Genomic DNA, 57,671 nt, shown 5'->3' on the forward strand with positions numbered 1-57,671 from the left:
AAATGCCATAGGTATTATATTTATAAACAGTCCTATATTAAATAATTTTAAGTTTTAAAGTAGATTAATATTTGTTAGCTAAGATTAAAGTTATATACATCTAGTGATTTAAACTCCTTATTTTTGAAAGGATATAATCATTTATAAAAAGTGTTTGAAAGGGTTAGGAAGATGTATTTTTTAGAAAGGGTACCCGATTTTTCAGAAGCCTATATAAACCTTTGAACCTGCCTGGAATCCTTAATGATCAGGATGAATTGATGGCAATTCAACTGTTTAATTCTTAAAATTGAACTTCCCAAATTGATTGGAACTAATCAAGATTGTGGCTTTTTATGGAAAAATAAAGTCAAAATATGTTTATTTGAATTTTATTTCAAAAAAAATATTAATTTTAATTTAATAAACCTTATGGGTTGGTTCCTCCAAGTGAACAATTTGTTCTGAGTGTCTTTGTCATCGGGCAAGATGTTTTGTACATGGATAATGGTGTGGTTGCCCGGTTTATTTAGAAAATCATAAAAAATACCAATATGATGAACCTAAAATTTATTACACTTTCTTATTTGCTTTTTCTTTTATTTACCCCTGTAAAAAACACTGGACAATGCACTCCCCCTTCAGCGGATGTCTGTGAAAAGGCCATTGCTTTCTGTTCATTAGATGAGCTAAATGGGTATTCATGCCAGAATACAAACTATAGCAATCCTACTGGCTGTACTCCTCTATGTCCTTCCGGTGGAGGAGCCCATAACACTGGCTGGTGGGCATTTATATGTGACGGAGGACCAGTTTCCATCACGATGACTTTTTCTAACTGTTCTGTTAATGGGACTGGAGTTCAAATGGGTATTTGGGGTGATTGTGAGTGTAACGAATCTATAGTTTGTAATGCTAACTGTAACGGTCCTGGTTCTTTTACCTTGTCTGGGAATCTTACAGCTTGTAAAACTTATTATCTCTTTGTAGACGGTTGTTCGGGGGATGTTTGTGATTTCAAAATTTCAACCTCAGGCGGAGCAGTTCCAGAATTTCCTTCATTTAGTGATGTTTTAGGGGTAAGTGATCTTTGTGAAGGAGCATGTGATGTTAAATATGTCGTTGTGCCGCTCGGAAATTGTGAACCCAATTACATTTGGACTTTGAATGGTAGAAAAGTTGGCAATAGTTTAGGAAATGTTAATTTGGATTTTCCTGTAGAAGGTGATTTTCAACTGTGTGTTACTCCTTTTGTTGGTAATTCTAGATCCAACTCTATTTGCAATCAGTATGGCCCAATTTGCAAAACTATTATAGTAAGAAGGAGTTCAGATAAAATAGGTTCGCCAAGGTTCATTTGCAGTGAAGAAGTGCCATATAATTGGTTTGGAGAATTGGTTTGTTATACAGGTGAATATCGGCATGAATTTTCTGATTTTAAGACATGTTGTAATTTTGACTCCGTTGTTCATTTTAAAGTCATCTATGACGACAGCCTTTGGTGCAAAAAGTCAACTTACGTTACTGGTCGTGTTTTTTTAGATACAAATGTGGATGGGATTTTTAATTCGAATGATAAAATTTTGAAAAATTATTTGCTTAATTCAGATCCTGGATCCTTTGCTACTTTTTCTTCAGATTCCGGTTATATATTACTTGTGACTAGAGATACAATAAACACAATCAAAGTTTCTGTTCCTAATCCAAATTTTGCATTTTCTGTGCCTGGAGAACACCTCATTAATGTGGGAAAAGAATATGGTCAGGTTTTAGGCCAATTTGATTTTGCCATTCAGGAAAAACCATGGATTGATCTGGAGGTTGCAATAAGTTCAACTTTTTCACGTCCTGGCCACTCCTCCATTGTGAATATACAAGTTTCCAATTTAGGTAATGTTTTGGTTCCAAATTCAAAATTGTCTCTGAAATTTCCAAGTGGATGGAACATAATAGAATCCACTCCAGACTATCAAACAGTATTCGGAGGAAATCAGTTGATTTGGGATATATTGGATACGTTAGGAATAAAAGAATCCAAGATTTTTACCATTACTCTCGGGACACCTTCAGCAGCCAAGGTAGGTTCTTCTTTTAGCTTAGTAGCCGATGTATATTGCAAGAATGATGCTGATCTTATCAACAATCAAGCAATATGGAATGACGAAATTGTGACCTATTATGATCCAAATGATAAGCTTGTAGATAAGACCAATTATAATCCATCGACAGACCACTTTGGTCAACTAATCTATACTATAAGATTTCAAAATACTGAGACTGACACTGTCTTCGACATCACCATACTAGATACCTTGGCCAAAAAATTGGATCCTACTACTGTAAGGGTAGTACATGCTAGTCATCCATATGTTATGCAAGTTAAAAAAATGGGTATTTTGGAGATTTTATTTAAAAATATTTTACTCCCAGATAGCAGTACAAATGAGCCAGCATCTCATGGATTTGTTCAATTTTCAGTTAAGCCTATAGTAGGTTCTAAGCCATTTGTACTTGTGAACAGAGCGTCTATTTATTTTGATAACAATACTCCAGTTTTAACAAATGCCGCTGAAACTTATATTGGATTGGTCACAACAAAAGAAATCACTAGGTCAGGGAAACTTCTCGTCTCACCAAATCCTTTTCATAATTATTTAACAGTGGATTACGAAACTGATTTGCAATCGAAGTTTTATAAGCTGCAATTGTTCAACATACAGGGCAACAAGTTATTTGACATAAATGTGCAAAAGTCTGGTCAGACAAATATCAATACAGAATTTATTCCACGTGGTATTTACAGGCTTTTTTATTTGGCAGATGGGAAAGTTTTGTCATCAGTGAATGTTTTAAAAATTGATTTGAGGTAGATTTTTATCAGTTTTACTTTTTAAAAGGACTTTCCGTGTACTGAATTTAATAGGTAACCAAGGACTTCATCTTAGTACTCTAGGCTGACTGTTCTAATTTTTTCCTAAGTTTGCCTTATGAAGCATTTTCTAAAAAAGCTCTTTTTAGGCGATCCTGCGACCAATACCATCTCTAATGACTTCCATAAAGACAAAAGAAAGGAGAACATCCGGGCCATTTGGCATAATGAGCACCACAATGACTATGGCCTAGAAAAGATCTTCCGCTTATTCCTTGCTGCGTCACAATTTGTTTTTCCTTCCAGTTACATCAAGCATTATCTCGAAAGGTACGGGACTCATTATAAGGATCTTGCAGTGGATTTGATTGTTATCTTCAAGTTGGCATTTCCAATATTTTTACTTTATTTTCAACTTCAGCACAACTATTGGTTGCTTGCACTCCAGATTTGGCTCACTGCCGAAACCTTACTGCATGCGCCAACTTTGATCTTTGCCTCAGACACCTTATCCAAACCAAAATCTTACCAAAGGTCTATGCTCCTGGTCTTTCTGAATTATCTTGAAATCCTGTTTGCTTTTGCAGTGATCTATGGTTCCGGAGACTACCTGAACCATCCTTTGGTACACTGGTACGATGCCATTTATTTTAGTTTCACCACAGGTTCATCCATGGGTTTTGGGGATTTTGTGCCAACTACATTTATTGGAAAATTATTGGTGAGTATTCAGGCCATTATATTTTTTCTGTTTGTGGTGATCTTCTTAAATTTTTTCAGCAGCAGAATGGAGAACAAAGGCTATTTCGATCAATCGAATAGATAATTAATTTTAGAATTACTTGCAAATGATTGTCTTTAAAAAATATAACCACAGAACATTCTCCATTATTTGGTGGATTTTTTTCATTCTGTTTTTTGTAGTGTATTTTTCTGCACATTTGAATGCACAGATCCCCTTGCTTTCCAAAGAAGAAATGCATAAGGATTTGGATCAATTGAATCGCTACATGAAAAAATGGCATCCTGCTTACTATGCTTATGCCAACAAAGAGCAGATGCAGATGCATTATGCTTTAATGAAAGACTTGTGTACAGATTCCATGTCCTTGAGAGAATTTAGAAATATAGTTCGGAGAACGGTAGCCAAAGTTGGATGTGGTCACATAAGTGTTTCAGGAAGAAAATCAGCTATCAAAGGTCCAGCCATTCCTTTAATTCCCATAAGGGTTAAGATTATTCAGGATCGTTTGTTTGTTGCATCTTGCGACGACAGTTTAAACATCATTCAGTCAAAGGATGAAATATTGAGTATCGATGGAAGGCAGGCAAATGAATGGATTGAATTAATGAAAGAGCTTTCCTTGTCAGATGGATACAATCAAACGCATAAAGTATTCAGTGCTGAAAAGAATTTTGCAGTTTTTATGTACTATCTGGTTGGTCAAAAGGAGAAATTTAATTTGGTTTTGAAAAATCAGGAAGGATTGATTTATGAGGCAGTGTTGTATACCAAAAAATCCCAAGCACTGAATGAACTGAAGCCGGACCAGGCAAATTCCAATAACATAATTTCAGGAGATGGCGTCAGTTTAGAAAAAGTCGAAAATCTACCCAACACTTATCTCATTGATCTGGATAGATTTGTAGGGAAAGGCCAAAAAAAAACTTATCGTCAAATTTTTAAAAAATTAAAATCAGACCATTGCGAGAATCTTGTAATCGACCTCAGAGGCAATGGAGGAGGAAATGTTTTTTATGGAAATAATTTCCTGTCTTATTTGACAGATCAACCTATTCATTTTTTTACGTTTCATAGAAGACTCAGCCTTAGCCCATTTAATCCAAAATTTAAAGCAGGTTTTTTACAGCGGATCACACCACTTTTATTTTGTCTGAATCCAATTCAGTTTCCCGGCCGTCATGGCTGGTATCACAGTTTTCCTTTTTTTAAAAAGTATAAATATCATTACGATGGAAAAATTTTTGTGCTTACCAACGGGGGAACCTTTTCCATGGCGAGTTATGTGACCAGTCATCTGAAGCATCAGAAACAAGCTGTGGTGGTTGGTGAAGAAACTGGTGGAAGTGAATTCGCCAGCAGGGGATTAGCATCCGGTAACATTGAACTTTCAAAATCAGGATTGAGAGTAGGTTTAAATGTCTATCAACTTACTTCCTGCCTTCGGTTAAAAGATTCCGGTCACGGTGTAATGCCCGACTACCCCCTAACTTATCAACCGCAAGATTGGCAGCAAAATCTCGACTTAGAACTTATTAAGGTGACTGAACTAATCAGCAAAAACCTAGACCTCAGGTGATAAATTGAAGGATCATCAAATACCATCTTCATTCCTACTTATGTTCCGAATAATGGAGCGTTATTCCCAAACTGTAAATTTTTAAAAGCATGTAATTGAAATCTGCTTCATAACTACCTCGTGAAGGGAATTGAACCAAAAGCTGAAGTGCAATCCATCCCGGTTGGTCAGGAAAGGCTTGCTTTAAACCAATATTATCATTGACATAACACTCCAATTCCTCTCCAACGTTGGCTCGTTTGCATACCAATGGTCGTTCTGATGCATACAAACCCCAATATGCTTTTCCCGTGATCTTGATTTCTGTAGAATCCCCGTCACAGCAGCGATCTACTTCATACAAAACATTGACATGTTCTTCAGTACAGATGTTTTCCGGGGTCAACAAGTCTTCAAAAACAAAAAAACGTTGATCTCCGCTGACGTAATAGTGATATGGACTTGTTTTAGAAATTGTTGAAACCCACTGTAAATTATCACCTCCACATGCACCATCCTCACCGGTTTTTTTAGCACAACCCAATGTTAACAATGCAAGACTGCCGAACGTCCATAACCATAAATTAAAAATTTTCATTTTTATTTTTTAGCAATTTGCCATTCATTCTAACCCATTTAAATGACGCAGGTCATTTATAAAAATGAAAAAAAAATGTAGGTTTTTAAATCTGAATGATACTTCCGGGATGATCTAATCAGGGCTTTAAATTTAATCTGTACAACTCAAGTCTTTATTAAGACCTAAATTGATTATTACCCTAAATTAAACGAAAGCAAATAGATGCAATGTTTGAATCTTTTTTGGATTACACGTTGAAAAGAAAATGCATCACGTCTCCATCCTGAACGACGTACTCCTTTCCTTCTGTTGCCATTTTTCCGGCTGCTTTGATGGCCGCTTCTGATTTATATTTTACGTAGTCGTGATAATGTATAACTTCTGCTCGAATGAAGCCTTTTTCGAAATCTGAATGGATAACTCCCGCTGCTCCGGGTGCTTTAGTGCCTTTCTTTACAGTCCAGGCACGAACTTCTTTAACCCCGGCAGTAAAATAGGTTATTAACTCCAGCAAATTATAGGCCGCTCTTGTGATTTTATGAGTGCCGGGCTCTGTCAGTCCCAGGTCCGCAAAGAAACCAGCTCTGTCCTCTTCCGGTAATTCAGTGATTTCAGCTTCAATGCCTGCGGAGATAATGAGTACATCTGCTTTTTCTGATTTGATGGCTTCGATGAAGCGGGCAGTGTGTGCATTGCCTGTGTGGATGCTGGCTTCGTCCACATTGCATACATAAAGCACCGGCTTGCCGGTGAGGATCTGGCTTGATTTAACGAATTGAGCGCTGTCTTCATCGTGGACGAAAGCGCGTGCAGTTTTCCCATCGCTAAGATGAATCAATAACTTTTCTCCGATTTCAATGTCTCTCAATACTTCCTTGTCGCCTGATTTTGATTGTTTGCGTAATCTGTCCAATCTTCTCTCCAGGGATTCTATATCTTTCAGAATAAGTTCTGTATCCACCACTTCCTTGTCTCTTACCGGGTCCACGGATCCATCCACATGCACTACATTGTCATTGTCAAAAGCCCTCACCACATGAATGATTGCATCCACTTCGCGGATATTTGCCAGAAACTGATTGCCCAGTCCTTCACCTTTGGAAGCGCCTTTAATCAATCCTGCTATATCAAGGATATCGACTGTAGTAGGGATCAACTTTTGTGGATTTACTAAACTGGCCAATTCAGCCAATCTTGGATCCGCTACAGTGATTACACCTAGATTAGGATCTTTGGTGGCAAAAGGATAGTTGGCTGCAAGAGCGCCCGCAGAGGTGAGCGCATTGAACAAGGTTGATTTTCCTACGTTAGGTAATCCTACGATTCCGCATTGTAAACCCATATGATGATCATTTTTTACAAAGGCGCAAAGGTAGAAATTCCCTTTATTTAAGCCCTGTTTGGCTCGGTTATTATTCTTCTGTTAACATGAATTATCTCGCACATCTCGTTCTGGCTTATCCGCATCCAAACCTAATGGTAGGAAATTACCTTGCAGATTTTATCCAAAAGCGGGATGAAAAAAATATTTTACCCGTATATCATCCCGGAATTTCCTTCCATCGGTGGATTGACAACTATACGGATCATCATGCTACAGTGGATGAATTAAATGTCATTTTCAGACCGGCTGTGCACAAATATGCACCGGTGGCAACAGACATTGTGATGGATTATTTTCTGCACTACAATTGGAGTCTTTTTATGGACCTTGATTATGATGTATTTGCAGAGAAAATATATCATTTGCTAAAATTGAAATCTGCGGATTTTCCGGAGCCTGCACAAACTATTACGCATCGCATGATTCAGGGATCATGGTTGGACCAATACAAATCCATGGAGGGACTTGCGGATGTAATGAATCGAATGAACCGCAAGGCAAAGTTTGATGTGCAATTTGAAAATACGTTGGAGATCGTCCAGAGCCAGCATGATAAATTGAATGCACTTTTTCTGCGCTTTTATCAGGACATCAGCAGAGAAGCGGTGAGTTGGCTTAACCTTCGAAATGAAATGAAATCGTAAGCGTCCTTGAAAATAATTTGTCGATGATGGTAGACTCAATCAGCTTGTTGTCGTAAATCAAAACATTGTTCAAACCATGGGAGAACTTAATCTCCGGTGTAAAAATAAAATAGGGTAGAAAGAATTGCATTCCGGCTCCAATTTCAATTTGAAAATCATGCGGGGATATTCTCACTAAATCGAAACGGTTCTTATCTGAACGACTGTTAGAGGCAAAATCATAGGAATATTTAACTCCGGCGAGCATAAAAACTCTTGCATCCTTATAAGGGGCGGAAGTAAAGCGAACAATCATAGGGATTTCACCGAATACCGATTCCAACAAATCCTCCTGAACAGGGCCACCATTGGTAGGGGTATAGATTAATTTTCGGTAAGAAAGTGAAATGGATGGGAGGAGGCGATAATCAAAATATTCTCCAATTTTAAAATTAGTGATCATGCTGAGCGTAAGCCCAGGACTAGCGACTCCTTCATTGACCTTGAAAGCGCCTTCCGGCCGCAGAGCTCTGGAATGTTCTACCTTAAACCCTGAAGAGTTCAAAGCAAGCGTTAAGCCAAAATAATGGGACTTTTTCTTAAAACCCTCATAGTTGTAATTACGCACTCTGGTTTGTGCAGACAAACTGAGGCATGTAATAGTAAAAACGAATAAAACTATGGTTTGATACCGGTGTAAATGCAACATATACCTAAAGTCAGTGAACGGTGTGCGCAGCGAACAAATCCCCTTTGCGACAGCCTCTCGAGAAAACGCTCATAATCAGGAAACTGTTGTACAGATTCATATAAATATTGATAAGCTCTTGGATCTTTTGAGACCAATTTGCCAAAATTGGGGAGTAAGTATTTGAAATATAGTTGAAACAAATGTTTGAATGGAAAACTCTTGGGTTTTGAAAATTCAAGAACGATTATTTTTCCACCGGGTTTGGTAACGCGATACATCTCTGCCAGCCCTTTATCCAAATCTTCAAAATTGCGCACGCCAAAAGCAGCCATGACGGCTGAAAAACGGCCGGTATCGTATGGCAAATTTTCCGAATCACCCAGATCCAATTCAATTTTTTCTGTAAGGTTTAATTTCTGAAGACGTTTGCGTCCCAATTCGAGCATCCCTTCAGAAAGGTCCATGCCACGGAATTTGAGGGTGGGGTATTTTTTATAAGCCTGAATGGCAAGGACTGCGGTCCCCGTTGCCACGTCAAGCACTTCCTCGCCGGCAGGAACATCTGCCAATTCTGCAATTGCTTTTTTCCGCCAACTTCTGTCGATGCCTAAGGAAAGTATGCCATTCAAAAAATCGTACACCGGAGCGATGCGGTTAAACATTTGACGGACCTGTGATTTCTTGCTTCCTTCCAGGTCTGTATATGGTTTTGTTTCTGCCAAAAATGATGGATTTCCCGCAAAGATACAAGGCTGGACTCAGTTTAAATGAACAGATTATACATGATGAAAAATAATATATTTAAGATAAAGAATTACAATATATTATATAGTAAATAAAAGCTATGTTTTTTTCACAAATAGGCCTTATTTTATTAACTTTGCAGCCTTAAATAAACCAACATCAGGAATGGCAGAATTTGATAAAATTATCCAGGTTAACATAGAGGAACAATTGAAGACATCCTACATCGATTATTCCATGTCTGTAATCGTCTCCAGAGCTTTACCCGATGTTCGGGATGGCTTGAAGCCTGTACACCGAAGGGTGCTTTACGGGATGAATGAATTGGGCATGAGGTATAACAAACCCTATAAAAAATCAGCCAGGATAGTAGGGGAGGTTTTGGGTAAGTTTCACCCGCATGGAGATTCCAGTGTATATGATGCCATGGTTAGAATGGCGCAGCCCTGGTCCATGCGTTATCCGCTGGTTGATGGCCAGGGTAACTTTGGGTCGGTAGATGGCGACAGTCCGGCTGCAATGCGATATACCGAGGTGAGGCTGGATAGAATCGCCGATGAGTTGTTGGAAGACATCGATAAAGAAACGGTTGATTTCAGGCTTAATTTCGATGATTCTCTTCAGGAACCCACCGTATTGCCTGCAAGGCTTCCTAATCTGTTGATAAACGGATCATCCGGGATTGCGGTCGGAATGGCCACCAACATGCTCCCGCACAATTTAAGAGAGGTTTGCGATGGCACCATGGCATATTTGGCAAATCCTGAAATTTCGGTGGAAGAATTGATGGAGCATATTCCTGCACCAGACATGCCTACCGGAGGAATCATATATGGGGTTGCCGGGATTAAGGAGGCTTATGAAACAGGACGCGGCCGAGTGGTGGTCAGAGGAAGAGCAGAGATCGAACAATATGACAACCGGGAGGCCATCATCATCACAGAAATTCCATATCAGGTTAATAAAGCTTATCTGATTGAGAAGATCGCAGAATTGGTAAATGAGGAAAAGATTACTGGCATTCATGATGTACGGGATGAGTCCGACAGGAATGGAATGAGAATCGTCATTGAAATCAAGAAAGATGCGATTTCTAATGTGGTGTTGAGTAATTTATTCAAGTATACCTTGTTGCAGAATAGTTACGGAATAAACAATATAGCACTGGTTGGTGGCAGACCCATGACCCTTGGCTTAAAAGATCTGATCCGTGAATTCATAAAGTTCCGCCTTGAAGTAATCGTGCGCAAGACACAATTCGAACTTCGACAGGCCCAGGAAAAAGCACATATTCTCGAAGGTTTACTAATAGCCTTGGATCATCTGGATGAAGTCATTGCATTAATCAGAGGTTCAAGAACGGTGGATGATGCAAGGACTGGATTGATGGATACTTTTCAGTTGAGTGAGATTCAGGCGAAAGCCATCCTGGACATGAGGTTGCAGAAACTAACAGGACTGGAGCGGGATAAGATCAAGGAAGAGTATGACGAACTCATGAAAGAGATTGCCAGACTTCAGGAGATCCTTGGAAGTGAGGAATTGAGAAAGCAAATTATAGTGGACGAGCTCACAGACATCAAATCTCGATTTGGGGATGATCGTCGTACCGAGATTCAGATGGCGGAGGGTGAAATAAACATGGAAGACATGATAGCCAATGATGAGGTGGTAGTTACCATTTCTCATCAAGGTTACATCAAACGAACAAAAACTTCTGAATACCGCACACAAACCAGAGGGGGAAGAGGTTCCACCGGAAGCAAAACCAAGGACGAGGATTTCATCGAACACATGTTCATTGCCTCCAACCACAATTACCTGTTGCTCTTTACAGAAATGGGTAAATGTTATTGGTTGAGGGTGTACGAAATTCCTGAGGCTGCCAAAACTTCTTTGGGCAGGGCCATTCAGAATATTGTTTCCTTAGCCAAGGAAGATAAAGTCAGGGCTTATATCAATGTGGATAATCTTTCCAATGAGGAGTTTTTAAATTCTCACTACATCATGTTATGTACCAGGAAAGGAACCATCAAGAAAAGCAGTCTGGAAGATTTCAGCAGGCCTCGGGCCAATGGAATCATCGCCATTTCCATCAATGAAGGAGATCAGCTGATGGAAGCTAAACTGACCAATGGTAAAAATGAAATCATCATTGCCAATAAAATGGGACGTGCCATTCGATTCCCGGAAGCAACTGTTCGTCCGATGGGCAGGAATGCTGCGGGGGTTAGAGGCATCAGCCTGGATGAAGCCAATGGAGATGCGGTGGTCGGAATGGTTTGTGTGGATCCCGAGGATAAAACAACCAGCATATTGGTAGTGTCTGAAAAAGGCAATGGCAAGCGGTCTGAATTGGAAGATTACAGGATCACCAATCGTGGCGGAAAAGGAGTTAAAACGCTCCAGGTTACCGACAAGACGGGACAATTAGTGGCCATTAAGATAGTGCATGATACGGATGATCTGATGATCACCACAACCAATGGCGTGACCATCAGAATGAGTATAGAAAGCCTTAGGGTCATGGGAAGGGCCACTCAGGGTGTGCGTCTGATCAGACTGGACGAAACGGATGAGATAGGAGATGTAGCCGTTGTAAAGCGCGAAGAAGATGAAGAAGTGGTACTCCCTGATGTTACAGAAATGCCTTTGGCCGATGATGATTCTGAAGAATAAAATTATAATTTTCTTAACGATAAATTTCGTTCAACATGAAATCAAATTTGATCTTTTTTAGTTTATCCATAAAATTAAAACATCATTCAAAAATGAAAAACCTGATTCTTTTCACCTTGTTTAGTTTGCTGACATCCGGATTAAGTTTCGCCCAGGAACCGGAAAAAGATGTTAAGAAAGCAGATCGATTGTTGGGACTTTATTTGCTGGATACCAAAGGCAATAAAGAAAAATTAGAAGAAGCAAAAAAGCTCATAGATGGAGTGTACACCAATGAGGCAGTTGCGGGAATGTACAAGACCTGGCTGGTCAGAGGAAATATTTACAACGAAGTGGCCGGGATGGAGAATACCAAGCTGGTGTTGAATGCAAAAGCAAAATTAGACAATCCAAATGCACCAGTAATTGCTTTAGAATCTTTGACCAAAGCCATGTCCCTGGCGGTGAAAGGTTATGAAAAGAAAGACGTCATAGCCAGCTTGCAGGAGACCTCCCAATTTTTAAATAATTTTGGATCCAACGCCTATAACAATAATGATTTTATCGGAGCCTACAAGAATTTTGGCGGAGTTTTAAAAGCGGACAAACTGATTACAGAGGCTGGAGGTAAAGCGATATTGCAATCCAAAGACGATGTAAATCGTCAGACCTATATTACCGCGATCTGTGCTTTGAGCGCTAAGGCGGACGATGACGCTCTTCCATATTTTGAAGAATTGGCCGCTGCCAATTATACAGATTCCACAGGAGCCGGAGCCGTTGTTTATGAAAGTTTGTATAAACTTTATGAGAAAAAGGACAATGCAAAAGCAGAAAAATATCTGGCTGAGGGGCGAACTAAATATCCGGAAGAAACCAATCTTCTTTTTGCTGAAATCAACCATTTTCTGAAATTGGGAAAACTCGATGAACTGATCGGCAAATTGAAAATGGCCATCGAAAAGGAGCCAAATAACCTATCCATCTACAACACACTTGGTAATGTGTACGACAATTTGTGTCAGAAGGAATGGGAAAAAGGCGACATGGGAAAAGCGGATGAATATTTTAACGAAAGTTTGAAAAATTATGCGCAAGTTTTAGCCAAGGATCCAAACAATGGTACGGCGCTTTACAGTTCTGGTGCATTGTATTACAACAAGGCTGCCATCATCAGTAAAGAAGCCAATAAATTAGCCAATGATTATACCAAAGATGGTACCCGCAAATACAATGAGAAAAAGGCTGAAATGGAATCCTATTTTGACAAGGCACTGCCATATTTTGAAAGAGCTGATGTGGTAGACAATAAGGATGTAAATACCTTGATCGCATTAAAAGAGATTTATGCAAAGAAGGGTAATTTTGAAAAATCCAATGCGGCTAAAGCGAGATTAGAAGCACTCAAATAGATTCATTTTTATCTAATAAAATATTTTGAATGGCAGGCATTGGTCCTGCCATTTTTATTTATGATAAAGCATGGAGTTTGAACATGCATTTGTGAGTTTCATCAATGGACATACGACTCTTGATTTTCGTGGATAACAGGCCCCATTAAAAATGCTACAATCCTACGGCATCGCAGTTTGAAACTGCGACGAACATGGAGTTGACCTTTAAATAAAGGGCAACTTGTTATAACTAATGATTTAATCAGTCGATGACTTCAATATTGAAATAAAACTACAGAGCTTGGTGGATTCTCAATAGACTCAAATTCAAACAATTTAACTACCATGCCTTGTTCATTATATTCATATTCTAATTTCTGAATACTGGCATTTAGGATATATTGTAAACTATATTGTCCATTATTGTGAAATTCTGATTTATAGGTGACATTCATTAATTTGTTTTCAATTTCAATTGTTTGGCCTGAAGAATTATATTTCACAACAAAATGATTGGATAATTCGTGTTCAGAATTAAATTCAAGTCTCTCTAATATTTTTCCATCTTTTGACAGAAGCTCTATCTTAGTTAGTTGTATGCCCTTCCCGCCAAAAGGCTTGGAGTAGAATAATAAGCTATCGTAGTCTTGCATTTCAATTTTATAAATTTTACTATCTAAAGTCCCTTCGTCATTTATCGGTTTTCCAGATAATTTCATTGCCTCCTTAAATTCATCTGAGAATTTTAAATATTGTAAATACTCAGTCTTGTTATCTGTTTTTTTAACATGAATGTCGAAGTCACCCAAAGCATATTTGAATAATATTTTTTCATATTCACCACTTGCATTTTTTAAGATATCAAGGCTCATTTGAACTTCACAGTTTGCGCATTTTCTTTGACTGACGCTTGAGATTTTTCCATCTGTAAAATAGGAATAAGTATTATATTCATTGATCAATTTCATTTTTGGAAACTCCAAAGTCTTTTTTACCAATCTTTGGTTTAGATCAAAGCTATCCATTTGAATCATAAATGGATTTCCTTCATTATCATTTTGAATAGTAATGAATAAATTAGGTTGTGCAGCAGATCTGATTTCAGCACTTGACTCAAGCTCACCAGAAAATTCTTCTCCCTTATATTTATATTTAAAAGTACCTTCACTAGAATTAATATAACGTGTTTGGATTACTGGCAGTTGATATTGAAGACATTCAGGTTTCTCTGGCTTTTTAAATAATAATTGTTCCAGCAATTGAGAATGAGATGGCAGAGCTTGAATTTGCAAAATCAGAAAGAGAAATAATACTTTTTTCATATTGTGAATTGTAAGCGAAAATACTTCAATTGATCAGGTTAACATTAATCTTTATGCATTATTTTTAGGAATTACCAATAGTTGTTGCTGAGATCAAGATAGAAGGGAAGGCTGCAAACTGTTCCTGGAGTATTTTGATTAATAGCTTGTCTAAATGTAGATGTTCATTCATAAAAAATTGAGATAACAGGCCGCATTAAAAATGCTACAATCCTACGGCATCGCAGTTTGAAACTGCGACGAACAATGGAGTCAGACATTGAAGAATAATAAGCCAGTGCTTGACATTTTAAAATTAAAATAAAACCTTGTGAAAGGATGTAAGTTGTGATATTAATCAAACGATTGATTGGCCATTTCGGCTTTAGCAACCATTTCCTGGTATTCTTTTGGACTCAGTCCATCCATGCAATAGTGAATTGGGTTTACCGGCTTCCCGTTGAAGTGTACTTCATAATGACAGTGCGGCCCCGTAGAGGTTCCGGTGTTTCCAATGCTGCCTATGATTTCTCCTTTCTTTACTTTTTGCCCCTGTTTAACTTTAATTACTTTCATGTGGGCATAAAGGGTCTTATAACCGAAGCCGTGGTCTATCAATACGGATTTTCCGTAACCTGAATTTTTAATCTCCACTTTAACCACACGCCCGTCACCGGTACTTTGGATGGAAGTTCCTTCAGGAGCAGTGAAGTCAATACCTGCATGCATTTTATTGACTTTATGAACAGGGTGCAAACGGATACCATAACCGGATAGATGCTGTACATCTGTAGAAAGACGATCCATTCTAACGGGTTTAACCGACGGAACACTGGCCATCATGTCCTCGCGGGTTCTGGCAAGTTTTTCCAAAGTATCCAGGGATCTCGACTGTAAATAAATCTGTCTTTCCAGTTTGTCTAAATATTTTTTAGCATCTTTCACTGTAGAACCACTATTGCGGAATTGACCGGTCCAGGCATAAGGGTCGTGACCTCCAACACCTCCATTCCAAACACTCGGATCTATGGGATCCATACCAAATAAAACTCTGTGCACCTTGGCATCTCTGTTCTGAATATTGGTAAGCACTTTTTCTGCGCGCTCCAGATCATTTTTAATCAATAAATATTGATACTCCATTTGTGTGATTTCCTTTTTCAAGGCTTTTTCACGTGGCGAGGGAAAGTATTCTGAAGTAAAAAAGTAGAACAGAAAAGCGGCCACGACGACTGCAGAAATGAAGGTAAAAACTTTGAGGAATATAGACTTTCTGGTCAGCTTCTCCTTCTCAAATTGAAGGGTATGGGGGTTATAAACATATTTTTCAGACCTCATATTCGGCAGCTATGTTAAATTAACTACTTTTGCGATCCGATTCATTTCGCTTTTTGTTTGATAGTACAAATTTAATCAACTTATCCCAAACCACAAAACATACAGAAATCTATTTAATATATATATGATGTTTTGATATATAATATACAGATTGTCTGAGTTTTATAATTTTGGTTTTAAAGTGTTATATATGGAGTCCCGACTAATTCGCCAAAAGTTCCTGAGTTTTTTTGAAAAAAACCAACATAAAATTGTGCCCTCGAGCCCAATTGTAGTGAAAAATGATCCTACCCTGATGTTCACCAATGCTGGGATGAACCAGTTTAAGGATTACTTCCTTGGCAACAAACCCGCACAGGACAAAAGGGTTGCAGATACTCAAAAGTGCCTACGCGTCAGTGGCAAGCATAACGACCTGGAAGAAGTTGGGACAGATGGTTATCACCACACCATGTTTGAAATGCTGGGCAACTGGTCCTTTGGGGATTACTTTAAAGAAGAAGCCATTGAGCTCGCCTGGAAATTACTGACGGAAGAATACAAATTGGATCCTTCCAGACTCTATGTTTCCGTTTTTGGTGGGGATGAGACAGAGGGTCTTGACAGGGATATGGAATCTGTGGGTTTTTGGAAAAAATGGGTGCCGGAAGACAGAATTCTCTTTTTTGGCAAGAAAGATAATTTTTGGGAAATGGGGGATACCGGGCCATGTGGTCCCTGTTCTGAAATCCACATAGATCTCAGGTCCGAGGAAGACCGTGCAAAATCTCCCGGCGCAGCATTAGTCAATCTGGGTGTTCCTGAGGTAATGGAAATTTGGAACCTGGTATTCATTCAGTTTAACAGAAAAGTTGATGGAAGCCTGGAGGAATTGCCTGACAAGCATATTGATACCGGCATGGGATTCGAACGGCTTACCATGGTGCTGCAGGATAAGAAGTTTTCTTACGATACCGATATTTTTAGCGGAATGATACAATTCATGGCTGATTTTAGCAACATTCCCTACACCGGACAATATACCAGTATCCATAAATCCGATATGGCCATGAGAGTCCTAGCGGACCACATCAGAGCCATTGTATTTACCATTGCGGATGGAACCATCCCTTCAAACACAGGTCCGGGCTATGTCATCAGAAGAATTTTAAGAAGGGCCGTCAGGTATTACTATTCTTACCTCGGCATCAAGGAGCCATTTATGTTTAGGTTAGTTCCTTTTTTGGTGACCGGAATGGGAGATGTTTTTCCCGAAATAAAAAGTCAGCAGGAACTGATAGTCCGTGTGATTAAAGAAGAAGAAAGTTCCTTCTTAAGGACACTGGAAGGGGGGTTGAAAAGATTGGAATTGCTTCAACCGGTGAATGGCATGATATCCGGCCAAGATGCTTTTGAATTGTATGATACCTATGGTTTTCCGATAGATCTCACCAAACTGATCGCAAAAGAAAAAGAATGGGAAGTAGATGAAAAAGAATTCTCCGTCTGCCTTGTCCAGCAAAAAGAGCGCTCACGGGCAGATGCAAAAAAGGAATATTCAGACTGGAATTTGGTTGCGGAAGGTCAGGTAAGGTTTGTGGGATATGATGTACATGAGGTAGAGGAAACCAGACTTTTGCGCTGGCGACAGATTCAAACAAAGGGACAGACCAGATTTCAATTGGTACTGGAGACCACACCATTTTATCCGGAGGGTGGCGGACAGGTAGGGGATAAAGGTATTTTATATTTTGACAACCAGGCAGTTGAGGTGTTGGATACGGTGAAGGAAAACGATCTGATCCTGCACATGACAGAAGTATTGCCTTCTGTACCTACAGCGAATGTGCGTGCAGTAATTAATTCATACAGAAGATCCCTGATTCAAAAAAATCATTCTTCGACACATTTACTGCATGCAGCACTTAGAAATGTATTAGGGACGCATGTCACCCAAAAAGGTTCCCTGGTGAATGAGGATTATTTGAGATTCGATTTTTCTCATTTTCAAAAACTCAGTTCGACGGAAATCCTTAGAATCGAGCAATTGGTAAACGAAAAAATTCGCCAAAACATAGCGTTGGAGGAGACCCGACATTTACCTATTGAGGAGGCTAGGAAATCCGGTGCAATGATGTTGTTTGGGGAGAAATATGGGGAGGATGTTCGGATGATCACCTTTGATCCAAGCTATTCCCGGGAATTGTGTGGAGGTTGTCATGTAGAATCAACGGGTGAAATCGGCTATTTCAAATTGATAGGGGATTCTGCCATCGCAGCAGGTATCCGAAGAATAGAAGCGGTTACTGCTGTAAAGTCGGAAGAATTTATGAGGAATCAGATGGAGCAGCTTTCAGAAATAAGGCAATTGCTCAACAATCCGCCCAATCTAATCCAGCAGTTGCAAAATTTGATAGAGGAAAACAAATCACTTCAAAAGGAATTGCAAGAGCAGAAAGAAGCCAAGGCGCTGGGTCTCAAAGATCAACTCGTTCAATCTGCACGGCGAATAAATGGCATCCAGACTTTGGTTACAAAAGTCGACCTCGGTGACAGTAAGATTTGCAAATCCTTGATTTTTAATTTAGGAAAAGAGCTGGAACCTGCCATCATTTTCTTTGGGTTTGTTGAATCGGACAAGCCTCAATTGATGTGTTACATTTCGGAAGAATTAACGACCAGCCACGCTTATAATGCCTCAACCTGGTTAAGACAAATCGCCAAACACATTCAGGGAGGAGGCGGAGGACAAGCATTTTTTAGTACTGCAGGCGGAAAAAATGTTCAGGGCATCGATACCGCGCTTGAGGAAGCCCGCAACATTTTACAGCAAAGTCTTAGCTAAATCCCATATATGAAAGTATTATTGGTACTGACCATTTTTGGATTGTTTGTATTGTTCAATCTCTACATAAGGGTGCGTACCCTCAATTACTACCGTCAGTTGGTACAACGCAGAATCCAGTTCACCTTTTCTCAGATGATATCCATTAAAAGATGGAATGACGAAATCCTTCCTAAATACCCGGATGATCATGAATTGTTGCATGTATTCAGAAGACACATGATCCAGACCGGCTTTTTGTTTGTCGGAATTGTGCTATTGGTGTTGCTTCTCCTGTTTTTATTCAAGTTACAGATGACTTATTAAAATGGGAACAAAATTGAAGCTGGGCTTGACAGGCCTTGGGCATTTGGGTAAAATTCATCTTAAATGCATACTGGATTGTGAAGAAATTGAGCTGGTGGGTTGTTACGACCTGGATACAGAATCCCTGAATAATATCTGTACTGAATACAATGTCAGAGCATTCGATTCTTATGAAGATTTATTGCAGAATTGTGAGGCAGTAGACATCGTGACCCCCACGGTGACTCATTTTAAACTCGCCTCTCAGGCGATCGCTGCCGATAAACACTGCTTTATAGAGAAACCGGTCACGGTAAGTCTTGAGGAAGCACTTGCTCTAAAAGAATTGCAGCAAAAACATCCTGTAAAAATACAGATTGGGCATGTGGAGCGATACAATCCGGGATTTCTGGCGGTAAAAGATTCCATTAAGAATCCCAAATTTATCGAGGCACATCGTCTGGCCACTTTTAATCCCAGGGGTACAGATGTATCGGTCGTGCATGATCTTATGATCCATGACCTCGACCTCATCAGCGTGATTGCGCGTTCAAAACCAATTGATATAAAAGCCAATGGGGTCAGCATTGTCTCCAGGATGGCGGATATATGTAACGCCCGGATAGAATTCGAAAATGGATTGGTTGCCAATGTTACCGCTAGCCGGATTTCCATGAAGCAAATGCGAAAAATCAGAATATTTCAGGAAGATGCTTACATCAGTCTTGATTTATTAACGAAGGAAGCGCAGGTAATTTCATTGTTGGACGCTTATCAGGACAATACCATTGAAATTGACACCTACAAAGGAAAGAAATACATCAGTTTGTTTCAGGCGGATACAGAACCTGTTAATGCAATTAAAGAAGAGATAAAATCTTTTGCAAAAAGTATCGTTATGGATACTGAAACGGAAGTCAACCTGGAAGACGGTATCAGCGCATTAAGCCTCGTGGATGCCATTTTTCGCCTAATCGAAAACAGTAATGTTTAGAAAGCTTTTTTTAGTAACCATTGCTTTAATCACTTTTTCATCTTGTGCGAAGTTGGATCAACAGGAAGCCATTCCTTCTTACGTATACATACCTTCTTTAAAGTTGCAGGTTTCTCCCGATCAGGGCAGTAGTTTTCATCAGTTCAAAGATGTCTGGGTTTATGCCAATAACGAATATGTAGGTGCTTATGAAATGCCCGCAATCATTCCAATAGTATCCTCTGGTAATACAGAAATTAAAATTTATGCCGGATTTAGAAAAAATGGGATGGTCACCCAACCTACCAGATATCCTTTTCTGGAACCTTTTATAGTAAATGTAGATTTGGAACAAACCAAAACTGATACTCTTCGTCCTGTTTTGATTTATGGAAGTGATGTTAAGTTTCCATTTATAGAGGACTTTGAGCGCATACATTTTTTCAATGAAGAAATAGATGGAGACCAGGAAACAAAAGTTATCCTGACTTCTGCAGCAGAAGCATTTGAAGGCGTAAATTCCGGAGAAATAACGGTGAGTAATAACCATCCAATTCTGGAAGCCTGGTACGACATACCAAAGCCAATTCCGGTTAATCCCAATCAAGTTTATCTGGAGTTGCATTACAAATCAGATATTCCTTTTTATGTAGGTTTTATTGGATATAAAAATGGAGAATCCCCTACACGATTAATCAATGCACTGGTACTTCCTAAATCGAGTTGGAATAAAATATACTTTGATTTTACAGACATTCTGAACAACTACAGAGGGGTATCGTACAAATTGGCCGTTGCGGCTGCTTTCATTCAGGACACTGCCAAAACAGATCAACATATTTATCTGGATAACTTTAAAGTGACGCACCGTTAATGACCATCAGAAAAGAAAATATTCTTTATCAGACGGGCGATTTTATGTTGGCCATATTATCCTGGTATTTATTTGTCAATTATCTGCACAGTAACAATTTTTTTATTCTCGATCCGGAGACGGAATGTAAAAAACTTTTTATTCAGGGTTTGTTGGTGATTCCGGTAGGATGGTATTTGTTAAACTTGTTGACAGAACAATACAAAGATGTTTACCGCTTGTCCAGGTGGGCAGTTTTTACCCAATCTTTTGTGCTTGCGCTGGCAGGAAGTCTGACTATTTTTTTTGCTTTGCTTTTGCATAAATCTTTGAATTTTGAAACCAGGTATTTAAGGACAGTTTGTACTTATTGGTTCCTGCATTTTGGGCTTGTAGCCAGCTTCAGGATGGTTTTTCTTTCTGTCATGAGCCGCAGATTAAAGAAGGGTGTTGTGGGATTTAATACCCTCATTATAGGTGGAGATCAACGTGCGGTAGATTTGTATAACGACATCATGTCGTTGAAATTCAGTTTAGGACATAAGTTTGCAGGATTTATACATTCAAATGGCGGAAGATCCAACGAGCTGAATCAGTTTCTTCCTCAGCTTGGAGGTCTCGCAGATATATCCGATGTGATAAAAAAAGAAGGCATAGAGGAAGTTATCATTGCCATTGAGTCCACTGAGCATCTTAAACTAAAAAGTATTCTGGATGTCTTGTTTGAATTTGGAAACCAACTGATGGTGCGCACCATTCCGGATACCTATGATATTTTGTTGGGTACTGTAAAAATGAATCACCTTTATGGCGCTGTATTGATCGAGATCAAGCAAGAAATGATGCCAAAATGGCAAATCCTGATCAAGCGGTTGATGGATTTGATTGTCAGTATTATAATGTTGGGCGTATTGTCCCCGTTGATTTTGTACATCATGATCAGGACCAGATTTTCAAGCCCGGGGCCGGTGATTTACAGTCAGGAGAGAATAGGGGTTAATGGACAACCTTTCATGATTTATAAATTTCGATCCATGTCTGTGGATGCAGAAAGAGAAGGTCCGCAATTATCCAATGACCAGGATGATCGGATCACCCCTTGGGGATCTGTGATGAGAAAATGGAGATTGGATGAACTACCACAATTTGTCAATGTATTAAAGGGGGACATGTCTTTGGTGGGGCCAAGACCGGAGCGCAGATATTTTATTGACAAAATCATGGAAAAAGCACCACATTACAAGCATTTGCTAAAAGTTCGTCCAGGTATTACGTCCTGGGGGCAGGTAAAATTCGGGTATGCTTCAAATTTGGATGAAATGCTTCAACGACTAAAATACGATATTCTTTATGTCGAAAATAGGTCCTTGGGCCTGGATATTAAAATTTTGTTTTATACACTTTGGGTTTTGTTTCAGGGAAAAGGAAAGTAAACTTTCAACTTAAAGCAAGTAACCTGGGGTTTTATTCCTTTGAATATTCTAAATTCCTTATCAATGGTTGTTTAATAAGCCCTATTTTTGCGGCAACAAAAGTCTTATGGGTAGAATAATTACACTCAGAGATGCCCTCAGAGAAGGGATGTCTGAAGAAATGCGAAGGGATCCGAATGTTTTTTTGATGGGGGAGGAAGTTGCCGAATACAACGGAGCATACAAGGTCAGTAAAGGCATGCTGGATGAATTTGGTCCTAAAAGAGTAATCGATACACCCATTGCTGAATTGGGCTTTGCAGGTATTGGGGTCGGTGCTGCCATGAATGGTTTGAGACCTATTGTGGAGTTTATGACCTGGAATTTTGCCGTTTTGGCATTTGATCAGATAGTCAACAATGCCGCAAAAACCTTGTCTCAATCATCCGGTGAATTCGGATGTCCCATAGTTTTCAGAGGGCCTTCCGGGGCAGCAGGTCAATTGGCCCAACAACATTCTCAAACATTTGAATCCTGGTTAGCCAACTGTCCTGGCCTCAAAGTGATCTCTTGCATTGATCCTTATGATGCCAAAGGACTAATCAAGTCAGCGATCGTGGACGATGACCCTGTTTGCTTCATGGAAGCAGAGACGATGTATGGATTCCAGGGTGAAGTTCCGGAAGGAGAATATTATGTGCCTATAGGCGTCGCAGCAGTAAGGAGAACCGGAAAAGATGTTACCATCGTTTCCTTCAACAAAATGATGGAAGTGGCTAAACAAGCCGCCGTGGAATTAGAGAAAGAAGGAATTGATGCAGAAGTGATCGATTTAAGAACCATACGACCATTAGATATCAAAACCATCATAGAATCCGTCAAGAAAACCAACAGGTTGGTTGTGGTGGATGAATCATGGCCATTTGCCGGAGTTTCTTCGGAAATTGCCTTTCAGGTGCAGCGACATGCTTTTGATTATTTGGATGCACCGGTGATCAGGGTAAATGCTGCAGATGTTTCATTGGGTTATGCACCCACCATGGTGCAGGAATATTTACCCAATCCGGAAAAGGTCATCAAGGCTGTAAAGGCGGTAATGTACAGATAATTTTCCGGCTGATTTTTTTGAGATCGTTTAGATGAATGTTTACAAAATGTAAAAAGCCCTCTCAAATTGAGAAGGCTTTTATTTTATTAGATTTTTTGAAGTCCATTCTAAAATGGATCCCTCATATAAATTTACAAGCTCTATTGTCTAAACAACTTTCCATTCTCTTCAATCACAATATATGCTTCTTTGAAGCCTTTGGCTTTTACTTTGTCCAGGGCCTGTATAGCATCGTGAGAATTTGCAAAATCTCCCAATACAATGATGGTCCATCCTCCTTTTGTCCAATGTTCTATTTTACCAATATCGCGCAGCGGAGATGGATCAAACCAATCCGGTGCTTTAAATTCTGCAACACGGATTTTAAATTTACCTGGCTCTTCGGTGCTTTCTTTGATATTTTTAAAATCATTAGAATTTTTGAGGATCAGTTTAAAACGCTTTTCATCAGGGATATCAGCTACAACAAAGGCCTCTTTCAATCCACTCTTTTTCATCAAACTTAAAGTAGACAAAGCATCGTTTAATTTGCTGAAACTGCCGATTCGTATTTTATGAACACCATCGGCTTCTACTCGATATACATCTCCATATTTGGAATATTTTTTAAATCGGTCCGCCATCGCTTCGTTGAAGTTGGATATCGCAGCAACCTGGATAAAATATACTTTTTGCAATTGTTGGTTTTTAGGAAGAAAGCCAATGTTTGGATCATCAAAAACCTGACCGGCATCTTCTGTTGTATTTACTTCTAAAGGGGATACCATGACATTCATGTCCATAGGTGACTTAAGGCTTATATCTGATGCCATAATCGGATGTGCTGACCCTATGCCATTGGTGAGGGCAACCCTGGAAGTTTTATACTGATGTTCTCCACCACTGTTTGTTTCTCGGTTGGAAATAAAAACACCATCATTGGTTCCGTCCAACATAAACTGGTATTCATCTTTGGTGGAATTAACGCAGGATCCTAAGTTATTTATATCACTCCATGCTATGCCATCTCTGGTAGTTCTGAATACATCAAAACCTCCAAATCCATTGTGCCAGTCGGAGGAAAAGAATAAGTCATTGGATTTGTAGAAAGGAGAAATTTCATTTCCGGGAGAATTGATCAGGGATCCTAAATTTTGAGGTTCTGACCAGGAATTTGTAAGTGGAACTTTATAGCTTACATAAAGGTCGTACCCACCATAACCTCCAGGTTTGTTGGAAGAAAAATAGAGCGTGTTGCCTTTGTCTGCAAGTGCAGGAAAATTAGTGGAATAAGTGCTGCTTGAATATTCAAAGGTCTGCACATCTGACCAAGATCCGTTTTCATCGATATTTGCAAAATATAAAGAGGTAATTGGCGATTGGTGTATAATGGATGCAAGTGGCGAGGTGCTGGATTTCGTAAAAGCCACAAAATCTTTTTGTTCACTGTATGCATAAATTCCTTTGCCTATGGCCTTACCGTTGATAATCTCTTCAATGGCAAGCAGATTGTTGGTAGCATTTGAGCTGAGTTGTTGAACCTTTGCAGGTTTTGTAGGGGATCCCGATTTAATAGATAGGTCTGCATTTATTACGGAAACTTTTTCCAGTTCTTCATTCTGTATTTTGTCCAAACTACAGTTTTTTGGCTTTGTTAATTCAGCTAGTGCATAGTCACAGGACTGAGCAAAGTAATTACCAATTGCAGGATTAAATTTTGCGTATTTCAGATACATTTCTTTAGCCGCGACAAAATCGGTTTGGTTTCTCAGGAATTCAGCGTATTCGAAATATACTTCAGAATCGGGGTTTGGTTTGGCCAATATGTACTTGAATAAATGGTTAGCTTTCTGGTCCATTCCTGCATTCTGGTAGGAAAGGGCAAGGTATCGCTGGTTGTTAACATCTTGAGGATGAGACAATAAGTGTTTTTCAAAAAGAGGAATGGCCTCTGAATATTTTTGTTGTTTAAAATATTCTTTTGCAGCAATGGCAAGATCTTGTTGGGCTTTAATAAAGCCTCCAAAGAATGTAAAACATATCAAAACGTAAATACGAAATGATTTCATAAAAAAGAGTTTTGGTCGTAAATTAACAATAGTACTGAAAATTAGACGCTAATGTATAACAAATAATTGATATTTGTATATAGTTGGTAAGTTTATTTAATATATTTATGGGATATGCTTAATGTGGTATGTATCTTGTAGGGAGATTTGCTTATTCCAATTTTCATGACAGGTTACCGGTATTTTGTTTTATTCTTTTTTTTGTGTTTTACTTTCTTGTATTCCTGGCAATTACCTGCTCAGTTGCTTACCCACAGACAAGGGGAACTAATTGTAAAACTCAGCACTAATGCTGATCCCAAGCTTTTCCTTAAAAACAGATTAAAGTCAAGATCCAATTCCGGTGAAATCAGGCTAAAGAAAGTCTTGTCTGAAGATTGGAACATCATTTTACTGGAATTCGATTACGCCGCCTACAGTGCGGACTATTTCATTTCCGAGTTATCCAAGGATCCTCAAGTTCTGGCCATACAAAAGAACAAAATATTATATCCAAGAAAATCCCCCAACGATACCTACTTTTTCAGGCAGTGGCATCATTTGAATACCGGTTCTGAAGGTGGGCTTCCAGGCGTTGATTTTGATTCGGACCTGGCCTGGGATCTGAACACCGGAGGCATGACAGAGCTTGGGGATACCATCGTCCTTTGTGTAATAGACGATGGTTTGGACATTGCGCACTATGATATTAAGGGAAATCTATGGAGAAACTATGGTGAGATACCGGATAATAAATTGGATGACGACCAGAACGGTTATGTGGATGATTATTATGGCTGGAATAGTTACAAAGATGGTGGAATTTTTGATCCAGGATTTCATGGTACACCGGTTTGTGGCATTGCAGCAGCAACAGGGAATAACAATTTGGGTGTTTGTGGTATCAATTGGAAGGTAAAGTTAATGTTTGTTGCCGGAGGAGGAGATGAGGCCAATGCCATATTATCCTATTCCTATCCATGGAAAGCAAGAAAAACATACAACCAGAGCAATGGAAAGCAAGGAGCTTTTGTAGTGGCTACCAATACTTCCTGGGGGTCTGATTATGGAAAGCCTGAGGAGGCTCCGATATGGTGTGCGGTTTATGATTCCCTAGGTACGGTTGGTATTTTGAATGCAGCATCCACGACCAATTTGGATTTGAACGTAGATGAGGATGGAGATCTGCCCACAACCTGTGAAAGTGATTACCTCATTACAGTCACCAGTATGGATTGGTTTGATCAAAAAGATCCAACTGCTGGTTACGGTGTAAAATCTATTGATATCGGCGCATATGGTGAAAATGTTTATACCATCAGTCCATCCAATGGCTTGAGAAGTTTTTCAGGAACAAGTGCTGCCGCGCCACAGGTATCCGGAGCAATTGCTTTGTTATACAGTATTCCATGTAACAATCTTGCACAGCTCGCCCATTCGGATCCTGGCGCAGCCGCCTTGTCTGTTAAATCACTTTTAATATCCAACAGCAAAAAGAACAGTTCCCTCCAGGGCATTACGGTAAGTGGGGGAGTCATGAATATAGGTTCTGCCGCCAATGGCATCCAACCATTTGAATTGCATAGTGAAATCAACAGCATTGAATTCAGAAGAACCGTTCCTCTTGGTTTGTTGCCTGTAAGCGTGGAGTTGAGGAAAAAAGGGGCAACGAACTGGTCGCTACAGCAAGCTTTTTCGGACAGTACTCTTGTGTTTAATAACCTCGATTTTTGTACAGAATATGAATTTAGAATCAAAGGAGGTTGCATTCGTTTCAAGGAGGTTTATTCACCTGTTCAATCTATTTGGACAGAAGGTTGCTGTCAATCTCCGGATCGCCTTTCGGTCAGAACGGCTGGAAATGATTTTGTAACCGTCAATCTTCGTCATTCGGTTAACCATAAAAGGATTGCATATGTGATTAGAAAGCGATTTGATGTAAAGGTGGATACCATATTCATGGAGCATAATATTGGTGATGAAATCAACATAAACGGTTTGCTGCCTTGTCAACAATATGAATGCAACTTTTATAGTTTTTGTGATCCGGAATGGTCAGTAATAAGTGAGACATTGATCATCCAAACTGAAGGTTGTGGCCAATGTACAGACATCTCTTATTGTAAGCGCAACAGACCACAATCTAATTTTGAATGGATAGAATCTATTGCCGTAGATAATATTTTATTTAACACGGGAAATAATCTTGGATATGGCAATTATACCGGATCTCCTAATCAGTGGGTGCTGGACAAATGGCAGTCACATATTTTAAAACTCGTTCCCGGGTTTGCAGATGACAGCAGCACGATGCATATGGTAGCCTGGTTGGATTACAATCAGAATGGCATATTTGAAGCCATAGAAAATATCATTCCTACAGATTATAAAAGCAACGGTGAAGCATTATTTAATTTTAATATTCCGCCAGAAGCAAAGGACGGTTACACCAGGTTTCGGGTAATGCTTAAGTATGCTGAAAACAATATTGAAGCTCCGGGACCTTGTAGTCAGGGCTTGGAGTTTGGAGAATATGAAGATTATTGTATACTCATAACTAATGGTTCATGCGGTTCGCTTTTTGATGTGCAATTTGCAGGCAGCACCAAAAACACAGCTGTCATTGATTACAAAAAAATCAATGACAATGATCTCGTCTATTATCAATACCGAAAATTATATGAGCCCGATTGGACAAAATCAAATACAAGGGCCTCCATGGTATTTTTGACCGGACTGGATTCCTGCAGTGACTATGAAATCAGGCTGGGCGTATTGTGTAACCTAAATTTTACTCCACAAATTTCCTTAAAATTTAAAACTTCAGGGTCTTCCTGCCTTACCGGTAATGAGAATCCTGCAGATCCTTCCAAATTGCCCATGATTTATCCGAATCCCTTTCAAAATTATTTTGTGGTTGAATTGGGTCCTGAGGATTTAAATCCTGAATTTGAGGTGTTCCACCTCATCGGAACAAAAATTCCTGTGCAAGCAACCCCATTGGGTGAACATAAATGGCGAATGGATATGGAGCCGATTCATGGGGTTTGTTTATTGAAAATTAGTCTGCCTGGAAAAGTTCCAATCCTTCGAAAGATGTTAAATACGAAGAAATAATTTTTTTTTGTATGAAAATTATTTGGGTCCATGGCTGCAAGATTTTTTTTAATTCAGATTTATTCATGATCTCTTACATTCAAAATCGCACTTTCTAAAAGGGAATCTGTTTTTATTTGTGGCAGGGCTTGATGGTCAATTGTATTGCTTGTCAGATCAGGTTGACCTGCATCCGTCCAAGCACTCATCCATACAGAGCCAATGGATAAAATGCAGGATCTAAATCGTCTTTCAACCTGTCTGTCCAAGGTAGTGTGATAGCTTGCTGCATAATCTTTGCACGGAAGTTTGGTCACTGCGCCCAATCTCATTTCAAAACAATATTGTTGGTCCGACGGAGTGGTTTGACTCAGGCTCTTTTCGAACCTTAGCACACTGTCTACACACTGATGACTGTCCTCAATGATTTTCCAGAAATAGGACCTTATATCCCGGATGTATACAGCGTGTCCCACCACAAAATCGAAATCCTGTTCTGCAAAAAGTTCGGGAATCCTACTTTCCCAGAATGCATGTATGCCTGTTTGATTACTGAGTTGGCCATTGTAATTTTTTGTAGTGTGGAGTGGGACATGGGCATCTCCAATATAATGTCCAATGTCTGATGAAAGTTTTAAAATTTTCTCTACATCTTTTTCTTGAAAAGCTTTGACCAGACGCTTGTAAATCTGGGGTAAAAAATAGGGTAAAATGCCATGAGGACTGAAATGGTCTATAATATGCATTTTGTAATTCCCAAGATTTGCAGTTGGAAAAAGTTTTGCAACCAGATCAGTTTCAATGATCCAATTTTCATCTTCGTGATTCATCCATGCATATTCTAACAACCATTCTTTCAATAGGGGTAGTTCAATCCCATCCCGATATTCCAAAAAATTATTCTTAAAGGAGTGGGTAAATTTTAATTCTTTATAATTGATATCCGGGCATTCTATTTTTTCAAAAACCAAAACACTGTCCAGATTTTTAAAAAGTTTTATCTCAGAGGATTGAAGAATGCAGTCCAAAAGATCATCCGGCAAATTAAGATGAATTTCTTTTTTCCACTGGTCTAGATCTATGTAATGACGAATGGCTTCACCTTTGATGGCATACCTTCTTTTGTCCGGATCAACTGCATGGTGGCTGATGTATTCTAAGTTGGTTTTATAGAATTCTATCATTGCGGCAGGCAAAGTAAAAACCGCAAGCTTATTGAGCAGTTTATGGGCATAAAATCCCCAGGTAGTATTGGAATCTAAATTAGTGTGAACCTTGTTGTTAAATCCAAAACAAGGGATCAGTGCGATGGATATTACTAGATAAATTCTATGCAGTCCAAGCTGCAAACAGGGATGTTTCATAAAAGGGTGTTGTGTTATAAAAAATTGGCTTCCTGTAGCCGATGTAAAGATAATAAACCTATTGAATAGGGCGGAGCTCCTGGAAAGTTTTTAAAACAGCAGATGCCTGATTTATTTGCAACAGAAGAAAATCACCATCGCTCCGGTTGACAAACAAGCGAAAAAACTTTTTGCTTGCAAGATATTCCGGACTTAAATCAATGGGTTCTTCTTTTTCTTCATTGATCGGGTAGAAGCTCAGGATCAGAGAATCCGGCAGATTGGTTGATTTGATGGCAATTCTGCACCAGGGAATTTTAGTGCTGATCTGAGATCTTAATGGATTGGTATTTTCAAAGGCCTCTGTTTGTGCAATCAGAAGGTTTTCAAAATAAGAATCCAGTATTTTTTGATTCATATTTTGAACAAATTCATTTGGCGTTTGGCCTTTTGCTAATTTTAAGCCATTTCCAGATTTGGTTATTAAAAATGATGAGGAAGGTTCATATGGGTAATCAACACTAACGCCACTCAGATTTTCTTTTTCCATTGGGACCAAAGAGCGGTCTCTCCAATCTTCCAACTTAATGTCGTATCGGTGTCTAATGTTGGAGTTGAGTTTATCTAAATGCATCACATATGGCTGCCTTGCATTATCCATGAGAAAATAAACTCCGGATTCATCTTCGGTTACACCCCCAACGTAGTAGGTTTTAAATGGCTTGTCCGATGTTGTATAAATTTCTACTTTGAGTCCTATGCTTGCGATATCATTCATGATTACAGGGTATGCCGCTCTTGGCGGAATAGACTTAAGTGAAACTTTTTGCAGGACGTCTAAAAGGTTTTCAATGGTATTGTTAAAGGCTAAATATTTTTTATTCACGTACCATTTGCGATTTATTTTTTCAAGGGTGATAGGTTCTCCATTTTTTTTTGCCAGAAAAATTTTAGTCACCTGGTCTATATCTTTAACGGCAAATTCTCTGTCGGAGGTATCAATGGAAGTTTTGCTGTTTTTATAATTCAGAAAATACCAGGACAATCCACCCAGGCAAATAAAAATCAGTAACCAGATCAAGGTGTTTTTTTGTTTCATGCGTTTAGGGGTTTGATGTATTTTTTTCCACGTATAAATTGGTTTATGAGACCAAAAATGATCAGTAAAATTATAGGTAAGCCAATATTAAAGAATTGCCATTTGTTTTTTTCTTTCTCAGCCTTTACCTTATCCAACATTCTTAATTTAATTTCCTTTGCTCTAGCGCTGAGCACATTATCCGGTGCAATCATGTATTCTATGCTGTTGAGTATAAAATCCTTGTTGCCATTAAAACTGGTTTTTTCCCATTTATTGTAACCCAGCGGTGCAAATTTTCCGGTTTCTTTATCGTATAAATTACGAATGAGATCCCCATCTGCTACCAACAAAATGGATGTATTACTTGATCTTGCCTTGTATTCCATGCCCAGGCCGGCGAGTTGAGCTTTGAGTTCCTCACTTACTCTGTTTTCAAATAAGGAAGAAAATTCACCTTCCACCAAAATGCCAATTGGGAGGAATGGTTTATTGAATTTATCCGGATCTGCTTTGTAGCGTAAGATGTCAAATCCAACCTTCATTGGGGATAACTGATAGCGACTATATTGGGAAGACTGAATCAGTACTGTTTTTTTTAATGGTGTTTTAGTCTTTAGGGTATCAACAGAGGAAGGAAACTCAAGGCTGATTCTGTCAATATTGTTTACAATGGGGTGTGTAGATTTTGAAGCAACCAAAGGATGATAGTACCACGGAAATAATTCTATCTGGGGCTTACCACCTTGGTTACCTATGACTTGAGGGATTCTGCTGCATTCGAGATCCAAAACCAAATTTGGTTCAATGCGAAGTCCATATTCAAAAAATAAATCAGAAAGGTTGATATCGAGCGGTTCAGGGATGAATTCTGTTCTGGTACTTAAAGTGTCTAAAGACATACACATACCATCCACCATATAGATTATCTTGCCACCATTCATCACATACTGATCCAAGGCAAACTTATTCTTTTCTGAAAATGGTTTGGTTGGACGAGCAATAATGAGCAGATCAATTTCTTTCTTTAAATTGTAATTGCTGTCTAGATTAATGTAGCCAACATTATAGAAAGAACTGAGCTGGAGAACCAATGCTTTGGTTTGTTCTTTTTCTAATTCACCATGCCCAATGGAAATAAGAATATTTTTCTTTTCCTGTTGTTGCAATTTTTGCAGGGCATTGGCAAATTTGTATTCCAGTAAACTGATGGAATTGCTTAGATTAGTTTCCTGATCTTGATCTGCAGAATGTTCTAATAAGTTGATGGCAATTTTCTTTTCACCAAAAGAAAAAATAGCATAAGGATAAATTAATTGTTCTTTGTTTTCTGAACCTGTCCGTACCATTAAATTGGTAGGAACTAATCCGTCTTTTTTAAGTTCCTCTCTTCTTGCATTGATTTCCTGAATTGTTCCATCATTGGGATCTTCAAACTGATATTCAATGTAACCTGATTCCGCTCCAAACTGATCCAGTAATTCTTTGGTGCTTTGTTGAAGTCTTTTGAAACCCGCTGGAAAATCTCCTTCCAGCAAAACTCTGACCAATACCACATCCGGCACACTTCGGAGGATGTTTTTAGTGGAAGAAGTAAGTGTAAATCTCTTTTCTTCAGTTAGGTCCACCGATGTAAAAAAAAAGGATCCCAGCACATTGATAAAAATCAGTATGCCTACAAGCATGATCACTTTTAAAGAACCCTGGATGTTTTGTATAATACGCACGTTTAGAAAAATCTATTTTTTAACCAACTTATGTTAAGCCAAATGAATAATCCAATTAAACTTAAAAAATAAATAATGTCTCTACTATCAAGGCTTCCCCGGCTGATGGAATTGTAATGATAATCCATTCCGATTCTCTGGATGACATCGTCAGTTTTTCCAAAAAATATAGGGAGTTTACTGAAAAAGTAAAAGCCATAGTAAAAAATAAAAATCAAGCAAATAGCCAGGAGAAAAGCTATGATCTGGTTTTTGGATACAGCCGAAATAAATAAGCCGATGGCAGTACAGGAGGCTGCTAAAAAGAGCAGGCCTATGTAGGATCCTATTACAGCACCTGTATCCATATTTCCAACGGGAGATCCAAGTTGATATACCGAATAGAAATAGAACAGGGTGGGAAGTAATGCAATCGCAACAAGGCCAAGACATGCAAAAAATTTGCCTAAAACAATCTGAGTTTCGGTGATGGGTTTAGTAATCAAAATTTCTAAGGTCCCATTTTGAATTTCTTCTGAAAATGATCTCATCGTTATGGCTGGAATCATAAACATGAAAATTATAGGTGCCATAATAAACAATTGGTCCAGGGAAGCATAATTAAAATATAGGATGCTGTAATCAGGGAATACCCACATCATTAACCCCATGATCAAAATAAATATGCCAATTACAACATAGCCAATGAGCAGACTAAAAAAGCCGGAAATTTCTTTTCTAAAAATCGTCCACATGTTCTATTCCTTTGTCGTTGATTTAGTCAGCAAACTGAACACTTCTTCTACACTGTTTTTGTCCTTATTCATTTCGTAGATGATCCAATTATTTTGTACGCTAAAATTAAACAATAATCCACGCAAATCCTCACTGGAGCTTGAATACAGGGTGTATCGCGCTTTTCCATTGGTTTTAACCGACTGCACACCGGGTATGTTTTTTAGTAAATCAACCGGAACTTCTTTATTGAATTCCACATGGACGATTTGTCTTCCGGTAAGTTTCTCCTGCAACATATCGATAGGGTCATCTGCGACAATGTTACCGTTGTTAATAATGATGACGCGATCGCAAAGTGCTTTAACCTCCTGCATGATGTGGGTGGAAAATATCAGGGTTTTTTCTTTGCCGAAATTTCTGATTAAATCTCTTATATCCTGTATCTGATTTGGATCCAGGCCACTGGTTGGTTCGTCTAATATCAGAACTTCAGGATCATGCAACAAGGCCTGACTTAGTCCTACTCTTTGGCGGTATCCTTTGGAAAGAGAGCCTATTAATTTATTTTGCTCTTTCGTGAGACCGGTCATTTCAATGAGTTCCTCTACCCGTTTGGATGGATTTTGGATGTGGCTGATTTTTGCAAAAGTGAGCAGATACTCTCTAATGTACATGTCTTTGTACAAGGGATTGTGTTCCGGCAGATATCCAATTTTTCTTTTGGCTTCAATTGGGGATTCGGTCAAATCGAATCCACAAACTGAAGCCTTTCCAGAGCTAGGGTAGAGAAATCCTGTGAGGATTTTCATGGTGGTGGTTTTACCTGCTCCGTTTGGACCTAGAAATCCAAGTATCTGGCCTTTTTCTGCGGTAAAACTGATACCATTCAAAGCCCTTTGGCTACCATAAATTTTAACTAGATCTTCGACTTGAATGGACATAGGTACGAGTTCGTTTTCCTGACAAAGTTAGAACGAATCAGGGCTCCAAAGGTGGATTAAAGGGATTAAGAATTTTGATCAGTTCATCCAATTCCCAGGCGTCCTCCAAAGCGTATTCACCAATTTTTTGCCTGGTTAAAGCAGAAAGGTAAGCGGCATTTCCCAGTCTGCGCCCAAATTCGTGGGCTATTGAGCGAATGTAGGTTCCTTTTGTGCAATGAATGCTGAAGCCGATCCGTGGAAAATGTTCAGTGTTTATGGTCATTTCAGAGATATAAATGGGTTTAGCAGCCAAAACTACCTCTTCTCCGTTCCTGGCCAGTGTATATGCTCTTTTGCCTCCTATCTTAACGGCAGAATGGGCTGGGGGCACTAATTCCTGATAGCCAAGAAATGATTTTCTACAATTTTCCAATGCATCCAGGCTTATGCCTGTTGGATCGGCAAATTCGATTACTTCTGTTTCTAGATCATAACTTGGCGTTGAAGCACCCAATGTGAAATGTCCGGTATAATGTTTCTCACGGGCTTGATAATCATCTATTTTTTTTGTCATTCTGCCGGTACACAATATCAACAACCCGGATGCTAAAGGGTCGAGCGTGCCGGCGTGCCCAATTTTTATTTTTTGTTTTGATGATCGCCAAATGGCTCTTTTAATGCGGTCCACAACAAAAAATGAGGTCATCCGCAATGGCTTGTTTACAAGAAAAACAGCTCCTGTAGATAAATCAATTTCTTGAATATTTTTGGGTGTTGCGATCAGTGTTAACGATTTAAAAGCAAATAAATGATTAATCCTGCACCCAGGACGATACAATACCAGGCAAAATAATTCATTTTGGTATTTCTTACCAATGTCAACATCCATCCACATGCCAGCACGCCGGTAACAAATGCGGTTACAAATCCCAACAATACGGCAGAAAGTGAATAAGAAGAAACCATCATCCCTCCTTCCATGATATCCTTTGCAATTTTACCCAGAATTAATGGTACTACCATCAAAAAAGAAAAGCTGATCGCCTCATTTCGCTCAAAATTGGTAAGACTTGCAGTGGCAATTGTACTTCCAGACCTGCTGATTCCGGGAAGTATGGCTACGGCCTGACTGATCCCCATCATAAAAGATTTCCAATTGCTATTTGACCCTGTGGCTAAAGTTCTGTAATGCCCAAGCATAAGGATCAGACCATTAGTAAAGATCATGCAGGCGACAAACATGATTTTTCCATTGAATAACTCGCTAACCTGTTTTTCAAAAAACAGTCCTACAATTGCAGCGGGTATCATGGAAATTAGGATATGGGTGCTAAAAGTTTTTGAAGTTTTATCTGAAGAGTTGAATAGACCTTTTATCAATTCCAATATTCTTTTCCTAAACACAAATAGGATACTCAAGGCAGTTGCCATGTGAAGAATCACTGTCAGCTGGAGGCTATCCACGGCAGAAGAATGGTCCCCCAAAAAATATTTGGCCAACTCAAGATGCCCATCTGAACTTACCGGTAAAAATTCCGTCAATCCCTGAACGATGCCAAGGATCAGAATAATCAGATATTCAGACATAAATTAGTCTTTGAAAATTGCATAAACCTGCACAGCAAGTCCAGCAATGATAAAAATAGGTGCAACTACAGTTCTTCTTGTAGAATAGATTATACTTTCATCCCAAACATCAGGGGAAGGCATCCATCCTCCTGACATCAACAATAAACCTAATGCGATCAAGCCGAGGCCTATCAATACAATCTTAATATGAGATTTACCATAGGTCATCTCATTGGATTTGTTGAATTTTAAAGAAGAAATAACTTTTTGTGTATCCATTTCTCCAGCAGAATTGGATTTTATGGGTGCTTTTTTTGATTTCGATTCTCCCATGATTGATTTTATTTGTTAAGATATGAATTTAGTGCCCGACGTATCCCCATAATGTGCAAAGTTGGCCCAATTACCAATAAAACGAGCATAACCAACACAAAATTTTTCAGATCAATTAAATTATATATCCAAGGTGATAGGTAAAATAATGCCAATAAGGCTAGTCCCATGAGTCCAATAGCCATTAATGCGCTGGCTACTCCATGAGTAATGGCTATACGGATATATGGTTTCGTAATCTTTTCTTCTGTGCTGCCTAAAAGGCGCCACAGTTGAATGATTTCAAATTTTGTACGGATGTACACCCTAACCAGGTATCCTGTAACCAAAAAGGCCAGAATGGCAGTTAGCAAGGTTATGAAGATGAATACAGTTTTTATTTTGCCAAGGCTTTTTGCCAATTCAGGTTTTAAAGCCACATGGTCACCAGCCACATTTACAATCGATTGTGTCCTAAGGTGTTCCTGGATTTTTTGGATGGTGGCTTCTTGATCTTGTTTGGGATCCAGTCCAATCCAAATGATGTCAAAAAAAGGGTTTTCTCCGGGGGTTAATGCAATATCCACGCGTGGATCGGATGTCATTTCCTTTAAGGCTTCTTCCTTAGTAATTAGCTGCAAGCTTCCAGATACAATTCCGGATTGACTGTTCAGCCAGTTTTTTAACACTTCAAAGGAATCGGTAGCATAGTTTTTTCTTAATTCTATGATATAGGGAGTCTCTGTGCTGATTCTGTCTTCAAGCCGAACACTGTGGATAAAGGCAAGTAATGCCAGTCCCAGTAAAGAGAATACCAAGGCTACAGCCAGGACATGCATAAAGGTACTCGTTCCACTATCTGCTCGCAAAGTAAAGTTTTGGCAAAGGTATTATATTATAATAAGTTATATATATTTATTTTAATGAAAGATGCGGAGGCTTTAGACTTTCTGCTCCAGAGTTTGAATCAGTCTAACCAGCTTTGGGGATTCATTTTCCCAAATTAAAACATTCGAAGCTTGTTTACAGGCCAGAAACATAACACTATAGTGATCGTCTTGCTCCAATGATCGAACCGCAGCAGAAATTTCTTCCGGGGTACAGTCCAATAAAAGAATACCTACTGCAAATTCAGCAGTCAGGTTTTTATATTCCGGATAATTCATATGAAGTGCAGGTAAACCTGCCTGGATGTAATCAAAGGTTTTGTTTGCCAGGGAATAGTAATAATTCAAACTTTTCCCTTCCAGTAAATTGATTCCTAGGTAGGCTTTGGAATTAATTTTGCTTAATTCTTCCGGAGATAGTTTGCCAAAGAATTTGACCCGCTCAGATAAATTTAGTTTCAATACGAGTTCATGTAATTGATCTGAAATATCCCCGTCACCAGCAATCCATAATTGGTATTCAGGCAATAAACGTAAAGCCTGAATGGTCAGTTCAAGACCTCTGCCTATATTCAGGACCCCTTGATACCAAATAACTTTTTGTCTATTGGTAAAAGATTCCGGGAAGTTCTTTTTTATTGGAAGATTGCGAATGGAATGAAATTTGACTTTGTATTTTTGGCTTAGAACTTCTGCCAGGATTGGTGCTACTGTAAGGCATAAATCGGCATTGGATGTGCCCCATTTTATAATGTGAGACCAGGTTTTTTGTATCAAATTTTTACCGATTATCTCAGGGCTTTCTTCAAAGAATTCATGTGCATCAAAAATGAGTTTACCTCCTTTTATTTTTTTAAAAGTAGAGGAAGCCAACAGGGTATCTGCATCGACTGCATAAACCCAATTTGGGGATATGGAAAGTAACTTCCAGAACAAACGCAGATTGTATTCCGCATAGAACAGGAAAGAAGAGGAGAACCAAGTCCTTATTAAAATATTAGTGATAGATTGTTTTTGATCCTTGTTTGGTGATGGTGTGGATTGTTTTTTCTTCGATTTGTTTCGGCTAAGAATGGTTATTTGGTAACCCATTGCACGCAGAGTACCGGAAACTCTTTGCAGTCGCTGGTCAAAACCAAAATCTGAAGTGGTGGTAATACAAATTGAAATAGGTTTCAATTTTAAATGTGCTTTGTTTAGCGACATCCCAGTTGTTGTTTACTGAGTTTGTCGGCATTAGGAAAACAAAAACCCGAAGGTACTGATTTGGGTTCATATCTTTTGAGGTCGGGATCGTGTAGGGCATTTTCAATAAAATCCGTAAGAGCAATAATTTCATCTTCCCGGAGGCCCAAGGGAACAAAAAAGGAAGACAGATTTTTTGTGGGCACCATATGGTTCTCAGGAATGGCATTATTCTTATACCTGATGACCTCTTCTACCGAACAAAAACTGCCACCATGTCCCAAAAATCCTGCGTCTTTCAGATTGTATAATTGAGGAACCTTAAAACAGTACATGTCGGCTTCTTTTTTTGTAAATCCACCTCTGCCAAGGTGGTGGTCATCCAGACTGTCCTTTAAAATGATGGATTTTAAATTGAAATCATTCATCCCAAGGGCATGAAAACTCATGGAGTTTAGTGCTGGACCTGTGTGACAGTTGTAACATTTTGCCTTGCCAAAAAAAAGACATGCACCTTTGATTTGCTTGGGACTTAAGGCCAGGCTGTCTCCCTTGAGCCATAGCTGAAAGGGTGCTTTATTACTCAGCACAACTCTTTCAAAGGCTGCTATAGCCTTAGCCATACTGATTCTGCGATATTTCAGGTTAGGGTCAACCTGGGCAAAAGCAGTGTCGAATAAGGATTGGTAAATCGTCTTTGTAATTAATTCAGGACTCATCCTCATGCCATGTGCTTCAAGGGCAATTCGAGCTTGCGTTTCAACCCCTTGCATCCCAAGTCTGTTTAGTTCGGTAAAACTGCCTTTTGGCCATAAGCTGTCTGTACCTGTATTTGGGCCGGTAGCGCCAAACTTACCGCTCCATAATTGAACCTCCTGATAAGCACAATTGACAATACTTGGGGTGCGTATCATCTGGACATCCATTTCCGACGTATCACAAAGAGGATGTTTGTGTCTGGAAAAACCAAAACCACGACCACCTCCGGCTATACTTTGTATAATTCCAGCCTGAAAACCTGCATCCGCAAAGTGACAGGTAGCACAGGAAAAAGTTCTTGCTGCCGCGATACACTTTGGGTTGAAGGATATTGCGGGATCGAAAAAAAGGAATTTTCCAAGTTCAACTTTATCTGCTGTAATAAGATTGCCGGTATCCTGAGGAATATTTTTGAAATCATCTGAATCAGGCAAGATATAAAAGTCTATTTTTTTAGTGGGTGAGCAATTTAATAATAATTCATTGAGCATTTGTGCGCTGGATAAATTATTTAATTGCACATTCTTGCATTGAAACAAACATAATGCTCCAAGACAATACCACATTAAATGAAAAGCCCACTTTCCCACTTCGCAAAAATAGACTATTTGTTATTGAAGTAAGAAAAGGATCTAAATATTCGATGGCAGCAGTTGGAGTTTGGGCCATTCGGGAATCAGGAATAAGAAATCGGATTAAAATATTGATATATTTACCCGTCTTTTTACAGGACTACATTCAACTCTTGGTATTTTAAAAAATTACGGTTATGTCTGTTCAAAAGTTAAATGCTTTTTCGTTAACCATGATTGTCATCGGTCTGGTTATTGGGATGGGAATTTTCAGGACAGCGTCAGATGCTGCAAAGGCATCCATTACACCGGAAGTCTTTTTTACAGCCTGGATACTTGGAGGTTTGGTGGCTCTTTGTGGAGCACTCACTTATGCTGAAATTGGATCAAGATATCCCATTACAGGTGGTTACTATAAAGTATTTTCCTATGCTTACCATCCATCGATTGCGTTTGCATTAAACTGTGTCATCATCATTTCAAACTCAGCTTCCTTGGCCGGGGTAGCATTGATTGGCAGCGATTATCTGGCTTCCGTTGTAGCGCCCGGGGGCATGACGGATGTCGGTAAGTCTTTTATCGCGATCACCGCAATATTGTTGTTTTATGGGGTAAATCTATTGGGTCTCAAAATGAGTTCAACAACACAGAATGTCTTAATGCTCATTAAAATTAGTTTATTGTTGCTAATCATATCTTCTGTTTTTTTATTGGTGCCATCCCTTCAATCCAACCATGATTCGGTTGCGCCTGTGAAGTCCATTGATTTTCTTCAATCTCTTGGTCTTGCGTTGGTGGCAATTTGTTTTACATACGGGGGGTACCAGCAGACCATCAATTTTGGGGAAGAGGTAGATAATGCAAAAAGAACAGTGCCAAGAGGAATTGTGACCGGAATTCTGATTGTAATTTCCTTGTACTTGATGACTAATTATGTTTATTACAAGGTCATTGGTTTTGACCAACTAAAAGAAGCCAGAGGGATAGCTTCTATAATCGGGGAAAAATTATTTGGCCCAATAGGAAAGACTATTTTTTCTCTATTGTTATTCACTGCAGTTTTAGCGTATGTCAATGTGCTTTTACTGTCCAATCCAAGAGTTATGTATGCCATGGCGGACGATCAGATTTTGCCACCGATTTTTAAAAAGAAATATGGGTCGCATGAAGTATTAACGGTAAGTCTCACCGCTTTTACAGTACTTACCATCATCATATTATTCTATGCCAATACTTTTGATCGCATTCTTGGATTTGTCATGTTTTTAGACAGCATTGGTATGGTTAGTTCGGCTGCTGCGTTATTTTATTTAAGAAGAAAAACACAGCACTTAAACGAAACTGGAATTTATCAAATGAAATGGTTTCCGTTACCAACATTATTTTTTATTGTTGCGTATTTATTTGTCAGCGGATCCATTTTGTTCAACACGCCAATGATGGCTCTTATTGGAACTGTAGTTTTTGTTGTGTTTTTAATTTTGTATTTTGTCATAAGGAAAAGCCGACAAATTGCTAATTAAGTCATCATGCTCCGGGTTTAGTGTAATGGATTTTAACTTAAATCAGCGATTCGTAAATAATTAAATTAACAGGAATTTTTTCAATAGCCAATAAGAATGAACGTATCGTATATCATTAATGAGTTAGGTGAGGATAGGGAAAATTATTTTCAATCCATAGCACCTCCAATAATACAGACCAGCAATTTTGCTTTCAGGTCAGTGCAGGAAATGCGGGAAAGATTTGAAGATGAATTCAGTGGTTACCTGTATTCGCGTGGATTAAATCCAACAGTGGATATATTAAGAAAAAAATTAGCAGCACTGGATGGCGCAGAGGATGCATTAGTGTTTAATTCGGGGGCAGCAGCAATCTACTCTGCTGTCGTTCCATTTTTACAACAAGGGGACCATATAATTTCTGTAAAAAATCCGTACACATGGGCACAAAAATTATTCGATTTACATCTGCCAAGATTTGGTGTAAAAACCAGTTATGTGGATGCAAGAGATGTTCATAATATTTGGCAGGCAGCTAATGATCAAACACGCATCATTTATTTGGAGTCCCCTAATAGTTGGGATTTTGCCATACAGGATTTGCGTGCTATTGCTACTGAGGCAAAGAGAAGAAATATTTTAACGGTTGTGGATAATTCATATTGTAGTCCGATTTACCAAAGGCCAATTGAAATGGGCATCGATTTATGTTTGCAATCTGCCACAAAGTATATTGGTGGTCACAGTGACGTAGTAGCAGGTGTTTTGTCCGGATCGAAAAAGCATATGAAGAAAATCTTTGATTTGGAATATCTGATGGCTGGAAACGGAATCCAACCATTTAATGCCTGGTTATTGATCAGAGGTTTGAGAACTCTACCCGCCAGATTGGAACGGATCACGCAAACAACAAGTAAAGTGGTAAACTTTATGAAGGGGCATCCAAAAGTGGAAGAAATGCTTTTTTCATTGGACGAGTCTTTTCCTCAGTACAACCTGGCGAAAAGTCAAATGTCAGGAGCTTGTGGGCTTTTTACCATCGTCGTCAAATGTCACTCTGCAGAAAAAATTGAGCAATTTTGTCAATCGCTGCAACGATTTTTGATGGCTGTAAGTTGGGGTGGACATGAAAGTTTGGTTATTCCAAGAATGGCAGGTGTGGCCAAATCTGCCTTTAATCCAGGTATGAGGGAGCACAGAATGATTAGGTTTTATGTAGGCTTAGAAGATGCAGATTATTTAATTGAGGATCTGCAACAAGCTATGGAAAAACTTTAAGAAACAGTAACCGCCTGTTTTAAATATTTTTCACGCCAGTGGTAAGCGCCATAAATCGCAAGACCTAAAAATATGATAAATTCCAATGCGACAAATACAATGTCTTTGGTGAAATACAAATAGATGCAAATCAAATCTACAACAATCCAAATGATCCAGTTTTCGAGAATTCTTCTTGCCAATAATGTATTGGCAATGATACTACCAATGGCTACAAAAGTATCCCAATAAGGGTATGCGGCCTGCTTTGGAAAAGTAGTTGGAAGCCAAACATGAAGTTGTGAGATCGCATAACCTAAAGTAAATGTCAGTATAGCACAAAGGACTGATAAATATATTTTCCAGGTATTGCTCAGAATTTTAATTGGCTCCTTGGTAAGCAGTTCTTTATCCCAAAAAAACCAACCATACAGGGATATTAAAAAAAAATAAATTTGCAGGAACATGTCTGAATACAATTGCACCTGATAAAAAATCAGAAAAAATAAAATAATGTTGACCAACCCAATTGGCCAAGTGAGGATGTTGGATTTGGCGGCAAGCCATACGCCTGCAATTCCAAAAATGGTTCCGACAAATTCCATGTAACTCACCGGGTAGCCCATTATATTAAATAAGGTATGGTCAACTTTAAAGAATTCCGACATGAATCAAGTTTGTAAATTGCAGGATTTGGGCTGTAGGATTGTTTTTAATATGCTCCACAAAATGAGTTGTTGAAATTAATAAATTAATATTTTTTTGTGATGAGGGATGTTGTTAATAAAAAAAGTTATTAAATATATTCCCTTCACAAGTTTTTTTGTTTGGTACCAAGTATTTGTAGCGCCTATATTTAATGAAAATAGATTTTGACCCTGTGTGTTGAAAATGGAAATATTTTGAACTTGCTCATCAACACTTGAAACGATATTAACATTTCCATCATGGAGATTAACATAAATATTCCTATGGTTCAGTGTTTCAGTCTCCGTGCAATCTTTAACTTGAACGGTAGAGGAAATTGTTTCTGTGACTTTGTTGAAAGTGTGCTTCAAAGTGATAATTGCTTCCCCTGGCTGGTTCCATTCTATTTTAACATAACGAGTTCCCTGTCCTGAAATTATTTTTCCATTACTGGTTGTCCAATCCAACTCTGAGCAAGGAGTGTATGGAGTGCTGAATAAAGATTCTGCATTAGTGCATATATTTTTAGGAGATAGAATATTTATGGACTCCCTGAAAATATTATTATTGTCGCTGCAAATTGTGGTAAATCCATTTTCATATCTTTCCTTCGCACCATTTTTGCCTTCATTTAATTTATTTGGATATCCAATCGAAGGAAAGTTGGTAAAATCTGATAGACAATCAGGATTGCCTTCCAAAAATAAAGTATTGGTGGTCAATTGAGAAGTGTTAGGTGGTATATTGACTTGGTTTCTGTTGTTTCCAAATTCATAATGGGCTTTACCGGTTTTGAAATATTGTCCTAATAGGGTATGGGTTATTTCATTGCCAATAAAATTTTGCAAATCACCTGCGCCTTCGTTCATAAATATTCCATAGAGTTCTGCACGATTTCTATAAAATGTATTATAAGAACCATTTATTCCATGAGAATTGTCTATTACGATGTTTTGACAAATATTTCCTTCAAAAAGATTTTGAAATGGATAGTTTCCGTGGAGCACTATATCGCCAGCAGAATTGGAAGGCAATATGGTTCCGGTCCAAAACGGGTCTTTCGAATAATTGTAGGCAATGACATTACCGTTTGCTGCAGATTGCAATAAGATGGAGTGCCTTAAATTTTCAAAAATATTGTTGCTGATAAAACACCTGCCACTCGTTTGTTGTAAAGTAATACCATATCCTTTCCCGCCGCCGCCATAATCAAATGCTTTAGAGAAATGCGAGTTTTTTACGTTGATGTGGCTGCTTTCTTGGATGGTAATATGGGAAAAATTGCAATTCCTGCTCGCAATTCCTGTGACCCAGCAATTTGTGGCAAGCTCCAAATTGAAGTTTTGGGTTTGCGAGGAAGTGGCATCTTTTCTTTCTATAGTGAAAGACTCCAGTCCGATATTTTTTGCCGGATAGACGATAGTGTAGGCTGCCTGATTTAAAAGTGTAAAATCCATTCTCAATTCCTCTTCCAGGATAAGTACATTATTTTGGATGTCTTTTACTTTTACAAGTTGGCCAATACTATTACTGGCCCAGCTTGAAGTAATTCTATTGGCGTCTTCTTCAAAAATTTTAATCCAATCTCCTTTCTTTAAATTGAGGTTTTCCGCGGGGGCAACAGATTTGGACGATTTTAATGCATCAGCAGCCAGCTTTACTGAAGTAACGTTTTTCTTTCCGCGGATTAAAAAACAGTCCTCCGGCCTGCCCTTCAAATCAAAGATAAAATAAGTGTTTTCAGCACATGAACCTCTGATGACCAGACTATCCCTTAGCTGGATAGTACTGAGGAACATGTATTTCCCTGGAGGAAATAAAATGACTCCTGCTCTGGATTGTAGGGACATTATGGCACTATTTAGAGCTGTGGTGCAATCCGTCCTTCCGGAGGAATCAGCGCCAAAATCCAATGGATTAACAAAAGAAATTTTTTTTGTATCCAGTTCATGTGCCCCGGGATTTTTCCAATCGCATCGTCTTTCGAGTGGGAGATCTTGACTAAAGCCATGAGAAGCAATTAACAAAAAGATCAGCCAAATCAAGAGTTTTGTTTTCATATGCGTTGTGCATGAAGTCATAAATATAATACCATCCTAAAATAGGTGGCATAAAAGATAATATTTATTGCACAATGATTGCAAATTTAATAATGCCCGGCAAGATATAACGAATAAAATGCGTACATCATTCTAATAAACGCACTTCTAAAATATATTTGCCTTATTTAGAACCCAAATGTCCCAATCCTTGTTGATTTCTTAATTTTGCAATGATGAAAATGAAATCAGTTTTTTATTTTGCTTTATGGTTGTTTGTATTTGTAGCTCATCCGCTTTGCGCCCAAATCATTACTGTCCTTCCAAGTTTTCCTTCCGTTGAAGATACGGTAACTATTTTATATGATGCGACTCAGGGGAATGGCGGCTTGAAAGACCTGAACCAAGCCGTATATATGCATACCGGATTGATAACAGAGAAAAGCCAGACTTCCTCCGATTGGAAATTTGTAGTGGGCTCCTGGGGGTCAACAGATACTAAATTGTTAATGACCTCTTTAGGCAATAATCTGTATACGGTCAAATTACATATTCGTTCGTTTTACAATGTTCCTGTGGATGAAAAGGTTTTAAAATTGGCATTTGTATTCAGGAATTCTACCGGTTCAGCAGCTGGGAGAGAAAGCAATGGGGGAGATATATTTTATGAACTGGCTGATGTAAGTGGGGGATTACAGGCTATTTGGCTAAACCCATCCGGCAGATTTAAAAATGTAGATAAGGGGGTAAATGTGAATTTTTCAATAGCTTGTTCGAAATCAGCGGACATTAAATTATATCTGAATGGCAATTTACAACGTGAATGGACGGGAAGGGAATTAATGTACAATTTGGAAACACCAGTTGATGGAAATTATAAAATATTTGCCACGATTCAGTCTGGTTCGGAATATCGCGAATTGGTGTATTATGTTTTGGTTGGCGAACAAAAAACAATGGTTCAAAATCCACCATCGGGTCTTTTTCCTGGAATAAATGTTATAAATGATCATTCAGTTTATTTACTGTTGACGGCACCACAAAAAAAACATGTTTATGTTTTGGGAGATTGGAATAGCTATTTGCCCACAGAATCTTCTTTAATGAATAAGTCCATTGATGGGGACAAATTCTGGATCAAGATTGACCAATTGGATTCTACTTTCCATTATACTTATCAATATCTGATCGATGGAAAGTTAATCATTGCCGATCCATTAAGTCATCAGGTCCTGGATCCATTGAATGATGCTGCAATCCCCAATTCTGTAAATCCGAATATTCCAATTTATCCTAAAAGTTTGACATCCGGGTACACTAGCAGCTTTAAGCTTTCTAAATCGAATTTTAATTGGACTTCTGTGAATTTCAATCCTGTGCCACCGGATCAGTTGATGATTTACGAACTGCTCATTAGAGATTTTGCGGAAGAGAGAAGTTATAATGCTGTGCTTGCTAAAATTCCTTATCTAAAAACTTTGGGAATTAATGCACTCGAATTAATGCCCGTAAATGAATTTGAAGGCAACAACAGCTGGGGATACAATCCTTCCTTTCACGCAGCGCTGGACAAATATTATGGAAACCCTGAACAATTTAAAAAGCTAATCAATACATGCCACGAGAACGGCATTGCAGTCATTTTGGACGTTGTGTTCAATCATGCATTTGGGCAATGTCCGTTGGTGCAGATGTATTGGGATGCTGCAAACAATAGGCCATCTGGTGATTCGCCATATTTTAATGCCACAGCACGACACCCATTTAGCGTTGGATTTGATTTTAATCATGAGAGTATTTATACCAAGACTTTTGTCAAACAGGTTTTGGAATATTGGTTGAATGAATTTAGAATAGATGGTTTTCGCTTTGATTTGTCCAAGGGATTTACCCAATTCAACAGTGGAAGTGATGCATCCTTAATGGCGAGATACGATCCAGGTCGTATAGCTATTTTGAAGGATTATGGAAATGCTGTTAAAGAGATAAATCCAAAGGCCTATTTAATCCTGGAACACTTTGCCGAAAATGCGGAAGAAATTGACTTGTATAAAAATGGATTTCTTCTTTGGGGCAATTTAAATTATAATTTTAATGAGGCATCAATGGGTTATAAGTCAAATGATTTGAATGGAGCACTTGCTGAAAAAAGAGGATGGTCAAAAAATTATTTGATCTCTTATATGGAGAGCCACGATGAAGAAAGACTTAATTTCAAAAATCTGCAATATGGGAACAGTAATGGAAGCTACAATATAAAACAGTTCAAGACTGCAATAGAAAGACAGAAATTAGTACATCTTTTTTATCTTATGATGCCAGGTCCAAAAATGATCTGGCAAAATGGTGAATTGGGTTATGAATATTCTATTAACCATTGTACAAATGGCACTATAAATTCTAATTGCCGACTGGATCCAAAACCTGTAAAATCTGAATATTTCGATCAAGCTGAAAGAAAGTCTCTCTTTCATTTTATTTCTAAAATTAATGCATTCAAAGTTCAATCCGGTCTCCTGCAAAATTCTGTCTTTCAATCGTCGGTTGGTGAAGGGTACATCAAATGGATAAAATTTATTTCATCAAACCTCAATGCCTTGGTAATTGGAAATTTTGACGTCATTAAGAGAAATCCTGAGTTGACTTTTCCCCACACTGGGATATGGTATAATGTATTGGATGGAACAAGTTTAATGGTCAATGACCCCAGATATATTATGAATCTTGAACCCGGAGATTATCGCTTGTATGTGGATCAATCCGGATGGACCAATGTGGGCACTCATGACCCCGTCAAGATCTCAAATTTGTACCGTATTATTCCAAACCCTTCGAATGGAAAATTGCATATTGAATCGGAAGATGATTTTGATCGTGTGGAAATATATAATCTGGAGGGAATAAATATTTTATCTATAAATTTTCCTGAGACTAAAGTGGTTGAGTTATTTGACGAACAAAAACCAGTTAAGGGAATTTATTTTTGTAGAATATTTTCAAAAAACAAATTTATTGCCTCAAAAATATTGGCAATAAGTGACTAAATGAATTGCATTTTTAGAAAATGATGAATGCATAAACACATTAATTTGTGTTCAATTCCAATTCCAGAATTCTTAATCCGTTTGCAGGAATTTCAATTGCTGATGTTGTATTAGATAAGTGAAGTATATCCGTACTGTTTTTGACTGAAATTGAAAAAATATCGCCCAAATCTTTTTTTCTTGGGATGTTATCCGTATTGATCATACAGAGCAGCACTTTGTTTTGATGCTTTAGATAGCTGGTATATAAGCCATCTTTGCAAAGGAACTGAGTGAATTGAGCATTTTTGTAGAACTCTTGGTGTTGTTTACGATAAGCACTCAACACATTAAAAAAATCAAATGCTTCTTTTCTTTGATCATTGAGGTTAGAAGAAACAAAATAATTGACGCTGTCCTCCTTCCACCCACCCGGAAAATCCTCTCTTACCAGACCATCCGGATTAGCATAATTTTTCATTAAAATCTCTGTGCCATAATAGAACGCCGGTATTCCTCTCAGGCAAAACATTAGAGCAATGGCTTGTTTCCATTTGTTGAGATCTTCGCCTAATATGGAATAGATTCTACTTAGATCATGATTGTCCAGAAATATAAGGTTGTTTTCCGGCTGATAATAATTATAATCTTGAGCCAAGGTATAATGTAATTTTCCAACACCTCCATCCCAACTGTAAGGTTTTGTCAAAGCTTCATGTATGGCAAAGGCAAGCGGGAAATCTTTGATCTGTGTTGGAAACTTTTGTTTACCCAGAAACTCTTTACTGTTAAAATAGCTAAGAATTCCCGGAGCATTTACCCATGTCTCCTGAAATATTTTTATGGAAGGGTCATAATTTTGCATCGCGCGTTGCCACTTTCCCATAAAATTCTTGTCTGAATAGAACCAAGTATCTACCCTCAACCCATCCAGATCTGCAAATTCACACCACCAGATGGAATATTGGATAAGATAATTTCCAAGTACAATCTGATCTTGATTCAGGTCAGGCATACTTTTATCAAACCAACCCTCTACCGTTATTCTTTTATCTAATGCAGAACTATGTGGGTCCACTAAAGGTAAGGCGTTGTAATTGGTTCGGGTAAAAGTATCCCATTGATGCAGCCAATTGTCATTTGGCAAATCTTTTATAAAATAATGTTCGGTCCCGCAATGATTGAAAACGAGATCCATAATCACTTTAATTCCACGATCATGTGAGGCCTTAACCAGATTCAAATAATCCTCATTATTCCCAAACCTGGGATCAATGCGAAAATGATCCGTTATGGCATACCCATGATAGGATTCAGCAAACTGATTATTTTCCTGAATCGGGTTAAGCCATATACAGGTAAAATGATTTTTAGAAATATAGTCCAAATGGTCTTGTATGCCTTTCAAATCACCACCATGCCGAAAATACATTTTTGTACGATTTACACCCTGTTGGTTCATGCCGGGTATATTGTCGTTGGAAAGATCTCCATTGGCAAACCGATCCGGCATAAGCAGATATATTAGATCTGAAGCATCGAGTGGTTTAAGATTTGATTTTTTAATTCTGTCTTTTAGTGTGTAAGTATATTTTTTTATTTGTTTCCCTTTGGTTAAAGTTATTTCAAAGGGGATTCCTTTTTTTACTTTAGAAAGGTCGAGGTCAAAGGACAGATAATTTTTGTTTTCCAGATAATGTTTCTGTGTTATCTTGATAAGCGGATTGGAAATGCTGATTTCGGATAATCCAATATTTTTGTCGTGAATGAGCAGAGTAAGAGAAGAGTTAGGCATATTGCACCACCAAAATGGAGGATCAATCCGCGCAGATACCTGTTCTGCCGGTGTTGTGGTGCGACGGAAGTATTCCGGAATGACCACGCCATCCGGAATTCGCTGAGTGGGGTCAATATTTTGAGATAGTGCTGAAAAACCGACTGTTGATAAAATAAAAATGCAGAGAATATAAATTACACTAAATCTGAAATATTGCATATCAATCTATTTCTTTACGAGGTAAACTAATTTTAAAATGCAATTAATTTTCTTTTATTCTAAGACAAAGAACAGCTGCGATGAGTAACATGATCCCACCGAGAATGACGGCATACATAGAATTGTTTTGTAAAAAATTCTTCATGATAAAACCAAAAAATAAAGTAGCCATAATTTCAGGGATAACGATGAAAAAATTAAATATTCCCATGTAAACGCCAATCTTGTTTTCCGGGAGATGTGGTGCAAAAATTGCATAGGGCATGGATAAAATACTGGTCCATGCAATACCTACACCGAGCATACAAAAGATAAGTGCAAATTTATGCTCGATCACAGAAAGGGAAATGAGCCCTATGGCGCCTGCAGTAAGACAAATGGTGTGCATATTTATTTTTCCAAATTTATCTGCAAGTTTACCAAGTACTAAAGCAAATAACATGGTGATCAATGAATAAAAAGAGAACATCAATCCTGACCATTCTGCACCTTCTTTATATAAATTAGAATCAGGCGAAGGAGCATGAAAGATGAATGTGGCAACGGCATCTCCAAAATAAAACCACATGAGGAACAAGCCCAGCCAGGTAAAAAACTGAACCAGTGCTATTTTATTCATCACGGCAGGCATGTTGAAAATATGATTCCATATTTCTCTTATGCCATTCAGGATACTTTGAATGAAACCTATCTCCCCTTTAGCGGATTCGTTTTTTAATTTTTCCCCGTCCGGTGGATATTCTTTGGTAGTGATAACCGTATAAACCACTGCACTGATAAATGCAAATGCGCCTATATAAAATGAGTATTTTACAGATTGTGGAATAGATTGTCCTTCGATATTCTCAAGGTTTAGAAACTTGCTCATTAGCCAAGGTAGGGCAGAAGCAATTACAGCACCCACACCAATAAAAAAACTTTGCATGGTATAGCCTCGGGTATATTGATTCTTTGGAAGAAGGTCTGCAACAAAGGCGCGAAAAGGTTCCATGGACACATTAATGGATGCGTCCAAAACCCATAGTAAACCTGCAGCCATCCATAATGCACTACAATTTGGCATCGCAATTAAGGCTAAAGTCGATAGAATTGCACCGACCAAAAAGTATGGTTTTCTTCGTCCCAGTGGAGTCCAGGTGCGATCAGACCAATAACCGATTATGGGTTGGATCAATAGACCTGTCATAGGGGCTGCCAGCCAAAGAATGGGCAACTCATCCGGTTTTGCGCCAAGATAACGGTAGATGGGACTCATGTTTGCCATTTGCAAACCCCAGCCAAATTGTATGCCCATAAAGCCGAAGCTCATGTTCCAGATTTGCCAAAAATTGAGTTCCGGTTTTTCTTTCATGACGATTTATTTTATTAGAATTTTATACTCCCAAGCTTTCAACTTTATCTTTTTTTCTGAGAATAATTTAATCTTTTTTCCGGTAACCAGATCTTTGTAGGATTGCTTATCCGTTATGTTTTGAAGGCTTACTTCTTGTTCTAATGGAGATAGATTAAAAATACAGATGGCTTCTTCGACATTGTTCTTTCTGGAATAACTGAGAATATTATTCATGTTGGAATTAGTCAACCAATTCACTGGTACGTCCGGCCTAAATACAGGATGGGATTTTCGAATTACGGATAACATTTTATAAAATGGCGCGTAATGGAAATTTTTAAAACCAATGGTGTCTTTGTCAAAAAATTTTAATCTTCTGTTCAAAGGCTCTTCTTGTCCGCTGTAGATCAGTGGAATCCCATCAAAGGTGAAAGTTAAGGCACTAAATAATTGATGTGCTGGTCCAAGTTTTTCAAATTCATTTCCATTCCAGCTGTTTTCATCATGGTTGCTGGTAAAATACATGTGGCATCCTTTCTGAAATTTTTCCTGGTCCTGTTGATGGTATAATCTAAAATCATTTGCATTTTTTTTACCTGCTGCTATGTCCCAGGTCAGATTTTTAAAAGCCCACCCATAGTCTGTATGAAAGTAGGCTAAGTTTCTGAACTCGGGCAATTCAGCTTCGGCTAGTAAAAATATCTCTTTTTTTAAGGAGATTAAAGTACGGAGGAATTGTCTCCAAAAAGATTCAGGAACCATATATGCAACATCCTGACGAAAACCATCTACACCCATAACATCTACCCAATACAGCATGGATTTTACCATGGAAGTGCGCATAGCTTTTTGATTAAAATCTAAATCTGCTACATCGTACCAATCCGTTTTTTCAACATGTAATATTGTATCTGTAACAGGATCATGAATATACCAGTCAGGATGTTCTTTAATCCATGGGTGATCCCATCCTGTATGGTTGGCCACCCAATCCAAAATTACTTTCATCCCTAGTTGATGAATTTCATATACCAAGGTTTTGAAATCATCTTTAGTGCCAAATTCGGGGTTTACTTCTGTATAACTGGAGACTGAGTAATAGGACCCCAGCGAACCTTTTCTCTTTTCTTTGCCAATAGGAAAAATCGGCATCAGCCAAATCACCTCTACACCCATTTCTTTTAATCTGGGAAGGTGTTTTCTAAATGCATTTAATGTTCCTTCAGGGGTATATTGTCTAATGTTTACCTCGTAAATCACACCGGATCTAGCCCATTCAGGAATAGGAATTTCATTTGGTAAAGACTCTTGTGCGCTGGATATGGTAAGGCAAAGGCTAAGAAATGCCAGTACAGTGACTCGATTCATATAGAGAAGCTTCAATGGGTAGCAGTTAATATTTAAAGTTACTAGTCTTTGGAAAAGCAAGATAATATATTTATCCAACCGGAGGTCTTAAGCAAAATTATTTGTAAGAGTTTCTCAATTCCACTAAGTTAATGCAGCAGTAAAACAATCTTTTCCAGGCAAATGAATGAATTGATCCTTATAATGAAAATCCACATTGGCCTCTGAAAGGTTGTTGATTTCAATTTTGAATGCAGATATATTGATCTTCAGTGTCCGATTCATGTAATATATCATAAATTGTAGCGAGGTCCAGGCTTTTGGTAAAAAGGGGTTGATGTGCAATCCATTTTCATTAACTTTAACGCCGCCAAATCCATGAACCACGCTCATCCAGGTACCGGCCATACTGGTAATGTGCAGACCATCTTCAGAGTCGTTATTGTAATCATTCAGGTCTAGTCTTGCTGTCCGGAGATACATCTCTTTCGCCTTGTATTCATATCTTAGCCTGCACGCCAATATTGCATGTACACATGGCGATAAGGAAGATTCATGAACTGTCCGGGGTTCGTAATAATCAAAATTAATTTTGATTTCGTTTTGTGTAAAATGGTCTTCAAAAAAGTAGAGCCCCTGCAAGACATCCGCCTGCTTAATAAATGGCGACCTCAGAATTCTATCCCAGGACCAATTTTGATTTATGGGTCTGACGGATGGAGCAAGATCTAATACGGTTAATTGTTCTTTGTCCAGATAGTCTTCTTGCTGAAGAAATAATCCGGTATGTTTATCAACAGGTAAGTAGATATTTTTTGAAACATTCATCCATTGATTTATTTCTGATTCCGTAATGTTAAGTCGGCTCACTACAAATGGATAAGATAACGTATCATTCTTTTTTAATTCATCCAATATTTGTAAACCATATTCTAAACACCATTTTGCTATGTATAGGGTGTACCAGTTGTTGTTTACATTGTTTTCATATTCATTGGGACCTGTAACGCCATGCATCACATATTTGTTTTTTGGATTACTGAAGTGCACTCTTTGTATCCAAAAACGATTGATTGCACAGATTACATCGATGCCATAATCTTTTATATATTCTTTGTCTCCGGTATGGTTTACATAATTATAAATCGCATAAACCATGGCCCCATTTCGGTGGATTTCTTCAAAAGTAATTTCCCATTCGTTATGACATTCTTCTCCATTCATGGTGACCATTGGATATAATGCGGCATTGTTTATGAATCCCAATTTTTTTGCATTTTCAATAGCCTTGTCCAATTGTCTGTAGCGGTACAACAATAAATTCTTGCTGACTATAGGCGAACTGGTGCCAAGATAAAAAGGAACGCAATATGCCTCCGTATCCCAGTAAGTAGCGCCGCCATATTTTTCACCTGTAAATCCTTTGGGGCCTATATTGAATCGGGCATCTTTGCCTGTATAGGTTTGGTATAATTGAAAAATGTTGTACCGAATGGATTGTTGTGCCTCTTCGTCATTTTCAATTCGGATGTCAGAACTTTCCCAAATGTCTGACCAGATGTTGGAATGATCATTTAATCGTTGTTCGAAAGGAATGTTAGCCCACGATTTGCATTTTTCAAACCCGACAGATAATAATTCTTGGGAGGTGTAATCTAAACTTGAAATTTGAACTACAGATTTTTCTAATTGAACATAATCGCCGGTATTTAAGCTAGTCTTATAAAGAATGGATTGTTTTCTTTCCGTTCCATTTTTAGAATAATTTTCAATCACCTCTGCACCATTTAGAAAAAATTTATGCAAAGTGGAACAACATAAATGGAAGTAACTTTTTTTTGTCGAACAATGAATGCCAAGCATGTTTTGTTCATTTCCTGTTTGCTCAAAAGTCCAGAAGTCTTCATCATAATTCGAGTCTTCATTTCTAATGTCAAAGTCCAATATGGATTCTATGCAAATATTGGTATGGTCATCATTGGACTGAATGGTGTATTGCATTGCGCCACATTCATCCCATGCCATGCTTAGAAATCGGATGCTTTGAATTTCCAGAGTTTTACCATTCCTTAGCTCTACCAAAAAGGATCTTTCGAGATATCCTTTATCCATATGCAAAACTCTTCGAAATTGGTGAAGGGCGCATTGGTTCAGATCAAGTATTTCATCATCCACTGTAATGCGCACACCATGCCAATGAGCGCTGTTCAGAACTTTTGCAAAATATTCCGGATACCCATTTTTCCACCAACCCACTCTGGTCTTGTCCGGATAATAAATTCCTGCAACATAGTTTCCCAGTAGTGTTTGACCGGAAAAATCTTCTTCAAAGTTTCCTCTTCCACCCATCCGTCCATTCCCAAGACTAAAAATACTTTCACTCCATTTTTGGTTTTCTTTTACAAAACCTTCTTCTATTATTTTCCAGGGATCAATTTTAAAGTACGATTTCACCTTTTGATATTTTGTTTGCAGTGTCAAACCATTCAATAATTTCCTTTGCAGTAATGGCCATAAAATCAGGAATGGCTAATTGTGCAGCGCCTAAGACAGGATCCATTCCAATGCCCACGGTGTGCATTCCTGCGGCCACTGCAGCTTCTAAACCTTTTATGGAATCCTCAAAAACAATACAGTTTTCTGGCAACATTTCAATGCCTTTTGCGGCGGTTAAAAATACCTCGGGGTCTGGTTTGCTCCGACTTACTTTTATGCCATCTACTACAGTATGAAAAAAATGACGAACCCCAGTTTTTTCCAACAACAACATTGCATTTTTACTGGCACTGCCCAATGCTATTGGGATGGATAGCTCTTTTGCCTCTTCCAGAAAACGGAGAACGCCGGGAAGAACATCCTTTTCACTCAGGTTAGCAATAAGTTCAAGGTAGTATTCATTCTTCTGCGCGGCCAACCTTTCTTTGATTTCCATGCTCAAGTTTAATTCAGCAGCATGAAGAATGATCTCAAGTGATTTCATTCGTTCCACTCCCTTGAGATGTTCATTAAAAGATTCAGTCAGTACAAAACCAAATTTGGAAGATAATTTTTTCCAGGCTTCAAAATGATGGCCGGAGGTATCCACAATTACGCCGTCCAGATCAAAAATAAATCCATAAGACGATTGATTAGTTATCACAATTCAAAAATTTACTGTTGCGGAATGCACGAAAGGTAATGATTATTAACTCAGGATTTTAATTTATCCGGATAGTATCCTTCCTCAATCATTTTTTTAAAAGCTTGACGAACGAATGGTTTATCTTCCTGATAAGTAACCCCAAACCAACTCGATGGGGAAGATAAAACCTGCACTTTAATTCGACCTTCGTCAATCAGGTTTTGTATAAGTTCCGGGATGTAAAATTCTGAATCCGGAACAATTAGATTGGATTGAAGAAACTTGGTTAATCTTTCAGATGCAAACTGGAAATAGGATGCCCCAAAACCCCACATATTCATGGAAACTAAGGTTTCAGGCGGGAAGTATTGCAATTCCTCTTCTTTGCCGGCATAAATTTCTCCGGAGGGTGATTTTTGGATGCCTTTGGTTTCTACCACTTTTTTGAGAAATCCTTCATGATCATTCCAACAAATACCTCTATTTACTGCACCATGATCGGATAGTGTATTATTAAGAAAATAGGCAATTACGGCATAATAATAATCCGGATTAGGATTTTGTATGAGAAATTGATAAAGACTGATCAGGGCTTCTCTGCCATAATAATCATCCGCATTTATAACTCCGAAAGGCTCATTCAACACATCATGTGCTACCCAAACTGCATGACCGGTGCCCCAGGGTTTGGTCCTTCCTTCAGGACAACTAAAACCTTCAGGCAATAAATCCAATTCCTGACAGATGTAATGCAATTCGGCCTGTTCGCCCCAGGCAGCATCCATTCTTGATTTAAATTCGTTTTCAAAACTTTTTCGAATGACAAACACAAATTTTTTGAAACCAGCCTGAAGGGCATCATATATGGAATAATCAATAATGGTCTCTCCATTCGGTCCAAATGCGTCCATTTGTTTTAGTCCTCCATAGCGACTTCCCATACCTGCAGCGAGGATTAACAAACTGGCTTGTGGTTTTGACATGTTATAATTTTGGGCAAAAATAAAAAACCCCGGCATATTTGCCGGGGCTCATATTTTATCTGTTAAAACTAACGATCAAATTTACTGAGTATTTTGGTCTTTTGTGCCTGATCAGAGGCTATTCTGATGACATAATTGCCTACAGGTAATTCCGAAGTATCCAATCTTATCTGGTGAGCGCCTTCATTGATTTTACCGGAAAACAAAACTTTTAGTTCAGAACCAATGGAGTCAAACAAACTCATACGGATAAATTCATTCTTCGTTTCAAAATGAATGATCGTATAGTCCAGAGCAGGGTTAGGATAATTGTCTAATCTCAAGGCAAAATCCCTGTTCACATCCTCTGTGCCAGTAGACAAGCAACTGCCACTGATGATCGGAAGTTTTTGAAATTCCTTAAACAACATTTGGCTGACAACACTTGGACTCACTTCAAACCAATCGATCAATAAAGAGGCATAAATTGACCTGAAATCATATTGCATCGCAACTCCTTCATCGTTGGTAACTGTATCATTGATGGTTGGATTGTTACCGAGTATTCCACCTTCAATACACTCTCCAAAAACAAACAGTGGAGCTGCAGTTCCATGGTCAGTACCTGTACTGTCATTGGCTTTGATCCTTCTTCCAAATTCAGAAAAAGTCATACCCACCACTTTCTTTCCAAATCCTCCTTTACTGATTTGATCCTGAAATCCAGCCATTGCATCGGAAAGTTGCTTTAATAAATCCGCCTGAGTACCGATTTCATGATCATCCGGATCACATTGATTTGCGTGTGTATCAAAACCACCGATATTTACAACATATACCTTGGTCTTTAATCCACCTTTAATAAGTTGCGCGACAATATTTAATCTGTCCAG

General features: G+C 38.5%; 44 protein-coding genes (2 of these 44 only partly in view). 17 read left to right on the forward strand and 27 right to left on the reverse strand.

Translation table 11 applies throughout. The features are described 5' to 3' along the window. The 4 genes from IPJ83_10770 to IPJ83_10785 form a co-directional block, all read left to right on the forward strand. Window positions 1–11, forward strand: partial view of a T9SS type A sorting domain-containing protein gene (locus IPJ83_10770; GenBank protein MBK7881024.1) — the 3' portion only. The gene continues 2,296 nt to the left of window position 1, outside the view; only the last 11 of its 2,307 coding nucleotides appear in the window; its start codon lies off the left edge, out of view; the stop codon is at window positions 9–11. 522 nt (window positions 12–533) lie between these two features. Then, window positions 534–2,849: a hypothetical protein gene (locus IPJ83_10775; protein MBK7881025.1), complete on the forward strand. Its 2,316-nt coding sequence runs from the start codon at window positions 534–536 to the stop codon at window positions 2,847–2,849. Window positions 2,850–2,966: 117 nt separating this feature from the next. Then, window positions 2,967–3,674 (forward strand): two pore domain potassium channel family protein, encoded by a 708-nt coding sequence (locus IPJ83_10780; protein MBK7881026.1) that lies wholly within the window; start codon window positions 2,967–2,969, stop codon window positions 3,672–3,674. Between the two features lie 22 nt (window positions 3,675–3,696). Continuing rightward, window positions 3,697–5,169, forward strand: coding sequence for a hypothetical protein (locus tag IPJ83_10785; protein ID MBK7881027.1), 1,473 nt, complete (start codon window positions 3,697–3,699; stop codon window positions 5,167–5,169). A 34-nt stretch (window positions 5,170–5,203) separates the two neighbouring features. On the opposite strand, the gene IPJ83_10790 is transcribed toward IPJ83_10785, so the two are convergent. Beyond that, window positions 5,204–5,746: a hypothetical protein gene (locus IPJ83_10790; GenBank protein MBK7881028.1), complete on the reverse strand. Its 543-nt coding sequence runs from the start codon at window positions 5,744–5,746 to the stop codon at window positions 5,204–5,206. Window positions 5,747–5,975: 229 nt separating this feature from the next. Next, window positions 5,976–7,070, reverse strand: coding sequence for a redox-regulated ATPase YchF (ychF, locus tag IPJ83_10795; GenBank protein ID MBK7881029.1), 1,095 nt, complete (start codon window positions 7,068–7,070; stop codon window positions 5,976–5,978). An 86-nt stretch (window positions 7,071–7,156) separates the two neighbouring features. Between ychF and IPJ83_10800 the strand changes: the two genes are divergently transcribed. Next, window positions 7,157–7,756, forward strand: a complete 600-nt coding sequence (locus IPJ83_10800; protein ID MBK7881030.1) for a DUF479 domain-containing protein — start codon at window positions 7,157–7,159, stop codon at window positions 7,754–7,756. Here IPJ83_10800 and IPJ83_10805 read toward each other — a convergent pair. Beyond that, window positions 7,728–8,381, reverse strand: coding sequence for an outer membrane beta-barrel protein (locus IPJ83_10805; protein ID MBK7881031.1), 654 nt, complete (start codon window positions 8,379–8,381; stop codon window positions 7,728–7,730). The genes IPJ83_10800 and IPJ83_10805 overlap by 29 nt on opposite strands. A gap of 32 nt (window positions 8,382–8,413) precedes the next feature. Beyond that, window positions 8,414–9,148, reverse strand: coding sequence for a bifunctional demethylmenaquinone methyltransferase/2-methoxy-6-polyprenyl-1,4-benzoquinol methylase UbiE (ubiE, locus tag IPJ83_10810; GenBank protein MBK7881032.1), 735 nt, complete (start codon window positions 9,146–9,148; stop codon window positions 8,414–8,416). A gap of 187 nt (window positions 9,149–9,335) precedes the next feature. Here ubiE and gyrA point away from each other — a divergent pair, with 187 nt between their 5' ends. Together gyrA and IPJ83_10820 are read left to right on the forward strand one after the other, a co-directional pair. After that, the gene (gene gyrA / locus IPJ83_10815; protein ID MBK7881033.1) at window positions 9,336–11,849 is read left to right on the forward strand and encodes a DNA gyrase subunit A; all 2,514 of its coding nucleotides are present in this window, start codon (window positions 9,336–9,338) and stop codon (window positions 11,847–11,849) included. A gap of 92 nt (window positions 11,850–11,941) precedes the next feature. Next, the gene (locus tag IPJ83_10820) at window positions 11,942–13,240 is read left to right on the forward strand and encodes a hypothetical protein (protein MBK7881034.1); all 1,299 of its coding nucleotides are present in this window, start codon (window positions 11,942–11,944) and stop codon (window positions 13,238–13,240) included. A 257-nt stretch (window positions 13,241–13,497) separates the two neighbouring features. On the opposite strand, the gene IPJ83_10825 is transcribed toward IPJ83_10820, so the two are convergent. Both IPJ83_10825 and IPJ83_10830 read right to left on the reverse strand, forming a co-directional pair. Next, window positions 13,498–14,544: a hypothetical protein gene (locus IPJ83_10825; GenBank protein ID MBK7881035.1), complete on the reverse strand. Its 1,047-nt coding sequence runs from the start codon at window positions 14,542–14,544 to the stop codon at window positions 13,498–13,500. A 333-nt stretch (window positions 14,545–14,877) separates the two neighbouring features. Continuing rightward, on the reverse strand, window positions 14,878–15,861 hold the full coding sequence (locus tag IPJ83_10830; protein ID MBK7881036.1) for a M23 family metallopeptidase: 984 nt from the start codon (window positions 15,859–15,861) through the stop codon (window positions 14,878–14,880). Window positions 15,862–16,051: 190 nt separating this feature from the next. Between IPJ83_10830 and alaS the strand changes: the two genes are divergently transcribed. The 6 genes from alaS to IPJ83_10860 all read left to right on the forward strand — a co-directional run bounded on the left by alaS (window position 16,052) and on the right by IPJ83_10860 (window position 23,316). Continuing rightward, window positions 16,052–18,685, forward strand: a complete 2,634-nt coding sequence (gene alaS / locus IPJ83_10835; GenBank protein MBK7881037.1) for an alanine--tRNA ligase — start codon at window positions 16,052–16,054, stop codon at window positions 18,683–18,685. A gap of 9 nt (window positions 18,686–18,694) precedes the next feature. Continuing rightward, a complete protein-coding gene (locus IPJ83_10840; protein ID MBK7881038.1) occupies window positions 18,695–18,991 on the forward strand; it encodes a hypothetical protein in 297 nt (98 codons plus the stop codon). A 1-nt stretch (window position 18,992) separates the two neighbouring features. After that, entirely contained in the window at window positions 18,993–19,964 is a 972-nt protein-coding gene (locus tag IPJ83_10845; protein ID MBK7881039.1) for a Gfo/Idh/MocA family oxidoreductase, read from the forward strand. Beyond that, the gene (locus IPJ83_10850) at window positions 19,957–20,817 is read left to right on the forward strand and encodes a hypothetical protein (protein MBK7881040.1); all 861 of its coding nucleotides are present in this window, start codon (window positions 19,957–19,959) and stop codon (window positions 20,815–20,817) included. The genes IPJ83_10845 and IPJ83_10850 overlap by 8 nt, the downstream gene beginning before the upstream one ends. Next, entirely contained in the window at window positions 20,817–22,229 is a 1,413-nt protein-coding gene (locus IPJ83_10855; GenBank protein ID MBK7881041.1) for a sugar transferase, read from the forward strand. Before IPJ83_10850 ends, IPJ83_10855 begins: the two co-directional genes overlap by 1 nt. A gap of 106 nt (window positions 22,230–22,335) precedes the next feature. After that, window positions 22,336–23,316: a pyruvate dehydrogenase complex E1 component subunit beta gene (locus IPJ83_10860; protein MBK7881042.1), complete on the forward strand. Its 981-nt coding sequence runs from the start codon at window positions 22,336–22,338 to the stop codon at window positions 23,314–23,316. A 140-nt stretch (window positions 23,317–23,456) separates the two neighbouring features. Here IPJ83_10860 and IPJ83_10865 read toward each other — a convergent pair whose 3' ends face one another. Next, a complete protein-coding gene (locus IPJ83_10865) occupies window positions 23,457–25,364 on the reverse strand; it encodes a PD40 domain-containing protein (GenBank protein ID MBK7881043.1) in 1,908 nt (635 codons plus the stop codon). 201 nt (window positions 25,365–25,565) lie between these two features. Here IPJ83_10865 and IPJ83_10870 point away from each other — a divergent pair, with 201 nt between their 5' ends. Beyond that, the gene (locus IPJ83_10870; protein ID MBK7881044.1) at window positions 25,566–28,460 is read left to right on the forward strand and encodes a S8 family serine peptidase; all 2,895 of its coding nucleotides are present in this window, start codon (window positions 25,566–25,568) and stop codon (window positions 28,458–28,460) included. Between the two features lie 59 nt (window positions 28,461–28,519). Here IPJ83_10870 and IPJ83_10875 read toward each other — a convergent pair whose 3' ends face one another. The 11 genes from IPJ83_10875 to IPJ83_10925 form a co-directional block, all read right to left on the reverse strand. Next, entirely contained in the window at window positions 28,520–29,803 is a 1,284-nt protein-coding gene (locus IPJ83_10875; GenBank protein MBK7881045.1) for a hypothetical protein, read from the reverse strand. 58 nt (window positions 29,804–29,861) lie between these two features. Beyond that, a complete protein-coding gene (locus IPJ83_10880) occupies window positions 29,862–30,881 on the reverse strand; it encodes a DUF4340 domain-containing protein (protein ID MBK7881046.1) in 1,020 nt (339 codons plus the stop codon). Then, entirely contained in the window at window positions 30,878–32,587 is a 1,710-nt protein-coding gene (gene gldG / locus IPJ83_10885; GenBank protein MBK7881047.1) for a gliding motility-associated ABC transporter substrate-binding protein GldG, read from the reverse strand. Before gldG ends, IPJ83_10880 begins: the two co-directional genes overlap by 4 nt. Before the next feature lie 2 nt (window positions 32,588–32,589). Beyond that, on the reverse strand, window positions 32,590–33,321 hold the full coding sequence (gene gldF / locus IPJ83_10890; protein MBK7881048.1) for a gliding motility-associated ABC transporter permease subunit GldF: 732 nt from the start codon (window positions 33,319–33,321) through the stop codon (window positions 32,590–32,592). A gap of 3 nt (window positions 33,322–33,324) precedes the next feature. Further along, window positions 33,325–34,245, reverse strand: coding sequence for a gliding motility-associated ABC transporter ATP-binding subunit GldA (gene gldA, locus IPJ83_10895; protein MBK7881049.1), 921 nt, complete (start codon window positions 34,243–34,245; stop codon window positions 33,325–33,327). A gap of 37 nt (window positions 34,246–34,282) precedes the next feature. Continuing rightward, entirely contained in the window at window positions 34,283–35,116 is an 834-nt protein-coding gene (truB, locus tag IPJ83_10900; protein ID MBK7881050.1) for a tRNA pseudouridine(55) synthase TruB, read from the reverse strand. Then, entirely contained in the window at window positions 35,014–35,814 is an 801-nt protein-coding gene (locus tag IPJ83_10905) for an undecaprenyl-diphosphate phosphatase (GenBank protein ID MBK7881051.1), read from the reverse strand. Before IPJ83_10905 ends, truB begins: the two co-directional genes overlap by 103 nt. A gap of 3 nt (window positions 35,815–35,817) precedes the next feature. After that, on the reverse strand, window positions 35,818–36,129 hold the full coding sequence (locus IPJ83_10910; GenBank protein MBK7881052.1) for a DUF3098 domain-containing protein: 312 nt from the start codon (window positions 36,127–36,129) through the stop codon (window positions 35,818–35,820). Window positions 36,130–36,137: 8 nt separating this feature from the next. Next, entirely contained in the window at window positions 36,138–36,977 is an 840-nt protein-coding gene (locus IPJ83_10915; protein MBK7881053.1) for a hypothetical protein, read from the reverse strand. Window positions 36,978–37,049: 72 nt separating this feature from the next. Then, the gene (locus tag IPJ83_10920; GenBank protein MBK7881054.1) at window positions 37,050–38,201 is read right to left on the reverse strand and encodes a glycosyltransferase; all 1,152 of its coding nucleotides are present in this window, start codon (window positions 38,199–38,201) and stop codon (window positions 37,050–37,052) included. Continuing rightward, window positions 38,192–39,460 carry a cytochrome-c peroxidase gene (locus IPJ83_10925; GenBank protein MBK7881055.1) on the reverse strand — a complete coding sequence of 423 codons (1,269 nt, stop codon included), beginning with the start codon at window positions 39,458–39,460 and terminating at the stop codon, window positions 38,192–38,194. The genes IPJ83_10920 and IPJ83_10925 overlap by 10 nt, the downstream gene beginning before the upstream one ends. Window positions 39,461–39,708: 248 nt before the next feature. On the opposite strand from IPJ83_10925, the gene IPJ83_10930 reads away from it, so the two are divergent. Next, window positions 39,709–41,034, forward strand: coding sequence for an APC family permease (locus tag IPJ83_10930; protein ID MBK7881056.1), 1,326 nt, complete (start codon window positions 39,709–39,711; stop codon window positions 41,032–41,034). Between the two features lie 96 nt (window positions 41,035–41,130). Next, a complete protein-coding gene (locus IPJ83_10935; protein MBK7881057.1) occupies window positions 41,131–42,291 on the forward strand; it encodes a PLP-dependent transferase in 1,161 nt (386 codons plus the stop codon). On the opposite strand, the gene IPJ83_10940 is transcribed toward IPJ83_10935, so the two are convergent. Together IPJ83_10940 and IPJ83_10945 are read right to left on the reverse strand one after the other, a co-directional pair. After that, window positions 42,288–42,938 (reverse strand): nicotinamide mononucleotide transporter, encoded by a 651-nt coding sequence (locus IPJ83_10940; protein MBK7881058.1) that lies wholly within the window; start codon window positions 42,936–42,938, stop codon window positions 42,288–42,290. The two genes, IPJ83_10935 and IPJ83_10940, sit on opposite strands and share 4 nt — an antisense overlap. A gap of 75 nt (window positions 42,939–43,013) precedes the next feature. Next, a complete protein-coding gene (locus tag IPJ83_10945; GenBank protein ID MBK7881059.1) occupies window positions 43,014–45,017 on the reverse strand; it encodes a T9SS type A sorting domain-containing protein in 2,004 nt (667 codons plus the stop codon). A 221-nt stretch (window positions 45,018–45,238) separates the two neighbouring features. On the opposite strand from IPJ83_10945, the gene IPJ83_10950 reads away from it, so the two are divergent. Beyond that, window positions 45,239–48,040 carry a T9SS type A sorting domain-containing protein gene (locus IPJ83_10950; protein ID MBK7881060.1) on the forward strand — a complete coding sequence of 934 codons (2,802 nt, stop codon included), beginning with the start codon at window positions 45,239–45,241 and terminating at the stop codon, window positions 48,038–48,040. A gap of 40 nt (window positions 48,041–48,080) precedes the next feature. Here IPJ83_10950 and IPJ83_10955 read toward each other — a convergent pair whose 3' ends face one another. From IPJ83_10955 to IPJ83_10985, 7 genes are all read right to left on the reverse strand, one after another. Beyond that, entirely contained in the window at window positions 48,081–50,015 is a 1,935-nt protein-coding gene (locus IPJ83_10955) for a cyclomaltodextrinase N-terminal domain-containing protein (GenBank protein MBK7881061.1), read from the reverse strand. A gap of 43 nt (window positions 50,016–50,058) precedes the next feature. After that, window positions 50,059–51,366 carry an MFS transporter gene (locus tag IPJ83_10960; protein ID MBK7881062.1) on the reverse strand — a complete coding sequence of 436 codons (1,308 nt, stop codon included), beginning with the start codon at window positions 51,364–51,366 and terminating at the stop codon, window positions 50,059–50,061. A 6-nt stretch (window positions 51,367–51,372) separates the two neighbouring features. Further along, window positions 51,373–52,716 (reverse strand): alpha-amylase, encoded by a 1,344-nt coding sequence (locus tag IPJ83_10965; protein MBK7881063.1) that lies wholly within the window; start codon window positions 52,714–52,716, stop codon window positions 51,373–51,375. Window positions 52,717–52,839: 123 nt separating this feature from the next. Next, on the reverse strand, window positions 52,840–55,149 hold the full coding sequence (locus tag IPJ83_10970) for a glycoside hydrolase family 65 protein (protein ID MBK7881064.1): 2,310 nt from the start codon (window positions 55,147–55,149) through the stop codon (window positions 52,840–52,842). After that, window positions 55,133–55,837: a beta-phosphoglucomutase gene (gene pgmB / locus IPJ83_10975; GenBank protein ID MBK7881065.1), complete on the reverse strand. Its 705-nt coding sequence runs from the start codon at window positions 55,835–55,837 to the stop codon at window positions 55,133–55,135. Before pgmB ends, IPJ83_10970 begins: the two co-directional genes overlap by 17 nt. Window positions 55,838–55,884: 47 nt before the next feature. After that, window positions 55,885–56,799 carry a nucleotidyltransferase gene (locus IPJ83_10980; protein MBK7881066.1) on the reverse strand — a complete coding sequence of 305 codons (915 nt, stop codon included), beginning with the start codon at window positions 56,797–56,799 and terminating at the stop codon, window positions 55,885–55,887. Between the two features lie 68 nt (window positions 56,800–56,867). Beyond that, window positions 56,868–57,671, reverse strand: the 3' portion of a protein-coding gene (locus tag IPJ83_10985) for a DUF1501 domain-containing protein (GenBank protein MBK7881067.1). 762 nt of this gene lie beyond the right edge of the window; only the last 804 of its 1,566 coding nucleotides appear in the window; its start codon lies beyond the right edge, outside the window; the stop codon is at window positions 56,868–56,870.

It is taken from the genome of Candidatus Vicinibacter proximus (genome assembly GCA_016713905.1).
Lineage (GTDB): Bacteria > Bacteroidota > Bacteroidia > Chitinophagales > Saprospiraceae > Vicinibacter > Vicinibacter proximus.

Bases quoted from the DNA above. Each gene is read 5' to 3' on its own strand.
- ychF (MBK7881029.1), bottom strand. From the start codon at position 7,070: ATGGGTTTACAATGCGGAATCGTAGGATTACCTAACGTAGGAAAATCA.
- IPJ83_10960 (MBK7881062.1), bottom strand. From the start codon at position 51,366: ATGAAAGAAAAACCGGAACTCAATTTTTGGCAAATCTGGAACATGAGC.
- alaS (MBK7881037.1), top strand. From the start codon at position 16,052: ATGGAGTCCCGACTAATTCGCCAAAAGTTCCTGAGTTTTTTTGAAAAA.
- IPJ83_10955 (MBK7881061.1), bottom strand. From the start codon at position 50,015: ATGCAATATTTCAGATTTAGTGTAATTTATATTCTCTGCATTTTTATT.
- IPJ83_10920 (MBK7881054.1), bottom strand. From the start codon at position 38,201: ATGTCGCTAAACAAAGCACATTTAAAATTGAAACCTATTTCAATTTGT.
- IPJ83_10790 (MBK7881028.1), bottom strand. From the start codon at position 5,746: ATGAAAATTTTTAATTTATGGTTATGGACGTTCGGCAGTCTTGCATTG.
- IPJ83_10855 (MBK7881041.1), top strand. From the start codon at position 20,817: ATGACCATCAGAAAAGAAAATATTCTTTATCAGACGGGCGATTTTATG.
- IPJ83_10865 (MBK7881043.1), bottom strand. From the start codon at position 25,364: ATGAAATCATTTCGTATTTACGTTTTGATATGTTTTACATTCTTTGGA.
- IPJ83_10935 (MBK7881057.1), top strand. From the start codon at position 41,131: ATGAACGTATCGTATATCATTAATGAGTTAGGTGAGGATAGGGAAAAT.
- IPJ83_10965 (MBK7881063.1), bottom strand. From the start codon at position 52,716: ATGAATCGAGTCACTGTACTGGCATTTCTTAGCCTTTGCCTTACCATA.
- IPJ83_10820 (MBK7881034.1), top strand. From the start codon at position 11,942: ATGAAAAACCTGATTCTTTTCACCTTGTTTAGTTTGCTGACATCCGGA.
- IPJ83_10930 (MBK7881056.1), top strand. From the start codon at position 39,709: ATGTCTGTTCAAAAGTTAAATGCTTTTTCGTTAACCATGATTGTCATC.
- IPJ83_10800 (MBK7881030.1), top strand. From the start codon at position 7,157: ATGAATTATCTCGCACATCTCGTTCTGGCTTATCCGCATCCAAACCTA.
- IPJ83_10880 (MBK7881046.1), bottom strand. From the start codon at position 30,881: ATGAAACAAAAAAACACCTTGATCTGGTTACTGATTTTTATTTGCCTG.
- IPJ83_10910 (MBK7881052.1), bottom strand. From the start codon at position 36,129: ATGGGAGAATCGAAATCAAAAAAAGCACCCATAAAATCCAATTCTGCT.
- truB (MBK7881050.1), bottom strand. From the start codon at position 35,116: ATGGATGTTGACATTGGTAAGAAATACCAAAATGAATTATTTTGCCTG.
- IPJ83_10860 (MBK7881042.1), top strand. From the start codon at position 22,336: ATGGGTAGAATAATTACACTCAGAGATGCCCTCAGAGAAGGGATGTCT.
- gyrA (MBK7881033.1), top strand. From the start codon at position 9,336: ATGGCAGAATTTGATAAAATTATCCAGGTTAACATAGAGGAACAATTG.
- gldF (MBK7881048.1), bottom strand. From the start codon at position 33,321: ATGTGGACGATTTTTAGAAAAGAAATTTCCGGCTTTTTTAGTCTGCTC.
- IPJ83_10825 (MBK7881035.1), bottom strand. From the start codon at position 14,544: ATGAAAAAAGTATTATTTCTCTTTCTGATTTTGCAAATTCAAGCTCTG.
- IPJ83_10905 (MBK7881051.1), bottom strand. From the start codon at position 35,814: ATGTCTGAATATCTGATTATTCTGATCCTTGGCATCGTTCAGGGATTG.
- IPJ83_10850 (MBK7881040.1), top strand. From the start codon at position 19,957: ATGTTTAGAAAGCTTTTTTTAGTAACCATTGCTTTAATCACTTTTTCA.
- IPJ83_10780 (MBK7881026.1), top strand. From the start codon at position 2,967: ATGAAGCATTTTCTAAAAAAGCTCTTTTTAGGCGATCCTGCGACCAAT.
- IPJ83_10785 (MBK7881027.1), top strand. From the start codon at position 3,697: ATGATTGTCTTTAAAAAATATAACCACAGAACATTCTCCATTATTTGG.
- IPJ83_10845 (MBK7881039.1), top strand. From the start codon at position 18,993: ATGGGAACAAAATTGAAGCTGGGCTTGACAGGCCTTGGGCATTTGGGT.
- IPJ83_10830 (MBK7881036.1), bottom strand. From the start codon at position 15,861: ATGAGGTCTGAAAAATATGTTTATAACCCCCATACCCTTCAATTTGAG.
- IPJ83_10980 (MBK7881066.1), bottom strand. From the start codon at position 56,799: ATGTCAAAACCACAAGCCAGTTTGTTAATCCTCGCTGCAGGTATGGGA.
- IPJ83_10840 (MBK7881038.1), top strand. From the start codon at position 18,695: ATGAAAGTATTATTGGTACTGACCATTTTTGGATTGTTTGTATTGTTC.
- IPJ83_10875 (MBK7881045.1), bottom strand. From the start codon at position 29,803: ATGAAACATCCCTGTTTGCAGCTTGGACTGCATAGAATTTATCTAGTA.
- IPJ83_10775 (MBK7881025.1), top strand. From the start codon at position 534: ATGATGAACCTAAAATTTATTACACTTTCTTATTTGCTTTTTCTTTTA.
- IPJ83_10950 (MBK7881060.1), top strand. From the start codon at position 45,239: ATGAAATCAGTTTTTTATTTTGCTTTATGGTTGTTTGTATTTGTAGCT.
- IPJ83_10945 (MBK7881059.1), bottom strand. From the start codon at position 45,017: ATGAAAACAAAACTCTTGATTTGGCTGATCTTTTTGTTAATTGCTTCT.
- gldA (MBK7881049.1), bottom strand. From the start codon at position 34,245: ATGTCCATTCAAGTCGAAGATCTAGTTAAAATTTATGGTAGCCAAAGG.
- IPJ83_10940 (MBK7881058.1), bottom strand. From the start codon at position 42,938: ATGTCGGAATTCTTTAAAGTTGACCATACCTTATTTAATATAATGGGC.